Here is a 57671-nt window from a genome sequence, read left to right as displayed (position 1 = left end):
CAACACTGGGCTGATTGAATATATACCAAACACTTTTTTTAATCTGTTACACATTTCTTCTATATCAGCACCTTCATCCAATTCAATGTACATTCTATCTCTATTTGCTTTTACAGTATATCCCTGCAATGGCATTAACGAACGTTTTACGTTTGAACGCAATTTGTTCACAAATATTTTACGGTTTGCACCTTTTAACGTTAATTCTCCATATCTTACTAATATGTGATCATAAATCATAATAATAACTCCCTTACTTCTTCATATACTAATTTAAATTTTTCTTTAAATATTTCAATTTCTTCTTTAGTAGTGTAGCTTCCCATCGAAATTCGAATACTTCCTTCTATTCGTTTTGTTGGCACACTCATAGATAATAGTACTTCGTTTAGACTAGATTTCTTCGAAGAGCAAGCACTCGTCGTTGATAACATAATTCCATTTTTGGAAAAAGCATTTACTAAGACTTCACCCTTAACACCTGCCAAACCAACATTTAAAATATGTGCTGCCGCACCATCAGGTGAATTAATTTCTACACCTTGAAAATCAGCTAAATATTTGCGTAAATCACAATTAAAACCACTCAGTTTTCTTGTTAATTCTTGTGTATACATTACTGCCGATTTCAGCGCTTTAACAATAGCAATATCCATCGGTAAGTTAACAGTACCGCTTCTTACTCCAAACTCCTGTCCGCCACCATGGATAATTGGTTCTAATTGATGTATATTCCGTACGAATAAAACACCTTGCCCTTTTAAGCCATTAAATTTATGCCCACTTAGACTAAGTGTATCGACACCTTCAAATATTAATGGCATCTTTCCAATCGCTTGAACACCATCCACATGAAGATGCGCTTTTGGGTATTGATGCACAATTTCAGCTACGTCTTCAATAGGTTGTATTTGCCCCATAATATTGTTGACATGTATACAAGTCACAAGCCCAACACGATCAGACATTAATGATTGAAGATGATTCAGATCAATTTGTCCTTCTTTCGTCACATCAACATATTTAACAATAAATCCTTCAGACTCTAATGAACGGACTACTTCTAATACAGAAGGATGTTCTAATACAGATGTGATGATTTCATTAGCAAAAAGTTTTTTCTTATAGGCGATGCCTTTTATTGCAATATTGTTTGATTCTGTAGCACCACTTGTATAGATAATATCAAATGTACTTTCCAAATTAAATATGTCTTTAATTTGACGCTTAGATTGTTGTAATAATTGTTCTGCTTGTAGCCCTGCTTGATGCGGGCTATTAGGATTATAATAAAGGGATTGATTTACTTTCACAAAAGTATCAAGTACATCTTGATTAGGCATCGTCGTTGCAGCATTATCAAGGTATATCAATTTATTCACTCCAGTCTCTCTTTTCAAATGTTTTTATTAATTATATTTACAATGATATTGGATGATAAGCTTATTGCATAATTAACTTTCATCATATAACCACTACTTAACAAAGCTATCTAATTAAAAATTGCAGAGAAGATGCAATTCATTTTTAGTTCAGTTATCTTTATTCCATTAATTTTATAGCAAGGATGCATCATATAATTGCTTGGTTTAATATATAAATAAATCGTTTTTATCATCCGATTAAAACTTATACTGTTAGCATTATACTCGCTTTTAACAAAAAGAAAAAGGAGTGGTATACAAAATCATATGATAATAAATGATTTCGCTGCCTCCCCCTTTGCATGATATGCCTTGAAGTTAAAATGGTAAATATAACCATAATAGTATATTGACTATGACATTGCGTTAAATAGTATAATATCTCATTTGAAAACAGTTATTCACCCGTTTGGTTTAACTTTAAATTCATGACTGCCAACTAATACATAAAAAAAGAATCCCGGACATTGATTTATATCCTGGATTCCTTCTAAGTTAAGTGGTAATCATTTTAATGATTAACCAATTACTTGTGCTTCAATTTGTTTTGTAATACCTGGCTCAACACTTTCCAATGCTTGTTCTGAAATTTCAATTGATCGTTTATATCTATTATTCTTAAATAAGCGCTCTGCTTCATTAAGGCTTTTGTCGATATTCGAACTATCTTTACGGTAACGATTACCATATTCAATTAATTTTTCTGCATAGACTGCATTGACAAGTACATCTGTAGCTTCATCTTCAAATTTATTCATTTGAAGTACTACTTTAGACACTTTATCCTTCAATTGTTTTACATGAATAGGACGTACACTGAATTTTTTATTGACTTCTCTTACTTCATAATCAATTTCGTTTTTCATAATTATGAAACGTTCCGGTACACTTGGTAAATTGGATGCAAGTAATTTTCTATAAACTTCTTCTTTTTTACTTTGTACACGTAAGATGTTTTCTTCAGCTTCAGCTTCATCCTCACGTAATTGTATTAAATGATTTTGTAGTTTTTCTTGCTTCTCATTAATCACCGCTACATGTTCTTCAATATATTCTAAATTATCTTGAACTTCACTATAACGTACTGCAGATTTCGCCATTTCACGCAATATTTCATCGTAAACTGAAATCATATTTTGTATTTCATTCTCAAACTGTCTTACATTTTGTACGTCACTTTCATTTATATAGTAATTTTCGCGGACATACTCAATTTCAGTTTGTAAAGTATAATTCATTTCTTTTGCTTTGAATAAATTATCAGTAATAACTTCTTTTGTTTCTTCAACTTCATTCTTAGCTTTAACTTCTAATTCGATGAGTTCGTACATTTCATCTAAGCGATCATTAATACTGTTTAGTTTTTCGTTTGCCTCATCTAATTCTAATCTACTAATCATTGGCTCTACAAAACTTAGCTCAGTTTTTAAAGTTTGTAGTGTGCTGTCGAGTTTGACATGATCCAAGTCATAGCCTTCTACTTTTAAGTCTCTACAACCATATTTAAGATCTTGAAATTGTCCTGGTAATTCTTTTTGTGCTTCTTTTATTAAATCAGGAATTTCAGCCATATCTGTTTTTAAATAATTCATGTCATCATTTAATGTTTTAATATGCTGATGCGCTTGATTGAAATTACCTTCTGCTTTAAGCGTCTCATATGTTTCCATTTCCGGTACAAAAGACTCAATTTCTTGTTCAAGTGGTGCAGCTGCTTCACCAAATTGATGTCTATTTGCTAACACATCCCGTTTCATCTCACGATAGTCAGTTTTACATTCATCATATAAACGATCACTTTGTTTATGTAATCCTATAATCTCTTCTACTTTTGTAGTGAGGTCATTATAGTTTGCTTCATATTGATCCAACATTTCATGTACTTCATCCACTTCGGTCTGTGCTTGTGAAAATTTAAACTTATCTAGGAAACCTTCTGCATTATGAATCTTTTCTTCTACTGGTTCTAGAAATTGATTTTTACTATCTAACGATGATTGTTTTAATCTATCATACGTTGATTTCGTCTCGCCTGTTAAATTGAAAGCTGTTAATTGAGATAAACTTTCATCGTATGGTAATTGCTCAACTTTATGCTTTCGTTCTTCTGCCTTTTCTATCATTTGGCTTTTATTTGAACGCATATAGAACAATACACCAACAATAATGAGTATAATGACAATAATTGCTAAAATGATATACAACACCATATGTTTTCTCCTCCTATTTTATCACTGTTTATTATAACGTAAGTTACCTATGCATTAAAAGAGAAAATGGATTAATTCATATGAATAATTTTTTATTTTATTTAAAATGATCTCTAATAATAATATGTAATAAGTAATTTATAAGCTAACCTACTTCAAATCAATTGATTGATTACTATTAAAACAGTCTTTATACTAAATGAAAAGTAAAAAGTGAGGTTATCTTATGTTGGAACTTAAAGAAACAAACTATAATTTATTACAAAAACAAGTTAGTAGTCTAATAGAGGATGAATCCAATTTAATTGCCATACTAAGTAATGTATCTGCAATCTTAAATGATTCCATCGACCAAATTAACTGGGTTGGTTTTTACCTTTTAGAGAATGACGAATTGATTTTGGGTCCATTTCAAGGTCATCCTGCATGTGTACACATTGCAATCGGTAAAGGTGTATGTGGCACAGCAGTAACTGAAAACCAAACACAATTAGTAGAAGATGTTAATGCATTCCCCGGACATATTGCTTGTGACGCTAATAGTAAATCAGAAATTGTAATTCCGCTTCGCAAACACAATCAAGTGATAGGCGTATTAGATATAGATTCACCAATTAATAGTAGATTTAATGAAACAGATAAAAATGGTTTAGAGCAAATTGTAACAATCATTGAAAATCAACTTTCTTAAATTTGGACAAGGGCTTCAATGATAATAAAAGCCAAAAGAGAATTTACTATTGACAGTAATCGATATCATGATACAATGTACTTTGTGTGAATAAACGAAATTAGCAGTTGTATATTAGTTGGCTCTATGTTGTTCCCAACGCGGACGTGCCGTGTAACCGTAGCTATGAGGCGAGGACACATAAAACAATATATCCAAATAAGCATGCAACACTCTTTTTTGTTTTTTCATATCAAACAAAAGAGAAAAAGGAGGAGTCTTAATATGGCTCGATTTAGAGGTTCGAATTGGAAAAAATCACGTCGTTTAGGTATCTCATTAAGTGGTACTGGTAAGGAATTAGAAAAACGTCCTTATGCACCAGGTCAACATGGTCCTAACCAACGTAAAAAATTATCAGAATATGGTTTACAATTACGTGAAAAGCAAAAATTACGTTACTTATATGGAATGACTGAAAGACAATTCCGTAACACATTTGAAATTGCTGGTAACCAACATGGTGTCCACGGTGAAAACTTCATGCAATTGTTAGCTGCTCGTTTAGATGCAGTTGTATATTCTTTAGGTTTAGCACGTACACGTCGTCAAGCTCGTCAAATCGTTAACCACGGTCACATCGAAGTTGATGGTAAACGTGTAGATATTCCATCATATACTTTAAAACCTGGTCAAGAAATTTCAGTTCGTGAAAAATCTTTAAAATTAGATATCATTGCTGAATCAGTTGAAATTAATAACTTCGTACCAGACTATTTAGAATTTGATGCAGACAACTTAAAAGGTAAATTCATCCGCATTCCAGAGCGTAGTGAATTACCTGCTGAAATCAACGAACAACTTATCGTTGAGTACTACTCAAGATAAGCGTTATCTTTTCAACCAAGAACTCCTGTACGGAGTTCTTGGTTTTTTATTTGCTTTTATATTATAACTTCATCTTAAATACGTCGCCCTATCCACTTATCTGTTCTTAATTTACAAACGATTGACAATTTCGTATGCTATAAGTAAAGAGGAGTGTTAATTTTGATTATTAGAGCATTAGAAGAAACTGATTTAGATTTTGTTCATCATTTAAATAATGAATATTCTATCATGTCTTACTGGTTTGAAGAACCCTATCAATCTTTAAGTGAACTACAGTCTCTGTACAAAAAACATATCTTAGATGAATCAGAACGCCGTTTTATTATCGAACACGAAGATATACGTATTGGTGTCGTTGAATTGGTAGAGATTAATTTTATACATAGTAACTGTGAAATTCAAATCATAGTTGATCCAAAATTCAGTGGTAAAGGTTATGCTAAAAATGCATTCAAAATGGCCATTGATTATGCTTTTCTAGTGTTAAATTTACATAAGATTTATTTATTTGTAGATGTTAACAATGACAAAGCTGTACACATTTATAAAAGTCAAAATTTCGTTATCGAAGGTACATTACAAGAACACTTTTACACAAGGGGCGAATACAGTAATTGTCACGTCATGGGGCTATTAAAAAAGAATTGGATTAAAAACCATGATAATGATTTATCACAAATACGATGATTTAAGTATTTAGCAAAGCAGTATACTAATATGCTTGTCACCTTTCACCTATATGACTAAAGCGTCCAAAACATGCTTTAATGATTTGGACGCTTCTTTATTTAATCTACGTTTTCCTCATCAAGATTTCTGGATTATCTGATATCAATCCATGTACACCTAACATAATCAGTTTGTGCGCAAGCTTTTCTTCATTGACTGTATAAGGCATAACTAATAATCCATTTTGCTTGGCTTTTGTTAAAAATTTTTTAGTTACCAATGAATAATGTGGATTAATGTAATTTGCATAACGAGCAATTTTCTTAAAATTAGGTGATCTATACCAGTATTGCTTTCTACTAATTAAAACACCTAACTTATAGCCAACATTCAAGTTATGTAGTTTCTGAATCAACTGTTGATCAAAGGATTGAATAATCACTTTATCTTCAGCCATGTTATACGTCTTCAATTTTTTGATTAGTTCCTTTTCTATCTCAGGGTATAATTTAGGTTGCTTAAGTTCGATTAATAATTTCTGCGGCGCATCTTTCACCATTGCTAATACATCATCTAACAATAAGATAGATTGTCCTTTGAATTGTAATCCTCTACTTATACCAAAATCAAATTGTTTTAATGATGCTAATGTATAATCTGCAACCTTTCCATTACCATTTGACGTGCGATCTATTGTTTCATCATGAATCACTACTAGTTGTTGGTCTAACGTTCGATGTATATCTATTTCTAGCATATCTGCCCTACTAGATAAAGCAGCTTCAAATGCAATTTTAGTATTTTCTGGATACATTGTAGCTAAACCTCGATGAGCAACAAATGAGATTGGTTCATGCTTCAATTTGTTTTCCTCCAACGTTCTCCCCTATTTTCTTTATCATGCAATTTCATCTAAACTTAAGTTATCATATAATATCAGGAGGTCAATCGTTATGGTTCAACATGAATTTAAGGTTCAAACAAAGTGGTATGGTGGACGTGATACAGTCGGAAATTTACAAGGTGATATATTATCAGAACAAATTTCTATTCCTTCAGGTCTTGGTGGGAATGGTGCTGGTACCAACCCTGATGAGCTACTTGTATCTGCAGCGTCATCTTGCTACATCATTTCACTCGCAGCCGTTTTAGAACGCGCTGGTTTCACAGATATTAGCATAGATCAATCTTCGATTGGAGTGGCAATTTTTGAAAATGCGAAGTTTCGCATGGACAATATTATACATTATCCAGAAATTGACGTTACGCATTCACAAAAATCATCTTTACTTAAAAAACTACCAAAATTATTAAATGTTGCAGACAATAATTGTATGATTTCAAACTCAATACGAGGTAATGTTGTAGTAAAAATAGAACCAAAAATAAAATAATTTAAAAAAATTTTATATGTGGCGGAATATGATTGAAATAACAATGAATGCCCTTACATTCTGTTAATATCAATTCTATTTCGCAATTTTTGCTGACTTTACACTTTTTTATTTTCTGAAAATTTGCTAAACTTGTTAAATCTTAAGCATTGGGGGAATTAGTCATGAAATATTATCATCCTTTGTTACTTACACCAGGACCTACACCAGTACCAGAACAAATCTTATATGCAACACAATTACCTATGGTTGGCCATCGTTCAAATGATTTTGAAGCAATAGCCGAAGAATCCTTTCGCGCCCTCAAACCAATCTTTGGGGCTAAAAACGATGTCATGGTTTTAACTTCAAGTGGTACCAGTTCTTTAGAGGCAAGTATGTTAAATCTTGCTAATCCAGAAGATGATATTGTAATTATTGTTTCAGGCGCATTCGGCAATCGCTTTAAACAAATTGCCGAAACTTACTACGAAAATGTACATATCTTCGAAGTCGAATGGGGCAAAGCAGTAAATGTGCCCGATTTTATAGATTTCTTGAAATCTTTGAATACATCTATTACGGCAGTCTTCAGCCAATACTGCGAAACTTCAACTGCAGTTTTACATCCAGTGAATGAATTAGGTCATGCAATAAAAGCATTTGATACGTCAATCTTTTTTGTCGTTGATGGCGTGAGTTGTATTGGTGCTGTCGATGTGAATTTAGAACGTGATCAAATTGATGTGCTTATTTCAGGTAGCCAAAAAGCCATCATGCTACCCCCTGGATTAGCATTTGTCGCATATAACGATCGCGCCAAAGCTCGATTTGCCGAAGTCACGACACCGCGTTTTTATTTAGATTTAAATAAGTACTTAAAATCACAGGCTGAACATTCTACTCCTTTCACACCTAATGTTTCATTATTCAGAGGGGTAAACGCTTATGCACAATTAGTGAACGAAGAAGGTTTCGAGCATGTTATCCAACGTCATTATGCAATTCGTGATGGTTTAAGACAAGCATTGCAAGCTTTAGATTTAAAACTTCTTGTGGATGATGCATTTGCTTCTCCTACAGTAACTGCCTTCATTCCAAATTCAAAGGATGAATTGAATTATATTAAGACGGAACTTAAAAAACGTTTTGCTATCACAATTGCGGGTGGTCAAGGTCATTTGAAAGGTGAAATCCTACGCATTGGGCACATGGGACAAATTTCTCCTTTCGACATCTTACAAGTCGTATCTGCATTAGAAGTACTCTTATCAGAATATAGAAATACATCTTACATTGGTACAGCTATCACGGAATATATGGAGGTCGTCAAAGCATATGTATAAAATTTTAGTATCAGATCCAATTTCACCTGAAGGTTTAAAAAGTTTAATTGATCATGATGATTTTGAAGTCGTTATTAATACAGAGTTAGATGAAGCAGAACTAATTGAACAAATTGCAGATTATCAAGCACTCATCGTCCGCAGTCAAACCCAAGTCACTGAAGAAATCATCGCTGCTGCTCCCCATTTAAAAGTTATAGCCAGAGCAGGTGTAGGTGTTGATAATATTGATATTGACGCAGCTACAAAACACGGTATGATTGTTATTAATGCGCCAGATGGCAATACGATTTCTGCGACAGAACATTCCATGGCTATGATCTTATCAATGGCACGTAACATCCCGCAAGCGCATCAATCATTGAAAGACGGCAAGTGGGATCGCAAGACATATCGAGGCACCGAACTTTATAATAAAACGCTTGGTGTCATTGGGGCTGGACGCATCGGTTTAGGTGTTGCTAAACGTGCACAAAGTTTTGGTATGCAAATATTGGCTTTCGATCCATATCTTTCAGAAGACAAAGCAAAAGAATTAAATGTTACACGGGCTACAGTTGAAGAAATTGCAGAACAAGCAGATTTTGTTACTGTGCACACGCCACTAACTCCAAAAACAAAAGGTATTGTCGGTAAAGCATTTTTTGAAAAAGCTAAACCAACGCTACAAATTATTAATGTTGCACGTGGTGGGATTATTGATGAAGACGCATTAATTGATGCACTCAATCATGATCAGATACAAAGCGCAGCTATAGATGTGTTTGAAAGTGAACCAGCTACTGAATCCCCTCTTGTAAACCATAAAAAGATTATTGTAACACCACATCTTGGCGCTTCAACTGTAGAAGCACAAGAAAAAGTAGCAGTGTCAGTAGCAAATGAAATTGTCGATATATTTGAAAATGGTAATGTATTTAATGCAATTAATGCACCTAAAATGACTTATAGTGAAATTAATGACGAATTAAAACCTTATATTGAATTAAGTCAACTAACTGGAGAAGTTGGCATTCAATTACTAGAAAAAGCACCACGTGAATTGCATATCAAATATGAAGGTGATATCGCATTAGATGATACAAGTTTACTCACACGTACACTCGTTTCAGGCGTATTAAAACAAGATTTAGCTGAACGTGTAAACTTAATCAATGCACTTGTACTTCTTAATGAACAAGGTGTCGCTTATAATATTGAAAAAAATACAAAACACCGTGGGTTTAGTAATTACATTGAGTTAACACTAATCAATAAAGATACACAAATTAAAATAGGTGCTACTGTATTAAACGGTTATGGCCCTAGAATTGTTCGAATTAATGACTACCCAGTAGACTTCAAACCAGAACGCCATCAACTCGTTATCAATCATAATGATAGACCAGGTATTGTAGGCCGTACGGGTCAAATTTTAGGTGAATATGGTATTAATATTGCATCTATGCATCTCGGCCGTATTAATCAAGGAGGTAACGCATTAATGATCTTATCAATTGATCATCCAGTTACTGATGACGTAATAGAAGGATTATATGCAATTGAAGGTTTTAATTTAATTAGAAGTGTTGAACTTGATATTGAAAATGATGCGAATTATATTATTTAAATAGACAAATAAAAGCAGCTTAATCCTTATATTACTTAAGGATTAAGCTGCTTTTATATCTATAACAATTTATCATACAATTGTTATAATAAAATGTTTCTAATCTCACCTACATGATCAACAATAAAATCAGCACCATAGTCGACCAATTCTTCACGTGCTTGTTGACCTTTTAAGCCAGTTAAAGGACCGATAAATGTTGCGCCTATCTTTTTAGCACTTAATAAATCCGCTAAAGAATCCCCTACTACAAATACCTCATCTTTGACTACACGATTTGCTTGATTGGTAGCGTATGTTTTATAGCGATCTTGATGATTTCCTTCCAAGGTAGCTAGATAGCTAAATGGATTAGGTTTGCCTAATGGTTTTAACTCTGGGTATAAATCTTCTGCGCTTAATACATCGCTCGCTGTTACGATATGTGCGTCATCAAAGAATGACTTAATACCAATAGTTTCAAATGGGACGATTGTTTCAGTTCGCGGTCTACCAGTAGCAATCGCAATATGATAATTTGCCGATTTTAAATCTGCTAGTAATTGTTTAATTTCTGATACTGGTCTTAAAACAACTTCATTGTAAATATAGCCTTTTTTAAAATTCGAACGATTCTGCTTGTGTTCCACTTCATTGAACAGCTGATGGCCTAAGTACCATTCTTGATAAACTTCTTGCGCAAGTATCCAAAAAGGACTTTTTAACTCGAACAAAGCTGTTTGCGTAGTGTTTAATTGTGAACTAGCATATTGAATTAAATCTTGATAAATATTTTCTTTACCAGCTTTTACGTTGTTTAAGAATGATAAAGGTAATTCGAAATTCAAAGATAGTTCTTGTACTGCTTCACCAATCCATTGTAATGTTTCTTGCCCAAAATCTTCGGGGTTAAGCACTTGAGCAACATTTTCAACAGAGAGCGACTTACAAATTTCAATGAAATAAATCGCTAAGACAACAAACAGCATGTCCCAATTTGAATTTAAGCCTAATGATTTTAATTTAGTTAATATCTCATCGTGATAAAAAACGATATCTCTGATTTCAGAGATTTGGTCGTCACTTAAATTTTTAAATTGCATGGTTGGATCTAATCCTATGTATGCATCACTCATCAATATTTCATATACTGTAAGTGCAGATACATCAAAACACCTTTCTTCACTTAAAAAAACACCGTCAACATCGAATAATACTGACTTCATTTTACCAACTCTCCTTTAATCAGAAAATTCTGATACTAGTATATCGTACTATCTAACGCATAAAAGAGCAATGTATTTTAAACATTAATCGTTCCATTAGTTAATTCTTTAGTATACTATAAAAGATGATTATAGATTGGTATTGGTGCTTTGAAATGATTGCACTCTATTCATTTTAATAAAGTAATAAACAAGTGTTTTAGAAAGTAATCGACTTTTGGATTTTATTTCAATTTATAAAATCATGAACAACAAAGCTCCGAGACATTGATTTATGCCTCGGAGCTTTTTAGTTATTGCTATTTATTTTTCCATTTGTTCCTCAATCTCATCAGCAACTTGTTGTACCTGCGTCCCTATGATAACTTGTGTATTATGTTTACCACTTTTTGTAACACCTACAGCACCTGCGCCTTTTATTTTAGCTTCATCGATAATGCTATTATCATGCAGTTCCATACGCAATCGTGTCGCACAGTTTGTTAATGACATGATATTTGCTTTACCTCCAAGTCCTTCTAAAATTTGACTGGCTGGTTGTGTATATTTATTCTTTGAAGTTGTTTGCACTTCATTTTCATCAACATCACCTGTTGTAGCTTCATCTGATGTAGGATCGGGTAGCAAATTATCACCTCGCCCAGGCGTATTCAGTTTAAATATTCTGATTGCAAATCTAAAGACGACGTAATAAATGATAAAGAAAACTACGCCTTGTAGTAGTAACATATACGGATGGTTAGCCACTGGATTAATTAACGATAATACGTAATCAATTAAACCCGCACTAAATGAAAATCCTGCCGTCCAATGGAATAATGCTGCGATAAACATGGATAACCCAGTTAAAAATGCGTGTATCACAAACAATATAGGTGCAACAAACATAAACGAGAATTCAACTGGCTCTGTAACGCCAACGAAGAAAGCAGAGATTGCGCCACCAAACATTAAACCATACACACGCTTTTTCTGTTTTGATTCGGCAGTATGATACATTGCTAATGCTGCAGCTGGTATACCAAACATCATCACAGGGAAGAATCCTGCCATATAACGTCCTGTGACACCGTGAATAGCTCCATCACCGGTTTGGAATTTAGCTATATCGTTAATCCCAGCTAAATCAAACCAAAATACTGAATTTAAAGCGTGATGTAAGCCAGTAGGAATTAATAAACGGTTGAAGAAACCATATAAGAACGCGCCTACTGGGCCTAAATCTAAAATCCATGTTCCAAATATAACGATGGCTGAATAAATATAGGGCCATACAAATAACATGATGACAGCCAAAATAATGCTAAAGAATGCCGTTAAAATAGGTACCAAACGTTTCCCACTAAAGAATGATAATGCCGTGGGTAGCTCTGTTTTGCTAAATTTGTTGTAAGTATATGCAGCAATTAAACCAACAATTAATCCTATTAAAACATTGGAATTATTCATCTGCTCAAATGCGGGATCAACACCCGTTGTCTTAACACCTAATAATGGTGCTAACTTTTCAGGACTCAATACAACAGTCGTTAAGAAAAAACCTACTGCTGCTGCAAGTGCCACAGCCCCGTCATTTTTCTTGGCCATACCTAATGCTACCCCAATAGCAAATAGGATACCGAGTTGTGCAAGTATCGTTGAACCTGCAGATGAAAAAAATGCTGCAACTGTTGGCAATACGCCCATAGCCGTCAAAGCATTACCGATACCAGTTATGATTGCCGCTGCAGGTAATACTGCAACCGGTAGCATAAGCGATCTACCTAGTCTTTGAAAGAAACTAAACATAACAATTCCCCATTTCAAAATAGATGATTACATAAAAAAACACCACATGCACAATTGTGTCCACGTGGTGTATGCAAACGTTCAACTTTTTGTCATTGTACACTTACATAATAACACATAATTAAAAAAATACGTATTAAAATATGATAGTCTAATAATTTCAAAAATATTGAATATTACTTACTATTATTAACACATTCATTTAATTCCGACTGTAATTGTATTGTTTTTCTTTCTAATTCTTTCGTTAAATATTCTAACTTTTCATTACGCTTCATTGTTTTTGGTAAATTTTTAGTTTCTATTGGTTCACCAAATTTGATTATCGCTTTACCAGTCACTAGACCCTTGATTTTATTAGGGCCAACGTATGCAGCTGGTAATATTGGAGCTTGAGCCATCAAAGCAATTGTCACTGCTCCTCTTTTCATTGGTGCACCTTCATCATACTTCATTCTCTGACCCGTTGGGAAAATGCCGACCGTCTTATTTTCTTTTAATAATTTAATGGGTTTTTTAAGTGTACTTGGTCCTGGATTTTCTCTATCTACTGGAAACGCATTTAAAGATGATAAAAACTTACCAAACCATTTGTTATTGAACAATTCCTTTTTGGCCATATAGTGGATTTGATTTGGATAAATTGCAGTACCTAACATAATCACTTCGTTATAACTTTCATGAGTACAAGTTACAACATATCTATGCAGTTGAGGAATATGTTCCTTCCCTTGAATTTCTAATGATTTACTTAATTTCAATATGATCAATTCTAACAGACCACTTATAAATTTATACATACTCGCACCTACTTCGTTTACCTTATATTTACTTATTGATTTTATCATTTAGTTATCTTCTGAACAAGGAGATTTATATTTCAGTCTAAAGTCGTATAGTGATATACTAGAAAAAGTTGTATAAAACTTTCATAATAGTATATATAGAAATAAGTGGAGGTAATCTATGTCAGAATTTAACAATGAGCAAAACACAAATCAGCAGCAAGTACAGCAATCACCCCATACATCACAAATGTCACAACAACCAAAACAGCGGCTTAAGCCTAAATTTCCGTGGTTTAAAACCATTCTCGTCGCATTAGTTGCTGGTATCATCGGCGCTTTAATTGTTTTAGGAGTAGGTAAATTAATGGAAAGTACCATACTTGATAATGGTGGCTCGGATGTTAATGAAGCCTCAAATAGCAGTAGTGGTGGTAATACGTTAGATGGCAAAAGTGAAAAATATGACTCAATTAATCAAATGATCAATGACGTGTCCCCTGCTATTGTCGGAGTCATCAATATGCAAAAAGCACAAAATCTAGATGCCCTTTTAAAAGGCAAATCTAATAAAGCACAAGAAGCAGGAGTAGGGTCTGGTGTAATTTATCAAAAAAATAATGGCTCAGCATACATTGTAACGAATAATCATGTCATTGATGGCGCAAGCGAGATTAAAGTACAGTTACATAATTCTAAACAAGTTGATGCTAAACTCATCGGTAAAGATGCATTAACAGATATGGCCGTACTCAAAATAAACGATACGAAAGGTACCAAAGCAATTGATTTCGCTAATTCCTCAAAAGTAAAAACTGGTGATAGCGTCTTTGCAATGGGTAACCCTTTAGGTCTCGAATTTGCCAATTCTGTAACATCTGGTATCATATCAGCAAGCGAACGTACGATTGATACACAAACTTCAGCTGGATCTAATAAAGTGAACGTACTCCAAACAGATGCAGCAATAAATCCAGGAAATTCTGGTGGTGCACTTGTTGATATCAATGGTAATCTAGTCGGCATTAATTCAATGAAAATTGCTAGTGAACAAGTTGAAGGTATTGGCTTTGCAATTCCAAGTAATGAAGTCAAAGTAACCATTAAAGAACTTGTTGAAAACGGTAAAATCGATCGCCCTTCTATTGGCATTGGCTTGCTTAATTTAAGCGAAATTCCAGAGCAATATAAAGACCAATTGAAAACATCACGTAAAGATGGTGTTTATGTTGCTAAAGTTGACAGTGATAATGGACTGAAAGAAGGAGACATTATTACTGAAATTGATGACAAAAAAGTAAAAGAAGATACTGATGTACGTTCTTATTTATACACAAATAAAAAACCAGGAGACACTGTAGATTTAGGCATCGAGCGTAAAGGTAAAGAACAAACTGTCAAAGTAACCTTAAAAGAACAAAAATCATCTAATGATAAAGAAAGTTCAGAAAGTGACAGTGCCTCTCCTTTTAATTAAATAAACTTAAAATATAAAAAAACCTTAGGCTAAATTGAACTGACCCCAAATAATGGAAATAAAATAAAAACACTTTCGTTGAATTCATTTAAAATGAATCCTACGGAGGTGTTTTTTTCTATGAAAAGAGTGTCGTATTCGTTAGAAACAAAGTATAAAACTATTGAAATGAAAAAAGCTGGTTATACTATTAAGGAAATTATGGAAGCGTTAAATATTAGAAACAGAACACAAGTGAAAACATGGTGGAGATGGTATCGAAATGGGGAGACTTACAGATTTTCTCAACAAGTCAGCAAGCAGTATACTTATGGTAAAGGACTGGAAGAGCTCTCAGAAGTAGAACAATTAAAATTAGAGAATAAAAGAAAAGATATTGAATTAGATATTTTAAAAAAGTACAAAGAATTGGAAAGGAAGTGGTACCAACAGTAATCGTAGAATTAGTTAATCAACTAAAGCATAAGTATTCCGTCAAAATGATACTTGATGTTTTAGACACACCCAAATCAACATACTATAGATGGAAACACAAAAATGATAAAAATGATAACTTAACGCAAAAAGTCATTCAATTGTGTAAAGACAATCAATATACCTACGGTTATCGAAAAATTAAAGCCTTGATTAAGGAAGTGCTTATACATCCTATGCTTACTATCAATTATGCGAAGAAAAAGGCATTATCAGAAGTATGTCCCGAAAGGGAACACCAACTGATAACGCCCGATAGAAAGTTTCCATTCCTCGCTAAAGTGTGAAACTTTCTACATCAACAATGAGCTCAATAGCTCTAATCATATTGTAATAGATATTGTCGAAAATTACATTAAAAACTATAATAATAATCGAATTCAACAAAATCTAGGCTACTTATCCCCTATAAAATTCAGAGAATTAGCAGCCTAGAACATAGTGTTTTTATTAAATTCCCGCCTTACGGGTTCAGTGCCGTTTTTTTATTTAGTTATGTTTATCTTTTTATTTAAATTACCTTATAAACAAAGCACATCATATTGCATCCAATAAAATGATGGTGTTACATAATCATTATTTGTAATTAACCATAAAGTATTTTTTCTTACCGCGTCTAATAATCGTAAATTCATTCTCAATTTTATCTTCATTCGTAAGTTCATAATTTACATCTTGTTGTCTCATACCATTAATGTAGATTGCACCGTTGTTCACATCTTCACGTGCTTGTCGTTTTGAAGATGAGACCCCTGTTTCAACAATAGCATCAATAATATTAGTAGTTTCGTTACTTAATTCAACTTGGGGAACATCTTTAAATCCTTCTTTTAATTCTGTTGCAGAAAGTGATTGTAAATCCCCTGCAAAAAGTGCTTGTGAAATGCGGATTGCATCATTCAATGCGTCGTCACCGTGTATAAAGCGCGTAACATTTTCTGCTAATGCTTTTTGTGCTTCTCGTAAATGTGGTGCCTCATTCAAAGATTTTTCCAACGCCTCAATGTCCTCTTTTTCTAAGAAAGTAAAGTATTTTAAGAACTTAATAACATCATCGTCTGTTGTATTAATCCAAAATTGGTAAAATTCATAAGGGCTTGTTTTGGCTGCATCTAACCATACAGAGCCGCCCTCAGTTTTACCAAACTTTTTACCATCTGACTTTACAACTAAGGGGATAGTAAGACCATAAGCTTCTGTTTGCCCATACATACGACGCATTAACTCAATGCCACTTGTGATATTTCCCCATTGGTCTGAACCACCAACTTGTACCTTACAGTGATATGTCTTATTAAGGTGGCCGAAATCAATTGCTTGTAAAATAGTATATGTGAATTCAGTATAAGAAATACCATGCTCTAAACGTGTTTGTATAGAATCTTTACCTAGCATGTAGTTCACGCCAACATGTTTACCGTAATCTCTTAAAAAGTCGATTAACGAAATTTGTCCTAACCAATCTTTGTTATTTACAAGTTTTGCACCTTTTTCAGTATCAAATTCAAATATCTTGTGCATTTGTTTACTAATACCTTGTACATTAATTTCAACTTGTTCTTCGGTTTGTAATATGCGTTCTTCAGATTTACCTGATGGGTCTCCAATCATACCAGTCCCCCCACCAATTAATACAAGTGGACGATGTCCATGTTCTTGGAAGCGACGCAATGTTAAAAACGGTAATAAATGACCAATATGCAGACTATCTGCCGTTGGATCTGCGCCACAATATAATGTCACTTGCTCTTTGTTCAAAATATTTTCTAATCCAGACTCATCTGTTTGTTGATAGACTAAACCTCTCCATTTTAAATCTTCTATTAATGCATTTGCCATGATATCAGCCTCCTGTTTTTTATTTAATATCGATTTGAATAAAGCCGTAAATAAAGTAAAACGCATAACTGGTGTACATAAAACTTCCTATAAATAGAAAAACGCCCTTACAAATGAATGTAAGGGCGCAAGTGCACGGTACCACCATACTTTAAGTCAAATAACTTTATTAATGATACGTTCATTAACTAAAACGTTTGGATTGACAACTAGTTTAAGGTGTATTCACAAATTGTGCGACATTAGTTTACAGCAACCACTAATTCTCTTTGGTTCACACAACAAGTTACTTCTCCTCTATCCAAATACGATATCGAATTGATATTAATTATAGTTAACTATAAATTAAAAGTCAATAACGTAAATTATGTTATAATATTGCTTAAATAAGGAGGAAGCATATGACGCATCATGCAGTTGAAAATTCTGTACAGAAACTACAACAAACATCTAAATATGAAAAATTCGAAATTATTTACAAAAAACTGAAACATATTTTCATAGGTTTATTTGCGATTCTTACCTGTTCCTTAATTATACTATTAGCAGTAACTGTACTTTATTTTCAAAGTATTACTCAAGAAGCAGAACATATGTCTGATAAAACACTAAGATTAAAGTTACTCAACATTGCGGGTACGCAAGAAATTAACTATGATAATCCAAACGTTCTTACCGAATATAACGAATCTTTAAATCCATTAATTGTTGGACCTAAAAATGTTAATAAAAATGTTATAAAAGCATTAACCGCTTCTGAAGATAGTTTGTTTTTTAAGCACAATGGTATTTTACCGAAGGCATTAATACGAGCTGTAGGCCAAGATGTATTTAATACAGATGCGGCAACTGGTGGTAGTACAATTACACAACAGTTAGTAAAAAATCAAGTGCTGACAAATGAAAGAACTTACAATCGAAAAGCAAACGAGTTAGTGTTATCTATGCGTTCTGAACAGCTCCTTACAAAAGATGAAATTATTTACACTTATTTAAATATAGTTCCGTTTGGTCGTGATTATAATGGCTCAAATATATCTGGTATTTCCTCTGCGTCCTATAGTTTATTTGGAAAGCCGCCCTCAGATGTTAACATCGCTGAATCTGCATATCTTATTGGTTTGTTACAAAGCCCCTATTATTACACACCTTACGAAGAAGATGGCCAATTCAAACCAGATAATCAACTCCAAATCGGATTAAACAGACAACATTATGTATTAAAACGCATGTTAGTAGAAGGAAAAATAACACAATACGACTTTAATCAATCAGAAAAATACGATCTCAAAAACCATTTAATGACGAAATAAAGGCGTAGAACAGAAATCAAATTTTATTAAAAGATGTTGTCAATTTATGCCTGCAGAGATGCTTAGAATCGATAAAGTTTAAATGATTACTTGAGCTTTGGCTCATGCATAAGACCCTCTAACTCAATAAATTGAGAAGTGGTGTTAAGGAATACCTGAGCTATAGCTCATGCACAAGACCCACTAACTCAATAAATTGAGAAGTGGTGTTAAGGAATACCTGAGCTATAGCTCATGCATAAGACCCACTAACTCAATAAATTGAGAAGTGGGTCTATAAAATTTCAGTTTAGTTATCTGCTAATAATATTTAAGGATGTTGGGATGAATCTAGTCTGTCCCAACATCTTTTTTATTTAAAATTACACGATTTTCTAATATATGAATACACACATATAAGAAAAATATGATGTTTCACTATATTGAGTTACATAATTGACAACTGACTTAGAATAAACCTACCGCATGACCATCGTCAGTGACATCCATGTTTAGTGCCGCTGGTTTTTTAGGTAAACCTGGCATTGTCATAATCGCACCTGTTAATGCAACGATAAAACCTGCACCAGTTTTTGCTTCTAATTCACGAATTGTAATTTCAAATCCTTCTGGCGCGCCTAATTGCGTAGCATCGTCAGTAAATGAATATTGTGTTTTAGCCATGCAAATTGGATAGTTGTCCCAACCATTTTCTTTAAATTGTTTTAATTGTTTTTGGGCTTTGCTACTAAACGTAACCTTTGCGCCACCATAAATTTCTTTTACAATCGTTTCAATCTTCTCTTCTAACGGTTGTTCTAATTCATATAAATGCTTGAAATCTTGCGGTTGATCTATGACTTCTAATACTTCATTAGCTAAATCAACACCGCCTTTACCGCCTTTTTCCCAGACTTCTGTCAATGCTAAACGCACGCCGTTGTCTTTTGCCCATTGTTCAACGAATGCTGTTTCTGCATCAGTATCATGTACAAACGCATTTAAGGCCACTACGGGTTCTAAACCGTATTTTTTAACGTTTTTAACGTGACGTTCTAAGTTTATGATACCTTTTTTAAGAGCATCTACATTTTCTTCTTTCAAGTTATCTTTTGCTACACCGCCATGCATTTTAATTGCACGAATTGTTGCAACAACTACAACGGCTGATGGTTCGAAACCTGCTTCACGTGCTTTAATGTCAATGAATTTTTCTGCGCCTAAATCAGAGCCAAAGCCAGCTTCAGTAACAACAATATCTGCTAAGTCTCTCGCTGTTTCTGTTGCTAATATTGAGTTACAACCATGAGCAATATTAGCAAATGGACCACCGTGGACCAATGCAGGTGTACCTTCAATTGTTTGTACTAAGTTAGGTTTAATCGCATCTTTCAAAATCATAGCTAACGCGCCTTCAACTTTTAAATCAGCTACTGTAACTGGTTTGCGATCGCGTGTATAACCAATAGTGATATTACTGATTTTAGCTTTTAAGTCATTGATATCATTAGCCAAACATAAGATAGCCATAATTTCTGAGGCAACTGTAATATTGAATCCATCTTCGCGAGGTACACCTTGAGTTGGACCCCCTAGACCAACAATAACATTACGTAATGCGCGATCGTTCATATCTAATACACGTTTCCACTCAATTCGTCTTTGATCAATTTCTAATTCATTTCCTTGGTGTATATGGTTATCAATAAATGCAGATAGTGCATTATTCGCTGTAGTAATTGCATGAAAGTCTCCATTAAAATGTAAATTAATGTCTTCCATTGGTAGTACTTGTGCATAACCACCACCAGTGGCGCCACCCTTGATTCCAAAAGTTGGACCTAACGCTGGTTCACGTAATGCAACCATAACCTTCTTCTTAAGTTGATTGAAGGCATCTGATAGACCAACAGTAACTGTCGATTTACCTTCACCAGCAGGCGTTGGGCTCATAGCAGTCACTAAGACGACTTTGCCTTTTCCATTATTTTGTTGAACTTGATTAATATCAATCTTCGCTTTATAGTGTCCATAAGGTTCTAATGCATCTGAGGGAATCCCTGCCTTTTCAGCAATTTCTCCTATTGGTTTTATTGTTGATTGATTTGCAATATCTAAATCAGATAAATGTGCCAAATTCATTCGCCCCTTTTTAAAATAAATTTTTAAAATCAAAAATTTTTAAATGTCTCGCCTATATACTACTGACAAAAAATAAATCCTTACATAACTAATTTTAACCAACTTAAGTAGTATTGTCGACAAAATAGATAGCGCTTACAAATTTATATATGTATAAATTTGTAAACTTGGACATAACCATTCACTTATATTGTAATTTAACACCAAAATGCTCTCTTATCTATTTATGATTCCAAGACACATATGAGTGTTTACAGAATAAAATAAATATATAAGAGAGCAATTATTGTTATTTAGTTATTAGCATACATTCGCTTTCGTATTTTATAATCTATGCTAGTCTTCCATCGTACTTAAATCACCTTCTGGTAAATCTAATTCCCATGCTTTTAGTACGCGACGCATAATTTTACCTGAACGTGTTTTTGGTAATTTCTCTTTAAATTCGATTTCTCTTGGTGCTGCATGTGCAGCTAATCCTTCTTTAACATATTTACGAATTTCTTCTTTAAGTTCATCTGATTCATTGTAATCAGGGCGTAATGCCACAAATGCTTTAATAATTTCTCCACGTACTGGATCCGGCTTACCAATTACCCCCGCTTCAGCCACTGCTTCATGTTCAACTAATTTTGATTCGACTTCAAATGGCCCAACACGTTCACCAGCAGTCATAATGACGTCATCTACACGACCTTGGAACCAGTAATAGCCATCTTCATCTTTATATGCGGAATCTCCTGATACGTACCAATCACCAATAAAATATGAATCATATTTCTCTGGATTTTTCCAAATGGATACCATCATGGATGGCCATCCTTTTTTAATCGCTAAGTTACCCATACGATTAGGCGGTAATTCATTCCCTTGGTCATCAATAATTGCTGCCTCAACACCCGGTAATGGTTTACCCATTGAACCTAATTTTACATCCATTGATGGATAATTGACTATCATATGGCCACCTGTTTCAGTCATCCACCATGTATCTAACACACGTTTACCAAAGACGTCTTTTGCCCATTTAATTACCTCTGGGTTTAATGGTTCACCAACAGATAAGATACTCTTAATTGAAGAAAGATCATATTTTTCAACAATGTCATCACCGGCACTCATCAACATTCTAAGTGCTGTAGGTGCTGTGTACCAAATTGTTACTTTGAATTCTTCAATCAAACTATACCAAGCTTCTGGTGAGAATCTTCCACCAGCAATACAATTTGTTACACCACTCAACCAAGGACTAAAGATACCGTATGATGTTCCCGTTACCCAACCTGGATCAGCAGTACACCAATAAACATCATCTTCCTTGAAGTCTAATACATACTTGCCTGAAATATAATGTAACAACATTGCTCTTTGTGCATGTAATACACCTTTAGGTTGTCCAGTAGAACCTGATGTATAATGTAATATTAAACCATCATCTAATGATAACCATTCTGTATCAAACGACTCACTAGCTTGTTTAAATTCTTTATTAAAATCAACGTATGCTTCATCTACCTCTTCATCAACTATCACAATCGTTTCTAAATGTGGTAATTTTTCTTTAGGAATACGAGGAAGTAAAGCATTGGTCGTTATAATTACTTTTGCCTCACTATTTTCTAAACGGTCACCCACTGCTTTTTCCATAAATGCTTCAAATAGAGGTCCTACAATCGCACCTATTTTTAATGTACCAAACAATGCAAAATATAATTCTGGTGTTCTAGGCATAAATACAAATACACGATCGCCTTTTTCTACTTTTGCTTCATTTTTCAATACATTGGCAGCTTTATTTGAATTTAATTTCATTTCTTTGAAAGTATAACTTTCTTGTCGTTTGTCATCTTTATAATGTAAAGCTACTTTATCCGCTTTACCTTCATCTACATGACGATCTATGCATTCATGTGCCATATTAACATTACCAGATTCATGCCATGTAAATGATTTTTCAACATCTTTCCAATCAAAATGATTGTATACTTTTTCATAGTCTTGAAGATTAAAATCTCCATTGTCCCCTTTGTAAACTTCTACTTTCATTTTAAATCCCCCTCTAAATGAAATCGCTTGCTTAAAAAGTATTATAACGAATATTATCCGAATTTTCAAAATAATATGTGTAAGCGAATACATTTATATGTTATTTTATACTTTTTTAACTTATAATATAAGTATACTAACTTGTTTACTATAATTATTTGCGGTAGTTTGGAGTGAAAAAATGGAACATGTTAAAACATATCAATCTCAATCCTATCACTTTGATGACCATACTTTTATAATCGAAGGACCAGTATCACAAACGAAACTAGACACAATGACATTTGATGAAGGGTTATCTGCTTTCCGGCCTCCAAAAGATCAATTTCAGGCAATAAAAGAAATCAGTGGGCTTGAAGAAGGTCGTATTTTTGTCTTGCGAAAAGCACAACATATCGTTGGCTATGTAACTTATCACTACCCTGATCCGCTCGAACGTTGGTCTAGTGGTAATTTAGATTATTTAATTGAGCTAGGGGCTATTGAAATTAGTTTGCCCTATCGTCATTTACATCTAGGTAGTGAACTTATCAAATTAAGTTTAACTGCAGATGAATATGAAGACTATATCGTATTAACTACTGAATATTATTGGCATTGGGACTTAAAGAATTCGGGTCTTGATGTATATGAATACAAAAAACTTATGCAAAAGTTAATGGGTTATGGGGGCCTTGAAATTTTTGCAACGGATGATCCAGAAATCACAAGTCATCCAGCAAACTGTTTAATGGCCAGAATTGGCTCACGCATTTCAATCGAGCAATTACAAGATTTTGATAATATTAGATTTATGAATCGCTTTTTCTTTTAAAGGGGAGAAACTTATGAGTATTATGCAACAGACAACGGGGTATGTGTACGCGAATGAATTACTTCAATATCGTTTTAGCAATGACCACCCTTTTAATCAAATGAGATTAAAGTTAACTACAGAATTATTGATGGATTTAGGCAGCTTAAAAAAAGAGCATATCATACCGCCAAGAATTGCGACTGATGAAGAATTATTACTTATTCATTCTTATGACTATATTCAAGCCATTAGACGTGCATCTCACGGTATTTTAAATGATCAAGAATCTAAAAAATATGGTTTGGATAGTGATGATACGTTACAATTTAGAATGATGCATCAGCACAGTGCCAGAATTGTTGGCGGTGCATTAAACTTATCTGATCAAATCATGGATGGCACTGTGAATAATGGTTGCCACTTGGGCGGAGGATTACATCATAGCTTACCTGGGCGTGCAAATGGATTTTGTATATATAATGATGTGGCTGTTACCATTGCTTACTTGATGAAAAAATATAAACAACGCGTGCTCTGTATAGACACTGATGCACATCATGGTGATGGAACTCAATGGAGTTTTTATACAGATGATCAAGCTTTAATTTATTCTATACATGAAACTGGCAAATTTTTATTTCCTGGATCTGGTCATTATACTGAACGTGGCAACGAGCAAGGGTTCGGTTATACGGTTAATATACCATTAGAACCTTATACCGAAGATGCATCATATTTAGATGTATTCCAACGAACTATCGAACCAGTCATTGCATCATTTAAACCAGATATCATTGTCAGTGTACATGGCGTAGATATTCATTATTCAGATCCCCTCACACACATGAGTTGTACTTTAACTACACTTTATCAAATTCCATATATTATTAAATCATTAGCCGATACATATACCAACGGAAAGGTAATAATGTTTGGTGGTGGCGGCTACAATATCTGGAAGGTAGTACCTAGAGCTTGGACACATGTATTTCTTGCACTAATTGATGAGCGACCACCTCAAGGAGTATTACCATCACAATGGCTTGAAAAATGGCAGCCTTATGCTACTTGTCCATTACCTATGAATTGGGAAGATGATAAAGAAAATTACTTCGACATACCTAGACAACAGGACATAACTGACTCTAACTTAAAACATGCACGCCAAGTTCTAAGTTGGTTTGAATAAAATGATGTATCCTATTATAAATCATAGCTTAACTCTTACGCGTTGCTTAATATAAATTTAAAAGGGAAATGCAACTAATTCAGCATTTCCCTTTTTGATTTAATTATATCAAAATCTAAGTATCTACAATTTATTTCGTAGTACCTCTATATTCAATTCTATGTGGCAAAATGACATTAGGTTCTTCAATTTCTTCTTCATTCATGTATTTAGTCAATAATCTCATGCCAACAGCCCCAATGTCATACAATGGTTGAATAACACTTGAAAGCTGTGGTCTAACCATTTCAACTAACCTTGTGTTATTAAAGCTAATAATTTGTATATCATCTGGTACTTTAACGCCGCTATCTTGAGCTGCATGTACAAGGCCAATTGCTTGTTCATCACTAATTGACAAAATAACATCTGGTTTCGCAGATTTTAAAGATTCAAAAGCACGGAGTCCATCTTTATAAGTTTCATTACCATTAAAAATGAGCTCGTTGTTTAATTCAAGTTCATTTGACGCTAATACTTCTTTTAATCCGATCAAAACATCTTCTTGTGCTTTCTTAGAATAATCTCCACCAACAAACGCAAAAGTTTTTGCACCTTTTTCTATTAACTCAGTAGTAATTTCTTTGGCTGCCGTTTCAAAATCAATGTTCACTGATGAAATTCCTTCATCTTTACCGTTAGTCCCTGATACAACCACTGGGACAGATGATTTATTAATAAGTTCTTTAATTTCTTCTGAAATTGTACCACCTAAGAAAATGATGCCATCTACTTGTTTACTTAGCAGATTATTAAAAATTTCTTTCTCTTTACTTGGATCGTTATCAGAATTTGAAATTATTGAATGGTATTTATACATAGTTGCAATATCTTCTAATCCCCTAGCCAATTGGGAATAATAAACATTTGAAATATCAGGAATAATTACGCCAACTGTTGTTGTACGCTTACTTGCTAACCCTCTTGCCACTGCATTCGGACGATAGTTTAATTTTTTGATAACGTCGTTAACTTTATCACGAGTTTCAGGTTTAACATTTTGATTACCATTGACAACACGAGAAACAGTTGCCATGGAAACTCTAGCTTCTCGAGCTACATCATAAATTGTAACAGTCATAATTTCCTCCTTGAAAGCGATTTCTTTATCATTATACTCTGTTTTCATAACATTTTCAAAGTTTACCATATTTTTAGTTATTGTAAAATCATTTTGCTTTAAATTCATAAATAATTCAATTTAATTTATATGAACATGTATATGTTAAATAACAAATGACACATTAATTCATATTAATTTTAAAAAAACTATATTATATCCTTAATTTAGACGAGAAAAAATCCTTATCCCCCCACTAAATATAAAGTGAGGATTATAAGGATTTAATCTTACCAATTTAATATATTATTTAAGCTGTTTACTATTATACATGTCAGCTAATGGTTTAATTTCTTTATAGAAGTCATCAAATTCATTGAAATCCATTTGTTGACCACTATCACTTAACGCTACAGATGGATCAGGATGTACCTCAGCCATAATTCCATCAGCTCCTACCGCTAGACCGGCTTTTGCAGTTGGAATCATAATATCTTTACGTCCAGTACTGTGTGTTACATCGACCATTACCGGTAAATGTGTACCTTGTTTTAAAATTGGCACTGCAGAAATATCTAGTGTATTTCTTGTTGCTTTTTCATAAGTACGGATACCGCGTTCGCATAAAATAATATTTTCATTACCTTGTGACGCGATGTACTCAGCTGCAAAAATAAACTCTTCAATTGTTGCTGATAAACCACGTTTTAATAAAACCGGTTTATTTGAACGTCCAGCTTCTTTTAGTAGTTCAAAATTTTGCATATTACGAGCACCAATTTGGAACACATCTAAATATTGGTCTGCTACTTCAAAATCTGCTGGGTTCACAATTTCACTTACCACATTTAAGCCATATTTATCTTTAGTATTTTTTAGAATTTTTAGTCCTTCAACACCTAAACCTTGGAAGTCATATGGTGAGGTACGTGGTTTAAAAGCACCACCTCTAATGAACTTCTCACCTCTAGCCTGTAAATTCGCTGCTACTGCATCAACTTGTTCTTGTGACTCAACTGAACATGGACCAAATACAAATGATTTGTTGCCATCACCAATGATGCCTCCATTATCAAATTGAACAATTGTATCTTCTGGTTTTAATTTTCTTGATACATATAAATGCTTTTCATTTTCAGATTTTTGCAAATCAGTAGAGGCTTTAAAAATTTCTTTGAATAGTTGCTTAATCACATTATCATTAAATGGTCCTTCATTTTGGTCTAATAATTGATTAATCATTTCTTTTTCGCGTTGCGGGTCATAAACAAGTGTACCTTGTTTACGTTTTTCTTCACCAATTTTTTGTGCTATCTTGCCTCTTTTGGATAAAAGACCTAAGATTTGTTCATTAATTTCAACTATCTCATCTCTGTATTCTTGTAATTTGTCTGTCATTTTATTCACCTCTATGAAAAATTTTAAAACCAATATTTTATTCTGCTTTAAAGCGATAAAATATATGTTAATCGTTATTCTAACAATAACTACTTATAAGTTCAAGTAAGGATTGCAAAAAATTCACTTTAAAGTGAATAACATTAATAATAACTGAATTTTCAGTCATATACTAGTTATATTTTACACTATTAAATTGTTTTTAGCGCTTTTGTATCATATTTCATTTTTTTCTATTTATGATATTCAGATTGATTTGTAATTATTACTTATTAGTATTTCAATTGCCATACTTATCTGCCCATTAGTCTATATCAAAAAAGAGTGAGACAGAAATCTAATTTACAGAAAAGATTTCATATCCCACTCCATCAAGGATAACTAGGTCATTGTTATTCAAACTTTATGCACTACTCAAATTCATGAATAAATGTGGTAATGCTTTTATAGTCATATTATTTTAAGTCACAATCAACCCTGAGTACTTTATTCTAAAGCATGATAAGAACAAAGATAATGATTGGTACCTCCCCATAGTTATTTAACTAAGGGAATTTAATCATTAAATGTTCTTTTATCTATCTTACTCTTAGCTTTTTCTGTTTTTTTGGTTTGTGATCTATTTTTTGAATAAGTTGTTTCTGTTTCAGTAGCACCTTCTGTTACATTTTTATCTTGTTGTTTTGTACTAGTGCTGTTATCAGAACGCTCTGAAGCTTCGTGTTTAATCGTACGATCATTTTTAGTGTTAGATGATTTAGTTTCTCTTGTTGTATCAGGTTTATTTTCGCCACTCGCATTTTCATGTACAATAATACCATCATTAAAGACAACCTGGTTATGTGATTGTTTCACTCTTTGTTCTGCTGCTTCTGGTTTTTCTTTTTTATCATTCTTATTATTTTCAACTTGTTCTACTTTATCTGTTGTAGATTCAACAGCATTACCAACATTTGTAGTCACTAAACTAGGTACTATTTTGTTATTCCCTTGTTCAGGTGTCTCTGGTTGAAGTAAATTAGCCGTTTGCTCTGCAACTGTAGGATTATCATTCAAAGATTTATTTTTGTTTTTTGCTGCTAAGGCCAAGCCTGTTGCAGTTAAAGTTCCTGCTGTTGCAGTATCACTTACGTCTTTTTTGTTACTTTTAGTAATTAAATTAGGTATCTCATTATTACTATTGCCACTCGTTTGTTCTTCTGATAATAGACTAGATGTATTATCAGAGACTTGTTTATCTTCATTTAGTGCTTGTTTTTTATCATTGGCTGCTTTAGCTAAATTTCCTGCAACTATTGTACCAGCTGCTGCTGTACCTACAGTTGCCACATTACTTTTTGAATGTTTAGTATTCGCTATACTGTCAGGAGAATCGTTTAATACTGATTCTTCCTTAATCGCATTTTGTTGTGCATTTATTTCACTTTGCTTTGGTTCTGCGTTTGGGTCTATATGCGTTAAGTCATCAGCTGTTTGATTGAATTCCTCAGTAGCTTCTGTTTCCTGTTGTTCTTGAGCCTCAGGAGACATGTTAGCTAAATTGTTATCAGATGTTTCTTGTTGAATTGCTACACGTTGCGCTGATAATTCAGCATCCGTTGCTTCTGTATTTTTATCTAGCATATCAAACACAGTTGATTTAATATCATTCACTTTATTTTCAGCTTCTTGGCGTTCTAATTCAGACTGTTCAATAATACTAGATTTGAATTGATTGTCTTTTTCTGGAATAGATTTATCAGTTGTTCTAGATTTACTAATTGATACTAAACCAACAGCAGAACCTATCACAGCACCTACTATGAACCCGTATACAAATTCATTTCTGGCACCCTTTGTAAAATATTCTGGCACTTCGTAACTTTCTAAGTTTCTTTCATAATTATCACGATTATAGTACTTCATGGTTTAATGCCTCCTATAACAAATGCACTTAAACAAGTTTCAAACCTCATTTAAGTGCATTTGTTTTTAATATATGAATTATTTGTTATCAACACGTGTAGTATAGCTATGGTTTGTGTCATTTGCTACACTGCTCGCTTTATAATTTGCACTTTCTCTACGATTTCTTCTGTTTTGCCATTTATCAGCAACTTCCATTGCTACATTTGACCATTGAACTACTTGAGAAATTTTGTCTTCATTTTGAGAGATATTGTGCGTAATTGAGTTTGTAACTCTATCTACAGAACCATTTAATGTTTGTACAGAATCACCGATACCTTTAACAGCATCTACTACTGAATTTAAACGATCTGATTTGTCTTGAATATCTTCAGTTAAGCGGTTAGCTTTGTGAAGTAAATCTGTAGATTCACGTGTAATTCCTTGAACTTGTCCTTCAACACCATCAAGTGTTTTTGCTACGTGATCTAAATTCTTCTTAACTGAAAGTAATACGACAACGATACCAATTACTAATATTAAAAATGCAATCGCTGCAATAATTCCAGCTATAGGTAAAATCCATTCCATTTAAAACGCCTCCTATTAATCATATGTTGTTATTTAATATAAATACCCCCATCATTTTAACATAAACATATTAAAATGATGAAGTGACACCTAATTTTTCCATATAAGCACGTTGAACTTTTTGAATATCCCCCGCGCCCATAAATAAAATAACTGCATCACTATATTGCTCTAATACATTTACACTTTCCTCATCAATTAATGTTGCACCATCGATTCTTTGAATTAAGTCTTGAATTGTTAGGTTACCGCTATTTTCTCTTATCGAACCAAAAATCTCACATAAGAAAGTTTTATCCGCTAAACTTAAACATTGTGCAAACTCATCCAAGAATGCTTGTGTTCTACTAAAAGTGTGAGGTTGAAACACTGCGATAACATCTTTATTAGGATATTTTTTTCTCGCTGTCTCAATTGTAGCACTAATTTCTCTCGGATGGTGTGCATAATCATCAACTAAAACTTGTTTTCCTGCTTTTGTTTCATTAAATCTACGTTTTACTCCACCAAATGTTTCTAATGCTTCTTTGATGTTTTCAATATTTAAACTTTCTAGATAGCTTATCGTAATAACAGACAATGCATTTAAAATATTATGATCACCAAATTGTGGTGACAAGAATGTATCGTAGTATTCATTTTTAATGTATACATCAAATGTCGTACCATTTTCACTTATTTCTAAATTATCTGCATATACATCATCTTTTTTAGAAAATCCATAATAATACACAGGTACATCTGCTTTAATTTTACGTAAATGCTCATCATCGCCCCACGCAATAATAGCTTTTTTAACATTCTGTGCCATTTCTTGGAAAGCATTAAATACATCGTCAACGTCTTTGAAATAATCTGGGTGGTCAAAGTCAATGTTTGTCATAATGGCATAATCTGGATGATAACTTAAAAAATGTCTGCGATATTCACAGGCTTCAAATGCAAAATAATCGCTCGCTGGTATACCCAGTCCTGTACCATCACCGATTAGGAATGACGTTTTCTTATCTCCATTCATCACATGTGACAATAACCCTGTCGTTGATGTTTTGCCATGTGCACCTGTCACAGCGACTGATGTATATTGATTAATGATATGACCTAAGAAATCATGATAGCGAATTACTTCAAGGTTTAATTCATGTGCTTTGACAACTTCTTCATGAGTATCGGGAAACGCGTTCCCTTGTACCACAACCATATCTGTTTTGATATTGTCAGCATTAAACGGCAATATTTTAATACCATTATTTTTTAATGCAACTTCTGTAAAAACATAATTTTTAATATCTGAACCTTGTACTTCGTTTCCAAGATCATGCATGATTTGTGCTAATGAACTCATACCGGCACCCTTTATACCGACAAAATGATAGTGTGTCATTGTAACACTCCTTTATCTCTATATTAATTCTCATTTAAATCCGATTCTGTAATGTATACATCTCTTGGTTTTGATCCATTTGCGCCTGAAACATAGCCCAATTGTTCTAATTGATCAATGATTCTAGCAGCTCGATTATATCCAATTTGGAAATGTCTTTGTACTAATGAAGTAGAAATATGACCTTCTTTTAACATAAAGCGACATACATCATCGAATAAATCGTCTTGTGGTTGGCTTTCTGTTTTTTTCAATAATTCTTTCTCTTCAAATAAATATTCAGGTTCTCGTTGTTGTTTAATGTAATCTACAACATCATCAATTTCTTCATCTGAGACAAATGTCCCCTGAACACGGATAGGTTTATTCATACCGCTTCCTAGATAAAGCATATCGCCATATCCTAACAAACGCTCTGCGCCTCCACTATCTAGGATAGTACGAGAGTCCACGCTAGATGATACCATAAAGGCAATCCTAGTAGGTATATTGGCTTTGATTAATCCAGTGATAACATTGACTGAAGGTCTTTGTGTTGCAACAAGCATATGAATGCCACAAGCACGCGCTTTCTGTGCTATTCGCGCAATAGATTGTTCAACTTCTTGAGGTGCCATCATCATTAAATCAGCTAACTCATCTATTACTATAACAATTTTCGGCATTCTATCCTCATATGTTGCTTTCTTATTAAACGCCGTAATATTTCTTACATGATATTTAGCAAACACTTTATAACGTCTTTCCATTTCTTCAACAGCCCATTTTAAACTTTGCGTTGCTGCTTTGACATCTGTAATCACGGGCGCTACTAAATGTGGCAAATCATTATAAGGTGCTAGCTCGACCATTTTCGGATCAATGAGTAAGAGTCGCAATTCCTCTGGATGATTTTTATACAATAGAGACATTAATATACTATTAATACATACTGACTTACCTGACCCGGTTGCACCAGCAATTAAAGCATGAGGTGTTTTAGAGATATCCATTAATAAAGGCTCATTATTAATTCTAAGTCCCATAGCAACAGTTAATTTAGATTCAGCGTTTTTAAAAGCTGGTTCTTCAATAATCGAACGCAAATTAACAGTGGTGGCATTTTGATTAGGTACCTCAATTCCAACTAGACTAGTGCCTGGAATAGGTGCTTCGATACGAATATCCTTAGCTGCAAGCGCCATTTTAATATCATCTTGTAACGCTGTAATTCTTGATACTTTCACACCTTTTTCGACAGACAATTCGAAACGAGTCACACTTGGTCCTTCTGTAACGTTTTGTACTTCTGCAGGTACATTGAAATAATAAAAAGCTTCATTCAATTCTTGTTTTTTATCTTCAATCCAACTATTATCGATTTCATGTTGCTGAGGGGCTTCTAATAATTCTACACTAGGTAATTTGATATTTGGCCCTCTTCTAATCGTTGCTTTATTATCATAACTTGTAGATGATTGAGTTCCTCCCAATTGACTACCAGAACGCTCCGGTTTCAATACAGGTTCTTGTATATGATGCTGTTGTGCATGATTTTGATTATTCGCCTTATTTAATTCATTTGCTGTTGTATGCTCAGATGTTTGGAATTGTTCAGTATCATGACTTGTTGCATCAATAGAAGCATCGTGAATATATGGTGCTTCTGAATTCTGTTGCAAATCGTCTTGCTCATTTGTTATATGATTAGATTGATTGATAGAATTCAAGTCGGTTTGTGTTTCACTAGCATTATTTAGGACCTCTGTCGTAGTTTCATTCTGTTGGTGTGTATTATTCGCTTGTGATTGATTAGGGTTAGTAACGTTTTGTGTATTATCAATTTCAGATTTATCTTTGTTGTTAGCTGAATTTAAATGTGTTTTTATGCTATTTTTTTCTTTTTGAGCATCTAACATACGTTTTTTATCTGATGGTGTCATGACCACATTAAAAGGTTTACTGCCCTTTTTAGTAGTTGAAGATTTACTGTTTTTGATAGATGTCCCTTTTTGTTCAGCATTATTATCAGTGGTTTCTAAATCGTTACCTTTCACAGATTTATGTGTTTCAGAATAACTGTTCATATTTTCGTTTTGTATAGAAGCTGATTCACTTTCAGCTGGTTCATCAATAGCTTCTTCTTGTGATGCTGTATCTAATTCATCAGTTTGACTTGCATGACCTATTGATGAATCAGCCTCAGACTCTATAAATTGTCGTTCTGAATGGTTTGATTTTGGTATTGCTTGAGTAATTTCATCATTCGCTTCAGATTGTTCTAAATTTGCTACTTCGTCTGATGCCATAGCCGTTTCTGTTAATTCTCTATATTGAGCATCATCTACATCTGATTTATCTGAAAACGTTTCTGCTTCATCAGACATGATGTCCTCTTTATCTTTCACATCATCAAGGTTACTTGATATAGTTGACGATTCATTCATATCGTCGCTGTTGTCAATATCTTTAAGTTCACTTACATAATTATGTCTGTTATCTTCAACTTGATTTGCAGTATCATTATGGTCATAACTCGTATTTTCATCAACCTGTTCTTCATCAATGTTATGTACATCTTGTACATTATTCAAATCAACTTCTTCATAATTAAATGGTGTAGATGAGTTTTCTTGTATAGATTCGCTTGTTACCGCGTGTGCTTGTTGGCTAGTTTTTTCACTTTGATTTGATGCTTCTGATTTCGAATCAGTCGCATTTTCCGTGAAACCATCATCATCTAATGAGCTTTCACCTATGTAATGGTGTGCTTGTTTTGCGTACATTTCATCTATTGCTTTTTGCATACTATCTTGTTGTTTATCTTGATTCTCATTGCGTTTTTGTTGAAGGGCTTTTTTAAACTGCCTTTTTTGTAATACTTTACGTTCACGCTCTCGTCTAATTTCCTCTACTATTTGTGAAGCATAGATGTTCTCAATTTTAATCGTATTATCTTTTTTGGGTTGATTTGTTGCTTGTTGATTTGGTTCATCTTTGTTAATTATCGCCTTTTTTGTATCATGTGTTAAATTGCTTTCTTGATTTTTATTGTCCAATAAAGTCTGGTCAGCATGTTTTGTAGTATCATTAGACATATGCATTCCGTTCAGATTATTAGTTACACCAACATCTGCTTCATTAGATTTTTGAGATTTCTGCTGATATTTTTTTTCATTATTTTTATTTTGTTGCGTTGAAGATACTTCTTTAGCTTCATCATTAGGATGATCATGACGTTTAATCACACCGTTTTCTAAAGGACGCGGTTTTTTTGTACCAAATATGGCTGAAGGTACCTCGCTCGCTTTAAAATCACTTTGATGTAAATTTGATGTATTGGTTTTGTTTTTAGATGACATATTTGCACGTAAGACATCAGTTTGAATTCTCATTCTTTTACCTTTATGTGCTTTGGACTCCTGTTTAGTTTGGAAACTATCCTGTTGTTGCGATAGATTGTCAGCAGAAGTATTATTCGATCCCATATTTTGAGATGAACTATCATTATACATATGTCTACGTCTTCTATGTTGTTGATTAATACTAGCAGTATTCACATCATAGCGTGTATCCTGACTGCGCTCTTTATTTTCTGAGTTAAATCCTGACTCTGTGTTTTTATTGTTATTTGCCTCTTCTAAAATACGCATTGGAAATCTGAATTTTCCTTTAGGTCTTTCATAAACATCATTGTTCTGAGGAAGTAATGAATCTTGCTCTTCTTGTTGTGTAGCTTTTTGACGTCGTTGGCTTCTTTTATTAAGATAATCATCTGCTGAATCATTATCTTCTCCAAATAACTTGTCGAACCAGCTCATACTACATTACCTCCTTTTATTCTTCAAAAAATGATTGTCCAACAGTATAGTCATCACTTAAGACCATAATGCCTTTTTCTTGTGGTGCATTGGGCAAATCTAATTCTTTCATTGAACAAATCATACCACTTGATGCAACACCTCTTAGTTCAGCATCTTTAATTACCATACCACTTGGCATAACTGCACCAACTTTTGCCACAACTACTTTTTGTCCAGCATCGATATTAGAAGCACCACAGACAATTTGTAATTTTTCAGTTGCAACGTCCACACTTAAAACACTTAATTTATCTGCATCAGGGTGCTTATCTTTTGTTTCTACGTAGCCCACTACAAATTTAGGTGAAAAATCTACATCGAGTCTATAATTGAAACCAGCAGCTTCAATCGCTTTTTGGAATTCACTGACTAATGTTTCAGTTAATTTGATATGGCCATTACCTGAAATAGATGTTTGATTTGATGCATTAAAGATATTATAACCAACAACTTCACCGTCAAGTTGTATTTCAACTATGTCGCCTTGCATTACATAATTGTAATTACCTTCTGCAGGATTGATTTGTAAGAAAGCCACATCTCCGACTGCTTCTTTATTGTAAAATAAATTCATATTTAATTACTCCTTATTTCTTATCTTTGTTCTCGTATTGTTTCCTTGTAGCTTCTAATCTTTGAATAACGTTAGGGTCTCTTTTTTGTTTATTATTTTTACCTAAAATGAAAATTGGTTCAAAGTGGCCTTTATCATAACCTAGAGAGAGTGATGTAATTGGAACTAAACCTTTTGTAAAAAATTCCATTGTTAGATGCGCCATGACATCGTAACCCGTTTTATTGCGTATATCAGCAATAATGAGTACATCTTGATGTGGTACAGCTACTAACATTTCTCCTTCACATTGGTCTTGTATATCATTTAAAAATGATGTGTTTAAAATTCTGCTCGCATCATAACCATCATTCGAATTAACAAAATAAAAAATATTACCTTTAACTTCATCGGTTGTATACTTATTTTCTAATTTTCTCACATTAAACAGTGCCATTTCTTTTAATTGTTGCTTTGTTAGATTTAATTGTTTCAGCATAGTTTCATCAATTAGGCGATATGACTTACCTAAATCAACCGCATAATAAATATTTGTTTCTGCCGTATGCTTGTCTATTACGAATAAATTGCCATTTTTATCCTTCTTATCAAAACTAGGAGATCTTAACACTGGCATAATATGGATATCATCCTTATTTTCTAGTGTCTCCCCATTCATTTGTTCGACAGCTTCTTCTACATAATAGACAATTTCATCTACAATTTTTTCTTTTTGAGATTTATATTTAGCTACTATTGGATTAATTTTAACAGTAACACCTTTTCCATTATCAATTCTAGAAATACGTAGCGTTTCTTCTTCACGATTGAAACTAAATTTCACATCTAGATGATTTAATCTTTCTTTTAATTTATCTCTCATTTGAAAGACATTCATGATTAACACTCCTATTTACGTGCCTTACTATAGTTTACAATAAATATACCCTTAGGAACAGAAAAAATGTGCGTTCTAAGGGTATATATTTTTATAATTTAAATTTAATTTATTACCGAATACATTTCATTTATAAAGATGCTAAAAATTGATCAATTTGTTCGATAGATTTGCGTTCTTTTCCTATATAACTTCCAATTTGTTCACCATTACGAAACACGAGAAAACTTGGAATACCCATGATGCCATAATCTACACAGATATCAATAAATTTATCTCTATCAATTGAAATAAAATTATAATTTGTATACTTAGCTTCTAATTGAGGCAACTCAGGTTCGATCACTTTGCAATCTGGGCACCAATCTGCCGTAAATAAAAACACTGTTTGCTCATTCTTTAAAGTATCAAATTGTTGCTCACTTGCCAATTGTTGCATGATATCGCTCCTTTTTTATTTATATTGCAGCGCTTCAATTTTGTCTTCACTTAAATGTCTAACCGATTGTTCTAACAAACTTTTAGCCGCTTCATAATCTCTAATATCAAATACGGCATTTGTACTATGAATATAGCGAGCACACACGCCTATCACTGCTGTAGGTATCCCTAATTTCGCTTTGTGGATTTCTCCACCATCAGTGCCACCAGGTGAAATATAATATTGATGTTTGATATCAAATTGTGTTGCTAAGTCAAGTAAATAGTCTCTAAATGTAGGTCTAAGTAGCATCGTACCATCTTTAATTCTAATTAAAGTCCCTCCAGCTAATTCACCAGATAAATTTTGTTTACCTTTCATATCATTTGCTGGTGAACAGTCGACTACAAACGCCACATCAGGATCTATCAATTCTACAGCAGCACTTGCACCTCTTAAACCTACTTCTTCTTGTACATTTGCACCTACAAATAAGTCGAAGTCTAATTCAACGTCTTTTAGTAATTCTAGTAGCTCAATACCAATCAAACAGCCATAACGATTATCCCAAGCTTTACTTGCAAACCGATGTTCTGAAAGTTGTGTGAATGGTGTGTCAGGAGCTATAGTATCGCCAATTGCGATGCCACGTGCTGACACTTCTTCAGCATTTTCTGCACCAATATCTAATAATAAGTCTTCAATCTTTGGAGCGCCTTCATTTCCAGTTCTAAAGTGTTTTGGAATATTAGCAACAATACCTGTAATTTCCTCATTATTTCTAGATCTTACTTTTAGGCGTTGACCTTGCCAGATATCAGTTGCTACACCACCTATATTGGTAAATTGGATCATACCGTTTGATGCAATATTTGTAATCATAAAACCAATTTCATCCATATGCGCTGCAACCATGATTCGTTTAGGATGATTTGACTTTGATCTTTTAACACCATAGAATCCACCCATTCGATTATAAACAAAGTCATCTACAAATGGTTCCATTTCTGATTTCAAATACGCTTTTACATTTTCTTCAAAACCTGCAACTCCATGTAATTCTGTTAATGTTTTCATTCTGTTTAATGTTTTGTTTTTATCTATATTCAACGTCACTCACTCCTTAATATTTATTATATCATCTTCGTTGTGGTAAACTATTAATATGACTTTATTGGGGGTTGACTGTGTTATGTTGAATAAAAAAAGTTGGTTCATTATCTCTTTTATTTCACTAACAACTGTTGTCGGATTAATTTGTATTTATAAACGTCGAGAGCATCTACAATATCAGGATCCTGAAAAAATTACATCTGAAGTAAAAACGTACTTTATGAATGTCATTGGATCATATATATTAAAAGCACCCATAACGTATACAAAATCCGATTCAAATCACATTGCGTTCCAAGGTGGTATTACCACACGAAGCAATGACACACTTGCATATTATGACTTTTATGTTGATGCAAAAACGGGTGATATACTAGATATTATTGAATGTTAACAATAGAAGGTTAAAGCTATAAATACACGATATTAAAGACATGCTAACTTTGCATACAATTTAATACCATGTAAATCTTGTGCTTTAACCTTTTTAATTTCTAGATATAAATGTTTCGATTTCAGACAGCGTTTGCTTATCATATTTCACTGCAAAATAATTAACGTCATGATAATATAAGAACCAATAATTTTGATGAATATATTGTGAAATTAATCGTTCTTTTTCTCTAATTGATTGCATAGGATAATCGTCATAAGCAGTTACCCACAATGGATTTCTATGTGCAGTCGTTGGAAAAATATCCCCCATATGGACTGCTTTTTCATTATTACTTTCAATTGTTATAATCGAATGTCCAAAACTATGTCCACCGGTATGAATCATCGTAATACCTGGTAACACTTCTATTTTATGTTCAAACAATAACAATTTTTTTTGAAAGTCACCGTTATTTTTTGGCCAATAAGTGGATTTACTACGTATATTAGGACTTTGAAATTCATGCCATTCATCTTGTTGAATAACATGCACAGCATTGGTGAAAGTGGCATTACCATCATTATCTGTTAACCCAGAAGCATGATCAAAATGTAAATGTGTCATTAAGATATAATCAATATCTTCAGGTGTTAAATCCAATGCACTTAAATCTTGCTTAATATAACTTTCATAATTAACTCCAAAATTCCTACGTTCTTTATCTGTTAATTTCCCCAGACCTATGCCTGTATCTATCATGACATTTAAGTCACCTGCTTGAATCAATATTGGGTGCGTTGGCAATGGAATTTGATTTTTATCATTTACTTCGTATTTTTTAGTCCATAAAGCCTTGGGCACTACACCAAACATAGCGCCGCCATCAATATTGGTAATACCACCATTTAAATAATGTATACGAAAATCCCCTAATTTCATCATTGTATTCCTCCTCATAAACATTCAAACGCGATTTCTACTTATCAATTATAGTAATACAAATAAAGCGCTAGGTAAAACAATGGACCTAATATGCACTGAATTGCTTTATCATTTAACCTGTATACAAAATTAAACATAAAAAAATTGATAGAACTTATGTCCTATCAATTTAAATGAATGATAATAGTTAATGAAATTGGGCTTCCATACGGTAAATCCTTGAACCTTTATCAGAAAATTTTCTTTCATATTCAGTCTCAATATTATCTTCATTATCTTCTTCATGCAAATTCAAGTTAATTTTTGTAAAGTACATGCCAAATTGTGACATACTTTCTAAGCTATACGCAAATAGACCACGATTATCTGTTTTAAAGTGGATTTCTCCATCGTCTTTTAAAATTTGCTTATACAACGCAAGATATGTTTTATAAGTTAAGCGACGTTTGGTGTGTCTCTTTTTGGGCCATGGATCAGAAAAATTCAAGTAAAGTCTATCTACTTCACCGTCATTGAAATATTCATTCAGCTCAATAGCATCGTTACAAATTAATTTAATATTAGTCAAACCTTGTTCGATGACTTTGTCTAATACTTTTATCATAACGCTTTTTTCTCGTTCCATTGAGATAAAATTTATTTCTGGATGCTTTGCTGCAAGTGAAGTTATGAATTGACCCATGCCTGATCCAACCTCTATATAAATCGGTTGGTCATTATCAAACCACTCACTGATTTGCCCTGCATGACTACCATCAATATCAACTATATTCGGTTCTTTTTTCAAGTAGTCTTCTGCCCAAGGCTTATAGCGCATTCTCATTTTGATAACTCCTTATATAAAAGCATTATTCTTCATTACTTCGTTTAAAAAGTTCAACCACATATTCATATCTTTATAACGCTTTTGTTCTTCATACCATTGAACCATACCAATAGATTGCACAGCCGTGTACCACTTCATACGTTTTTGTAAATCCATTGAATCTTTTGTACCATACACGTTGAGCCATTCTGGCCATTTCTTTTCTGGAACGTAATTGTATAGCAGCATGCCTAAATCAATTGCGGGGTCAGCAATCATTGCACCTTCCCAATCAACGAGGTATAACTCGTCATGATCCGATAGTAACCAATTATTATGATTAACATCACCATGGACAACTGTAAAGAAACGAGGATCTAAGTTGGGCATATGATCTTCTAAATAAGTTAATGCTTTTCTCACGACATGATGTGTTAATACATCTCTTGATAACGATGCATTAATTTTATTCAGTAAAATATCTGGCGTAATAGGTTCCATTTCCATACGTTTTAACATATTTAACAATGTTTTCGAACTATGAATTTTTTTCAATAAATTCGCTACACGTTGCTCATGCATTTCATTGAAAGTAAGTTCTCTACCATTTTTCCAATGTTGTGCTGTTACGACTTCACCAGTTTCTATGCGTTTTGTCCATACAAGTTTAGGCACAATACCTTCGGCAGATAAAGCTGCAATAAATGGATTTGAATTTCTTTTTAAGAATAATTTTTGCCCATCTTGCTCGGCCATATATGCTTCACCCGATGCACCGCCTGCTGAGTCAAGCGTCCATCCCAATTGATAAAACTGCTCCAACACGTTCACCTCACTTTCAATTAGAAAATGGCTCCAGAAAAGCATTTTTCGAGAGCCATATATAATCATTTTCATAGTAAATTTTATAAACTTTAATCGAAATTTATACTGTCTCAATTAGCATGACCAGCATAATGTCCCATGCGATTCAAGTTGATTTTTAAATTTATAAATAACTGTTTTTCAAATTATAGTAACTTTTATAGCATACCATAAAACGAACCCAAACTGAGAATATTTTTTAATATTTCTCTATCTTTTTTCAAGAAATTTTGCTGATTTCATTTCAAGACTCATAAAAGATTTTATAATGTTTGGGTACTAATTTCAACCAATAATGAGAAACAAAAAGTCACTTTTTACTTTCTAATTTCTATTAGTTTCTTTTAAACGGCTCAGTTAGCATTATAACATAATTCAGTATGAATTTTTGCTATATTTTACATCCATTTTATAGAAATTATTAGCTATGTTTATCAATGTAATTATTGAATCCTTCTTGCAGGGATTTAGTGATAGCACCTACTTTACCTTCGCCTACGCTTTCACCATTTAATTTAACAACTGGCATAACTTCTATAGACGTACTCGATACGATAATTTCATCTGAATTTTTCAAGAAATCTAAAGTAAATGTTTCTTCGTTAAATGGTATCCCCTTATCGTCAGCAACCGATTTAATTACCATCCGCGTGATACCATTGAGAATATAATTGTTAACTGGATGCGTATAAATTTCACCGTCTTTAATTGCATACACATTACTTGACGATCCTTCGGTGACAATATCTCCACGGTGTTGTATGGCTTCTTGAGCGTTATATTTTACTGCGTATTCTTTAGCCAATACATTCCCTAATAGGTTTAAACTTTTAATATCACATCTCATCCAACGAATGTCTTCTGTTGTAATAGCATTTATACCTTCTTCTAATGATTTATACGGACGGTCATAAGATTTTGTGAATGCCATTATATTTGTTTCGATTGAAGGTGTCGGAAATGCATGATCACGTGGTGCAGCACCACGTGTTACTTGAATATAAACTCCCCCGTTAATCACGCCATTTGCCGATAATAATTCCTGTATTAATTCAGAAAGTTCTTCTACGTTATATTTTAATTCAAGACCAATTTCTTTTGCACTGCGCAATAATCTTTCAAAATGCGCTTTTGCTGTAAAAACACTATTATCATACACTCTAATATATTCATAAATACCATCGCCAAATACATAGCCCCTATCATTATATGGTACTTTTGCATCTTGTTCGTCAACGAGTTGTTCATTTATTAATACTTTTGTCATATTTATTCCTCCACGCACAATTTATATAATGATTCTAAATAAATACTTGTTGCATTAAATAATTGCTTTTTAGTTATATATTCATTTTTTTGATGCATTAAATCTTCAGAATCACTGAACATTGCGCCAAATGCTACACCTTTATCAAGGTTACGTGCGTAAGTGCCGCCACCAATCGTATATGGTTCTGTGTCATCACCAGTTTGGTTGCGATATGCTTGGACTAAGCTTTGCACAAATGGGTCATCTTTTTCCACATAATGTGGTGTTTGGTTTTTACCTAATTCAATTGAAAACCCTAGCGATTTTATTTCTTCTTTAAATCTTGCTAATGCTTCATCAAATTCAAAACCTTCAGGATATCTTAAGTTAATTCCAAACTTACCACCATTTTGATTATCATAAGAAATAACACCAATATTTGTTGTCACGTCACCCATTACATCAGTATGGAATTTCATACCCATTTTTTCACCAAAATGAGATTCAAATAAATATTGTTCACTAAAGGCTACGAAATTTGCAGCAGTTTTATCTAAATCTAATGTTGTAAGGAAATTAAGGAGATATAACCCAGCATTTACACCTATCGATGGATCCATGCCGTGCACAGCTTTGCCTTGAACTTTAAGCACTAAGATACCACTATCGACAACGCTCTCACCTTCAACATCATGTTCATTAAGATATTGTTCAAAGTTTTGAATGACATCAGTCATATTTTCCTTAACAGCAACATTGGCAATCGCTTCATCAGGAACCATGTTATATCTTTGACCAGATGCAAATGAACGTAATTCATATTCTGGTTCATCTTGATCATCTGCTTTTTTATTTTGAATGACATCAAACGTACTTATCCCTTTTTCGCCATGAATAGCAGGAAATTCAGCATCAGGTGCGAAGCCTAATTTAGGCATTTCCTCAGTTTGGAAATAGCGTTCTGTACATTTCCAATCAGATTCTTCATCTGTTCCTATGATAATATGTATACGTTTCTTCCAGTTTACATTCATTTCATTTAAAATTTTGACTGCGTAATATGCTGCAATTGTAGGCCCTTTGTCATCTAAAGTACCACGAGCAACAATTTTATCATCAGTTACTACTGGATTAAATGGATCTGAATCCCATCCTTCACCTGCAGGTACAACATCGACGTGACACAGAATACCAAACACGTCATCACCACTCCCGGCTTCAATACGTCCAGCGATATGATCAACATCATGTGTTCCAAAGCCATCCCGTTCAGCAATTTTATACATGTAATCCAAAGCTTGTCTTGGTCCAGGTCCCACTGGATTCTCTGCTGAAGCTTTATTGTCATCTCTTACACTTTCAATAGAAAGTAAACCATTCAAATCTTCTAATATTAGCTCTTCATATTCTTTTACTTTGTCTCTCCACATATACAATCAACTTCCTTCTTATAACTTATATATTTAATATTTTACATGAAGTAATGTAGAAACTACAGTAAGATGTAGTTAATATGACAAAAAATTAACTGTTATGATTGTTCACAAAACAGTTAAAGCGCTTTCTATTAATAAATCAGTTAACTGTATTAATAGAAAAAACCTAGTTCAAATTTGAACTAGGTTAAAAACTCACGTATAACAACGTCTTATTTATTGTCATTTTTATTACTGTTTTTTTTCAATTCTTCTTCCGTTACAACACGTAGGTTGTTTGAAGGATCAGCTGCACCTTCATCAGTAAATCTTGCTTCATCAATATGTTCTTCTTCTTGTTCCGTAACATTTGAGAAACGATCTTTTTGTTCGTTTATAAAGCCTTTTGGATCCTGTTTCACTTTAGAAGCATAACCTTTTGGATCTTGTTTTACTTCATTATAAGTTTCGCCTGCTTTTGAACTGATTTGACTAGCAATATCTTTCGCATTTTGTTTATAAGATTCGGGATTAGATTTGTACTTACTATACTCATCTTTTAACTTATCTCTATTTTCTTTTTTAGAAAGTACGACTGCGGCAGCCGCTCCCCCTATACCTATGATTGCTTTAAATAATTTTGACATAATATATACACCTCTTCTTTATTTTAATCCTAATAGTTCAAAATCTTGCTGAGTTAAATGACGATATTCTCCTGGTTCCAAAGTAGAATCAAGCTGTAAATCGCCAATGCTCGTACGTTTCAGAGCAGTTACTTCATTGTTTATAGCATGAAACATACGTTTAACTTGATGATAGCGTCCTTCATATATTGTGACAAATGATTTGTTCACTTCATCACCTTGGACTAATTTTGCAGGTTTCGTCAATCCCTCATTTAATTCAATACCCACTTTAAATGCGTTTATATCATTTTTTGTAATATTTTTTTCAGATATTACTTCATACGTTTTAGCTACATGTTTGACTGGACTCATTAATTGGTGATTAAATTGACCATCATTTGTGATTAATAAAAGACCTTCGGTATCTTTATCTAACCGACCAACCGGGAATATATCTAAATATTGATAGTCGTCTATCAAATCAAGAACTGTTTTTTGTTTATTGTCTTCTGTTGCTGAAATATACCCCTTGGGTTTATTTAACATGAGATACACGTAGTCGATATAGTGAATTGGTTGCTCATTCACTTTTACTGTTTCACTTTTGGGATCGACTTGTTTCTTAGGTGATGTTTCAATCTTGTCATCAATTTTAACATGTTTCTTTTTTAAAAGTTGTTTAACTTCCGTTCGAGTTCCTATGCCCATGTTTGATAAGAATTTATCTAATCTCATTTAATAATACCTAATTTACGTCTGATTTTATTTGGAATATCACCTAAAAATTGATCTGCCAGTCTCGTTTTCATAGTTATGCCACCATATATCAGCATGCCGACAATCACACTTATAATTACAATGATTAAAGAGCCAAACTTCGCTTCAGTAGAAATAAATAGTTGTAACACAAAAAATGTTAGTTCTACTGCAATCATCATGACAAAACCATATATGAATATTTTTCCAAAGTGTAGCCAAGTTTCCGCAAAATTAAATTTTGCATACTTTTTAAGAATATAAAAATTACACAATACTGCAAATAATAATGCAATGGCTGTACTTAAAATTGCGCCAGCAGAATGGAACGCTACAATGAGTGGCGTATTCAGTATAATTTTAATAACTACAGCTGCTAAAATTACAAAAACTGTTAATTTTTGTTTATCAATACCTTGTAACATAGATGCTGTGACACTTAATAACGCGATTAATATTGCGACTGGTGCATAATAAAATAACATATGACTGCCATCAATATTATAACTATAGAAAACAGTATACAACGGTAGTGCTAATGCCATTATACCTAAACTTGCTGGAACGGTTATGTACATTAAAACACCAAGTGATGTACGTATTTGTCTATGCATTTCATTCAATTCCCCTGATTCATATGTTTTTGTAATAAATGGAATTAAACTTACTGCAAAACCTGCTGATAAAGATGTCGGTATCATAACAATTTTATTTGTTGTCATATTCAAAATTGAGAAGAAGTAATCATGCAAATTACTTGGTACACCTGCTATATTCAATGCACTGTTATGTGTAAACTGATCCACTAAATTAAATAAAGGAAAGTTTAAGCTTACAATAACGAATGGAATACTGTATGAAATAATTTCTTTATACATTTTTCCATAAGATACATCCATGCCAGTGTGATCAGTGGCAACCATGCGTTCTATGTTAGCTTTTCTCTTTCTCCAGTAATACCATAAGACCAAGATTGCTGCTATTGCACCGATTGCTGCAGCAAATGTTGCAACACCATTCGCTGCAAGTACACTGCCATTAAACACATTTAAAACTAAATAACTACCCACTAATATAAATAAAATACGTGCGATTTGTTCAATAACTTCAGAAACTGCTGTTGGTCCCATTGATTTATAGCCTTGAAATACACCACGCCATGTAGCTAATAATGGTATAAAAATAACAACTATACTTATAATCCTAATTATCCAAGTAATATCGTCAACGGTCCAACTACCTTTAACATCACCTTTATTAGCTAACGTAACAGATGCAATACTTGGCGCTAATAAATAAAGAACAATGAAACCTATAAATCCAGTAAGCGTCATGACTATAAAACTTGATTTATATAATTTTTCACTAATTTTATATGCACCTAATGCATTATATTTTGAAACATATTTCGAGGCTGCTAATGGTACACCTGCAGTTGCAATTGCAATTGCAATATTATAAGGGGTATACGCATAGTTGAAAGGCGCCAAATTTTTCTCTCCACCAATGATGGCGTAAAATGGAATAATATAAATTACACCTAATATCTTAGTAATTAATATACTAAGCGTAATCAAGAAGGTGCCTCTCACTAACTCTTTACTTTCACTCATTCAGATCTTCCTATCTCAAATTAAATTTTACACTCGTAATCTTAATAATAACGTGATAACTACTTTTTTTCAAAACTATATTACTATAAAATAACACTATAAGCTTACGGGAGGCAATAAAATGTATCAAACAATTATAATAGGTGGCGGTCCTAGTGGCCTGATGGCTGCCGCTGCAGCAAGTATCACAAATCATAAAATTTTATTAATAGAAAAGAAAAAAGGTCTTGGTCGCAAATTAAAAATTTCTGGAGGCGGGCGTTGTAATGTTACCAATCGGTTACCTTATGATGAAATTATAAAAAACATTCCAGGTAACGGAAAATTTTTGTATAGCCCCTTTTCAGTTTTCGACAATGAATCAATTATTCAATTTTTCGAAACTAGAGGCGTACATTTAAAGGAAGAAGACCATGGACGTATGTTTCCAGTTTCAAGTAAAGCGCAAGACGTCGTTGATGCGCTTATCAATACCTTACAGCAACATCACGTAGAAGTAAGAGAAGAGTCCACTGTATCATCTATTGAATATACAGAGCAACACACGTTCAAAGTCATGTTAAACGATCAACAACAAGTTGAAAGTCGTAGTTTGATTATAGCTACAGGTGGTACGAGCGTTCCTCAAACAGGTTCGACAGGTGACGGTTATAAATTTGCTAAACAATTAGGACATTCGATTACTGAATTATTCCCTACCGAAGTACCCATTACGTCGGCTGAACCGTTTATTAAGAACAAAAGACTCAAAGGTTTAAGTTTAAAAAATGTTGCCCTCTCAGTATTAAAGAAGAACGGCAAACCGCGTATTACACATCAAATGGATATGCTATTTACTCACTTTGGAGTTAGTGGTCCTGCTGCATTAAGATGCAGTCAATTTGTATACAAAGAACAAAAGCAACGAAAGAAACAAGATATCCAAATGCAGCTTGACGCATTTCCTGAACTTACCAAAGATAAGCTTGAACAAGAGATTAGACGCTTATTAGAAGCGACACCTGATAAATTTGTTAAAAATAGTCTACATGGATTAATTGAAGAACGCTACTTATTATTTTTAATCGAGCAAGCTCAAATCTCTGATGATACAACTGCTCACCATATTTCAAATGCGCAAATTAAACAACTTGTTAATCTATTAAAAGGATTCACTTTCACTGTAAATGGTACGTTATCTATTGAAAAAGCATTTGTTACAGGCGGTGGCGTTTCATTAAAAGAAATTCAACCTAAGACAATGATGTCTAAATTTGTACCAGGTTTATTTCTATGTGGAGAAGTATTAGATATTCATGGCTATACAGGAGGATACAATATTACAAGTGCACTCGTAACCGGTCATGTTGCTGGTTCTAATGCAAGTCATTTTGAAATTGATACAGAATAACTGTAAATAAAATATAAATTACGTTTGCTATTTCACTATACTAAAGAAACAAATATAACATTTTCTTTATCACTAATTTGCAATTAGATAAACATCGTTAAATAATAATATATTAAATTCGGATAAGAACCAAGTTGAGAAGCACGAATCTCAGCTTGGTTCTTATCATATATAATAATACTAAAATAATCACTTCCATGTATTCTAATAGTTATTGTTTAAACACTCTATTTCACAAAATTACACCACAAAAAAAGAACTAATCCATAAGGACTAGTTCTTAAACAATACATTAAAGTGAAATGTCTTTGCTTATTTTATATTCGAATTAAATGCTTTTAATATCTAAACCTTCGTCGCCAAATTCATCCATGCCGCCTTCAACATTCACAGCATTTATACCTTGCTGTTCAAGATATTGAACAACTTGTGCACTTCTACCGCCAACTTTACAGATAATATAATACGTTTCATTATCGTTAAAATAGTTTAAATTTTCCGGAATACTGTCCATAGGAATTGTTTCAGCTCCTGGAATAATTCCCATTGCAGTTTCTTGATCCGTTCTAACATCCACAATATTAACCGGATTAGCGTTTAAAATTTTATTTTTTAATTCATTTACTGTAATAGACTTCATATTTAATTCCCCCTAGTTTTATTTGGCTACAATATTAACAAGTTTTTTTGGAACCGCAATGACTTTTTTAATATCTTTGCCAACTATTTCGGATTTAACGTTTTCATTATCAAGTGCTATTTGTTCCATGTCTTCCTTTGTAATGTCTTTCAATACATTAATTTTAGCACGTACCTTACCATTAACTTGTACAACGATTTCAATCTCGTCATCAACTAATAATGATTCATCATAAGATGGCCAAGGTTGATACGTTATTGTTTCCTCATGTCCTAAACGTGACCACAATTCTTCTGAAATATGCGGAGCAATTGGAGCCAACATTTTAATAAACCCTTCAATGTATGGTTTATAAATTTCTTCTGCTTTATAGCAATCATTAATAAACACCATAAGTTGACTTATTGCAGTGTTAAAGTTTAAAGAATTAAAATCTTCTGTAACTTTTTTCACAGTTTGATGATAACTTTTATCTAAAGTCTTACTATGTTGGTTTACCACTTTGTTTGAAATTGAACCATCTTCTGTAATTAATAAGCGCCAAATTCTATCTAAGAAACGTCTTGAGCCATCTAAGCCATTTTCACTCCATGCAATTGCTGCATCAAGTGGTCCCATAAACATTTCATATAATCGCAACGTGTCAGCACCATGAGATTTCACAATATCATCAGGATTTATTACATTGCCTTTAGATTTACTCATTTTTTCATTACCTTCACCTAATATCATACCTTGGTTAAATAATTTTTGGAAAGGCTCTTTCGTTGGTACGACACCTAAATCGAATAATACTTTATGCCAGAATCTTGCATACAACAAGTGTAATACTGCATGTTCTACACCGCCAATATATAAATCTACTGGTAACCAATGTTTTAATTTTTCAGGATCAGCAAGCATTTGCTCATTATCTGGGTCAATATATCTTAAATAGTACCAACAACTACCTGCCCATTGAGGCATTGTATTAGTTTCACGACGTCCCTTCATACCAGTTGCTTCATCAACCACATTGACAAATTCATCAATATTAGCAAGTGGTGATTCTCCTGTACCTGATGGTTTAATTTCATCAGTTTCTGGTAACAGTAATGGCAATTCATCTTCAGGAACCGTCGTCATTGAACCATCTTCCCAATGAATTACAGGAATAGGTTCACCCCAATATCTTTGTCTACTAAACAACCAATCTCTCAATTTGTAGTTTACTTTTCTAGTACCAGCATGTTTACTTTCTAATAATTCAATCGCTTTTTCAATCGCTGCTTCATTATATAAACCATTCAATTCACCAGAATTGATATGTGGACCATCGCCAGTGTATGCTTCAACGGTTATATCGCCACCTTTAATGACCTCTATGATTGGTAAATCAAAAGTTTTAGCAAATTCATAATCCCGTTGATCACCACTAGGTACAGCCATTACTGCACCAGTACCATAAGTAGATAACACATAATCTGCAATCCAAATTGGCACTTGTTGTCCTGATAATGGATTTGTAGCGTATGCACCAGTAAATACACCTGATTTTTCTTTGGCTAAACCAGTACGTTCTAAGTCAGATTTTTTAGCCGCTTCTTTTTGATAGTCTTCTACTGCTTCTTTATTATCTTTAGTCGTAATCATATTTACCAGTTCATGTTCAGGACTAAGTACTAAGAATGAAGCACCATATATCGTATCTGCACGCGTTGTAAACACATCAATTTGCGCATCGTAATCTTTTACATCAAATGATACTGATGCACCTTCAGAACGACCTATCCAGTTTCGTTGCATATCTTTCAATGATTCTGGCCAGTCTAACTCATCTAAATCTTCTAACAATCTATCTGCATATTCAGTGATTTTTAATACCCACTGTTTCATCGGACGTCTATAAACGGGATGTCCTCCACGTTCTGACACGCCATCAATGACTTCTTCATTTGATAATACAGTTCCTAAAGCTGGACACCAGTTCACTGCTACTTCATCAACATAGGCTAAACCTTTATTATATAATTGTATGAATATCCATTGCGTCCATTTATAGTATTCAGGATCCGTCGTATTCACTTCTCTATCCCAATCATAACTAAAACCAAGTTCTTTAATTTGACGTTTGAAAGTCTGAATGTTTTCTTTAGTAAATGCTCTAGGATCGTTACCTGTATCTAATGCATATTGTTCGGCTGGTAAGCCAAATGCATCCCAACCCATTGGATGCAATACATTATATCCCTGCATACGTTTATAACGTGAAATGATATCTGTAGCAGTATATCCTTCCGGGTGTCCTACATGTAATCCTGCACCTGAAGGATATGGAAACATATCTAAAGCATAAAATTTCTTTTGTCCTAAATTATCACTTGTTTTAAATGTTTTATATGTTTCCCAATAATCCTGCCATTTCTTTTCAATTTCATTATGATTGTAGTTCACTACTTTTCCTCCTATTCAATAAAAAAACACCTCAAACTATTATTGAAAACCAAAGGGACGACTTTCGCCGCGGTACCACCCTATTTCACATTAAATGTGCACTCATTTTAATTTAATAGTAAGAGATGTCATTAATTATCTTTAAGTCCTGGTAAGTTCACTTTAGACTCAGCACTAGGTTCCACCACCCCTAGCTCTCTGCAGATGAGTTATAAAGCTACTACTCCTATACATTACTAATAATATTTGAAATATCAATTTATTTCAAGAGTAAAACCTGATTTAACAGGAATGTACGTTATGGCTAATATATAATTGATTTTACCTATAAATTTACTTTTACATAAATTACAAAGCGAACTGGAGTTCATTTCCAGTTCGCTTTTCATGGCTATTATGTGTCTTTAGATAATTTTTTATCATAAATTTGCAGAAACACTAGTGCTATAATGAGTAATATAATCATACTTAAAAACATCGCTTGCATATTGAACGAATCTACAACGATACCACCAATTAAAGGTCCGAATGCTTTACCTACAGTGGCAGCAGAGTTAACGTATCCTTGGAAAGAGCCTTCTTTCCCTTTAGGTGCTAATTGATTTGCTATTGTTGGCACCGCCGGCCATACAAACATTTCTCCTAAAGTAAGTATAATCATACCTACCATAAAAATTGAAAATTGTTCGGCAAAACTTGTTACGAAAAAAGAAATTATAAATATAACAATCCCAACAAGCATCTGATATTTTAAATTTCCTTTGAGCAATCTAATGACAGGTAATATTAATGGTTGTGCAACTAAAATCATAATGCCATTCACAGTCCACAAAAGACTGTACTGACTCATAGAAATATTAATTTCTTGGGTAAATGAAGCAATCGTACTTTCCCATTGAATATAAGCGACCCAACAAATACTGAACATAATACACAGTAGTGTGAGTGCAATGAATTGCGTCCTATATTCTTTCGATAAAAGACTCATCGCATCCGTATGTTTCACTTTTAAGTCTAATTTAATATTAAACTGTGTAACAGCTACAATGGCAAATGCGACATACATTAATAAATTTGCTATAAAAATATAATTAAAACTTAATTCAGCTACAAAACCACCTGATGCTGCCCCTATTGCTACACCTAAATTTTGTGCTAAATAAATTGCGTTGAACGTTTGGCGCCCGCCTTGTGGCCAAACAGCTCCTGCCAATGCATAAATAGCAGGAACTATCATTCCCCCACCAAAGCCTAATGCTACGAGCCATATTGCATACCAAGGCCATCCATGAAAGAAATTGAGCAGTGTCGTACTCATCATACAAATCACTGTCCCAATCATAATGGTTTTATAGCCACCTAATTTATCAAATAAATTTCCTCCTAATAAATTACCGATGACCATACCAAATGAATTAATCATTAATACTAACCCTGCAATTGTTAGACTTTTATCCAATTGTTCATTCATATATATTGTATTTAATGGCCATAAGAAACTTGAGCCTGTGATATTTAATGCCATACCAATAACTAGCCACCACACTGATTTAGGCATATTCATAACATTAAGCTCCTTTCTAAATTAAAATTTCTTATTTTACTCTAAACACTATATCATTAAAATATGTTAAAATCTTTAACTAGAATGAATTTAGAAAGGAAAATGTTATATGGGACAATTTTTCCCTTACGCATTCGAAAATAAAAGGTATCACACATGGAATTATCATTTAAAAAATAAATTTGGACAAAAGATATTTAAAGTAGCTATTGATGGTGGCTTCGATTGTCCAAACAGAGATGGCACTGTTGCACATGGTGGTTGTACATTCTGTTCAGCAGCAGGTAGTGGTGACTTTGCGGGTGACCGCGTTGATCCAATCGATGTACAATTTAAAGAAATAAAAGATAGAATGCATGAAAAATGGCATGATGGTCAATACATTGCCTATTTCCAAGCATTCACCAACACACATGCACCTGTAGAAGTATTACGTGAAAAATATGAAACGGCACTAAAAGAGCCAGGTGTTGTTGGGTTATCTATAGGCACACGTCCAGACTGTTTGCCAGATGACGTCGTCGAATATTTAGCTGAATTAAATGAACGTACTTATTTATGGGTTGAATTAGGACTACAAACTATACATCAAGAAACATCTGATTTAATCAATCGTGCACACGACATGAAAACATATTATGAAGGAATTGCTAAACTACGTAAGCATAATATTAATATTTGTACGCATATCATCAATGGGTTACCTGGTGAAGATTATAATATGATGATGGAAACTGCACGAGAAGTCGCTCAAATGGATGTGCAAGGTATAAAAATACACTTATTACATCTATTAAAAGGTACGCCAATGGTTAAACAATATGATAAAGGCTTACTTGAATTTATGTCACAGGATGAATATACTAAATTAGTATGTGATCAGTTAGAAATCATTCCACAAGAAATGATTGTCCATAGAATTACTGGAGATGGACCTATAGATTTAATGGTTGGACCAATGTGGAGCGTCAATAAGTGGGAAGTACTCAATGAAATAGATGATGAGCTAGCACGTAGAGAATCTTACCAAGGCAAATATTTTGAAAGTAAAGTTAAATCATGAAATTAGAACGTATACTTCCTTTTGCCAGATCGTTAATTCAACAACACACAACAAATGAAAGTATCGTTATCGATGCTACTTGCGGCAACGGAAATGACACATATTTCCTTGCTCAACAAATTCCAAATGGAAAAATATATGCCTTTGATATTCAAGAAGCAGCCATCGAACAGACCCAATTAAAAACCAAAGACTTCAATCATATTTCAATCATTCAAGATAGTCATGAACGTATAAAATCCTATATACCTACTGACCAACACGGAAATATTGATGCCGCCATTTTCAATTTAGGATATTTGCCTAAAGGTGATAAAACAATTGTTACTCAAGCTGACAGTACAATTCATGCCATTGATGCAATTTTTGATATATTATCACCAGAAGGTATTATCATTCTTGTTATTTATCATGGACATGATGAAGGTAAAATTGAGCGGGACTCAATACTAGAACATTTACAAAATTTTGACCAAAATAAAGCACATATTTTAAAGTATCAATTTATTAATCAGCAAAATAATCCACCTTTTATCTGTGCTATAGAAAAGAGATAATTTATAAATTTTTCAAATAAGCCCATGACATTGAGTCACTGGGCTTATTTAAACTTGTCGACAAACTTTCAGATTTTATGTGTCGTTTTTTTAAGCGTACTTTCCACGAGCATTAGCTAGTAGGATTTCTGGTGGCGTCTAGCAACAATAACTAACATTATTCATAAACATGTAGCTACTGTAAATGCTTCGATATTACACAAAAAATTCTATAATTATAAAGTTAAAATCCAGGTGTATGTTAGCAACCGTAATTGCAATTGATTCGGGATATAAAATGACATTTATATTTGCCGACATTTGAAATATAAAAAAGCTGCCAACAAAGTATTGAAACCTCATTAGCAGCTTGAACCGTCGTGTAACAAACACTGTTGGTTCCATAATTCACTAAATATTTAAGATAGATTTAAGACTGTTTTGAATTGTAGAAGCTTTGACATCAATTTCTTCTTTAAAAAAGTTTAAAAGACTTTCCCTTTGGTCCTTTAAATCTTCATTAAAATGGATAATAACTGTACGTTCATCATTCTGTGGTCTTTCTTTAATAATCCATGCTTTTTCAACTAAATCATTATATGTTCTAGTACGTTTATAAGATTTAATGTGTACAAAGTCATCCATTTCTTTTAATGTCATTGACCCTTCTTTCCAAAGCGTTAGAAGAATTAAAATTTCCTCTTTGGACATTTTGTATTGCTTTTGAACTTTGCCAAAGATATCTTCAATATCTTTTAACACTGACTCTAATTGCAAAACACCATCCACTTTTTCAGTAAATGCCTTCCCCATAGCGTAATCCCCCAATCATAGTATAAAGTTTAAACATGTAAAATTAATTAAAAAAATTCATCACTCAATGTTAAATAAATTCTACACTGAATAAATATTAGAATTTTTAATAAAATTAATCTTATATACAGTTTAAAATTAAACTATGAATTATGCAATTAAATGAGATATTTTATTTTGCATTTCTTGCAAAATATTTACAGAATTGTTAAATAATTTTTTCTCTTCTTCGCTTAATGGGATTTCAAATACTTGTACGGCACCTTGTCTGTTGATTTTTGTTGGAACGCCGATATATACACCTTTTTGTCCATATTCGCCTTCTAAATAACTTGACACCGTTAGCACTACATTTTGGTTATTTAATATTGCTTTTGTAATATGAACTAATCCCATAGCGATACCATAATATGTGGCACCTTTTGCTTGAATGATGTCATATGCTGCATCCCGAGTATTTATAAATATTTCTTCAATTCTATGTTGCTTTTCAGGATTATCTTTTAATAATTGATATAACGGTTGACCTGCAATATTCGCTTGAGACCAAACTGCTAATTCTGAATCTCCGTGTTCCCCAATGATTTGACCGTGAACACTTCTATCGGAAACACCAAATTCTTCAGCCAATTCATATTTAAAGCGAGCTGTGTCTAAAATTGTTCCTGAACCAATTACTTTTTCTTTAGGTAATCCAGATACTTGTTGAGTTACATAAGTTAGTACATCCACAGGATTTGTAGCAACTAAAAATATGCCATTAAATCCTGATTCCATAACTTCTGAAACGATTGATTTAAATATTTTCGTATTTTTTTCAATTAAGTCTAATCTTGTCTCGCCTGGTTTTTGAGCTGCTCCAGCTGTTATCACTACTAAATCAGCATTATGGCAATCTTTATATGAACCAGCTTTAACTTTAACAGGTGAACCACCATAAGGTGCTGCATGGTTTAAATCCATAACATCACCTTTTACTTTAGCTTCATCTAAATCTATAATTATCAGTTCATCTGCCACGCCTTGAGCAACTAGCGCAAATGCATAACTTGAACCAACAGCGCCATCACCGATTAAAACAACTTTATTACCTTTTATATATTCCATCATTGAACGCTCCTCACATTAATAATTTATCTTGTTAATATTGTGATTTATTTCACAAGTACAATATATCAATCTTTTTTGATATTTGCAATAGTTATTTGTAACGCACTATATAAAATTTTGTTCTATAGTAATCCTTTTATTAAATAACTATAAAAAGCGGTGAAATCTTATTCAATGATGTAACTGAATAAGATTTCACCGCTTATACCTATCAATCGTTCCTAGAAATATTGTTAAGTTAAATTTATGTAACACTATAAAGCTACTAAAACCACAGTATACTGCACGTTAAATACTATGAAACTTCATTTTCATCATGCACAATAAACCCATTATTGCTTGCGCTATTGTTTAAAAAGGCTAAAATATAGCGCATTACTTCATCACGTTCAGGTTCATTATGAATTTCATGATATAAACCTTTCCACGCCTTGAAATAAAGTTCTTCCGTAATTATTTTTTCTTTGATTAAATTCATTGCACTAATATCTGCGACTTTATCCTCTGTACCGTACATTAATAATAATGGCAATGATTTCACATCTTTCAAGTGATTAACAGTTTCTTTCATAATCTCAATGATTTGTTTATACCAGTGGTATGTTACTTTACTTAACATTAATTGATCTTTATTAGTTTCTTCTATGACTTCGTCATTTCTTGTTAAGTCTTCAACGGTTATACCCACTTTAAATCTAGTATCTTTGGCCATTTTTCCTATATTCGATATAATTTTATCTTTTCTGGACTTATTAGTTTTCTTAAATTCTAATAGTGGCGATAGTAACATCAAACCTTCAATCGGCACATCTACTTTTTCCAATAAATTTAAGGTAATCAAACCTCCAAGGCCTACGCCTAAGACATAGGTTGGTATTTTATATTCATTTGCAATTCTGATCCACTCAAGTATATGTTCATGATAAACATCGAAATTTTCAATTTGCCCTTTATTTGAACGTGATGTTTGACCTTGGCCTGGCAAATCCCCCATGATAACATGATATCCATTTCGGCGAAGCATCGTAATCACATATGCATATCTTCCTGTGTGTTCAAGCA

At 33.2% G+C, this 57671-nt stretch carries 48 protein-coding genes, 1 pseudogene and 1 other annotated feature (2 of these 50 only partly in view); of the genes and pseudogenes, 15 read left to right on the top strand and 34 right to left on the bottom strand.

What is annotated here, in order from left to right; genetic code table 11:
* The 3 genes from thiI to ezrA all read right to left on the bottom strand — a co-directional run.
* On the bottom strand, nt 1-240 hold the 5' portion of the coding sequence (gene thiI, locus BTJ66_RS01050; RefSeq protein ID WP_099089146.1) for a tRNA uracil 4-sulfurtransferase ThiI. 984 nt of this gene lie to the left of the window's left edge; 240 of the gene's 1224 nt are visible here — the first part of the coding sequence; its start codon is at nt 238-240; its stop codon lies beyond the left edge, outside the window.
* Entirely contained in the window at nt 237-1373 is a 1137-nt protein-coding gene (locus BTJ66_RS01045) for a cysteine desulfurase family protein (protein WP_099089145.1), read from the bottom strand. The genes thiI and BTJ66_RS01045 overlap by 4 nt, the downstream gene beginning before the upstream one ends.
* 569 nt (nt 1374-1942) lie before the next feature.
* Entirely contained in the window at nt 1943-3634 is a 1692-nt protein-coding gene (ezrA, locus tag BTJ66_RS01040) for a septation ring formation regulator EzrA (protein ID WP_099089144.1), read from the bottom strand.
* A 226-nt stretch (nt 3635-3860) separates the two neighbouring features.
* Here ezrA and BTJ66_RS01035 point away from each other — a divergent pair, with 226 nt between their 5' ends.
* From BTJ66_RS01035 to BTJ66_RS01020, 3 genes are all read left to right on the top strand, one after another.
* The gene (locus BTJ66_RS01035; RefSeq protein ID WP_099089143.1) at nt 3861-4325 is read left to right on the top strand and encodes a GAF domain-containing protein; all 465 of its coding nucleotides are present in this window, start codon (nt 3861-3863) and stop codon (nt 4323-4325) included.
* A gap of 264 nt (nt 4326-4589) precedes the next feature.
* A complete protein-coding gene (rpsD, locus tag BTJ66_RS01025; RefSeq protein ID WP_099089141.1) occupies nt 4590-5192 on the top strand; it encodes a 30S ribosomal protein S4 in 603 nt (200 codons plus the stop codon).
* Nucleotides 5193-5354: 162 nt separating this feature from the next.
* A complete protein-coding gene (locus tag BTJ66_RS01020; protein WP_099089140.1) occupies nt 5355-5882 on the top strand; it encodes a GNAT family N-acetyltransferase in 528 nt (175 codons plus the stop codon).
* Nucleotides 5883-5988: 106 nt separating this feature from the next.
* On the opposite strand, the gene BTJ66_RS01015 is transcribed toward BTJ66_RS01020, so the two are convergent.
* Entirely contained in the window at nt 5989-6726 is a 738-nt protein-coding gene (locus tag BTJ66_RS01015) for a glycerophosphodiester phosphodiesterase (RefSeq protein WP_274521109.1), read from the bottom strand.
* A 91-nt stretch (nt 6727-6817) separates the two neighbouring features.
* On the opposite strand from BTJ66_RS01015, the gene BTJ66_RS01010 reads away from it, so the two are divergent.
* From BTJ66_RS01010 to serA, 3 genes are all read left to right on the top strand, one after another.
* Nucleotides 6818-7258 carry an OsmC family protein gene (locus BTJ66_RS01010; RefSeq protein ID WP_099089139.1) on the top strand — a complete coding sequence of 147 codons (441 nt, stop codon included), beginning with the start codon at nt 6818-6820 and terminating at the stop codon, nt 7256-7258.
* Nucleotides 7259-7422: 164 nt separating this feature from the next.
* A complete protein-coding gene (locus tag BTJ66_RS01005) occupies nt 7423-8583 on the top strand; it encodes a pyridoxal-phosphate-dependent aminotransferase family protein (RefSeq protein ID WP_099089138.1) in 1161 nt (386 codons plus the stop codon).
* Nucleotides 8576-10192, top strand: coding sequence for a phosphoglycerate dehydrogenase (gene serA / locus BTJ66_RS01000; protein WP_099089137.1), 1617 nt, complete (start codon nt 8576-8578; stop codon nt 10190-10192). The genes BTJ66_RS01005 and serA overlap by 8 nt, the downstream gene beginning before the upstream one ends.
* 83 nt (nt 10193-10275) lie before the next feature.
* Here serA and BTJ66_RS00995 read toward each other — a convergent pair whose 3' ends face one another.
* The 3 genes from BTJ66_RS00995 to BTJ66_RS00985 all read right to left on the bottom strand — a co-directional run bounded on the left by BTJ66_RS00995 (nt 10276) and on the right by BTJ66_RS00985 (nt 13985).
* Nucleotides 10276-11397 (bottom strand): HAD family hydrolase, encoded by a 1122-nt coding sequence (locus BTJ66_RS00995; protein ID WP_099089136.1) that lies wholly within the window; start codon nt 11395-11397, stop codon nt 10276-10278.
* Nucleotides 11398-11700: 303 nt separating this feature from the next.
* Nucleotides 11701-13185: an N-acetylglucosamine-specific PTS transporter subunit IIBC gene (gene nagE / locus BTJ66_RS00990; RefSeq protein ID WP_099089135.1), complete on the bottom strand. Its 1485-nt coding sequence runs from the start codon at nt 13183-13185 to the stop codon at nt 11701-11703.
* A 176-nt stretch (nt 13186-13361) separates the two neighbouring features.
* Nucleotides 13362-13985, bottom strand: coding sequence for a lysophospholipid acyltransferase family protein (locus BTJ66_RS00985; RefSeq protein ID WP_099089237.1), 624 nt, complete (start codon nt 13983-13985; stop codon nt 13362-13364).
* Nucleotides 13986-14151: 166 nt separating this feature from the next.
* On the opposite strand from BTJ66_RS00985, the gene BTJ66_RS00980 reads away from it, so the two are divergent.
* Together BTJ66_RS00980 and BTJ66_RS00975 are read left to right on the top strand one after the other, a co-directional pair.
* The gene (locus BTJ66_RS00980) at nt 14152-15447 is read left to right on the top strand and encodes a S1C family serine protease (RefSeq protein WP_099089134.1); all 1296 of its coding nucleotides are present in this window, start codon (nt 14152-14154) and stop codon (nt 15445-15447) included.
* A 120-nt stretch (nt 15448-15567) separates the two neighbouring features.
* Nucleotides 15568-16356: pseudogene (locus BTJ66_RS00975) on the top strand (helix-turn-helix domain-containing protein).
* Nucleotides 16357-16497: 141 nt separating this feature from the next.
* On the opposite strand, the gene tyrS reads toward BTJ66_RS00975, so the two are convergent.
* On the bottom strand, nt 16498-17760 hold the full coding sequence (tyrS, locus tag BTJ66_RS00970) for a tyrosine--tRNA ligase (RefSeq protein ID WP_099089133.1): 1263 nt from the start codon (nt 17758-17760) through the stop codon (nt 16498-16500).
* A 401-nt stretch (nt 17761-18161) separates the two neighbouring features.
* Here tyrS and BTJ66_RS00965 point away from each other — a divergent pair, with 401 nt between their 5' ends.
* The gene (locus tag BTJ66_RS00965; RefSeq protein ID WP_099089132.1) at nt 18162-19073 is read left to right on the top strand and encodes a biosynthetic peptidoglycan transglycosylase; all 912 of its coding nucleotides are present in this window, start codon (nt 18162-18164) and stop codon (nt 19071-19073) included.
* A gap of 447 nt (nt 19074-19520) precedes the next feature.
* Here the strand turns inward: BTJ66_RS00965 and BTJ66_RS00960 are convergent, their stop codons facing one another.
* A complete protein-coding gene (locus BTJ66_RS00960) occupies nt 19521-21188 on the bottom strand; it encodes a formate--tetrahydrofolate ligase (RefSeq protein ID WP_099089131.1) in 1668 nt (555 codons plus the stop codon).
* A gap of 342 nt (nt 21189-21530) precedes the next feature.
* Nucleotides 21531-23240 carry an acetate--CoA ligase gene (acsA, locus tag BTJ66_RS00955; protein WP_099089130.1) on the bottom strand — a complete coding sequence of 570 codons (1710 nt, stop codon included), beginning with the start codon at nt 23238-23240 and terminating at the stop codon, nt 21531-21533.
* A gap of 181 nt (nt 23241-23421) precedes the next feature.
* Here acsA and BTJ66_RS00950 point away from each other — a divergent pair, with 181 nt between their 5' ends.
* Both BTJ66_RS00950 and BTJ66_RS00945 read left to right on the top strand, forming a co-directional pair.
* A complete protein-coding gene (locus BTJ66_RS00950; RefSeq protein ID WP_099089129.1) occupies nt 23422-24054 on the top strand; it encodes an N-acetyltransferase in 633 nt (210 codons plus the stop codon).
* A gap of 13 nt (nt 24055-24067) precedes the next feature.
* Nucleotides 24068-25225 (top strand): acetoin utilization protein AcuC, encoded by a 1158-nt coding sequence (locus BTJ66_RS00945; protein ID WP_099089128.1) that lies wholly within the window; start codon nt 24068-24070, stop codon nt 25223-25225.
* A 130-nt stretch (nt 25226-25355) separates the two neighbouring features.
* On the opposite strand, the gene ccpA is transcribed toward BTJ66_RS00945, so the two are convergent.
* The 10 genes from ccpA to BTJ66_RS00895 form a co-directional block, all read right to left on the bottom strand.
* Nucleotides 25356-26345 (bottom strand): catabolite control protein A, encoded by a 990-nt coding sequence (gene ccpA, locus BTJ66_RS00940; protein WP_099089127.1) that lies wholly within the window; start codon nt 26343-26345, stop codon nt 25356-25358.
* Between the two features lie 285 nt (nt 26346-26630).
* The gene (locus tag BTJ66_RS00935; protein ID WP_099089126.1) at nt 26631-27722 is read right to left on the bottom strand and encodes a bifunctional 3-deoxy-7-phosphoheptulonate synthase/chorismate mutase; all 1092 of its coding nucleotides are present in this window, start codon (nt 27720-27722) and stop codon (nt 26631-26633) included.
* 555 nt (nt 27723-28277) lie between these two features.
* Complete coding sequence (locus BTJ66_RS00930) at nt 28278-29627, bottom strand: YtxH domain-containing protein (RefSeq protein WP_099089125.1); 1350 nt, start codon at nt 29625-29627, stop codon at nt 28278-28280.
* A 78-nt stretch (nt 29628-29705) separates the two neighbouring features.
* Complete coding sequence (locus BTJ66_RS00925; RefSeq protein ID WP_099089124.1) at nt 29706-30200, bottom strand: DUF948 domain-containing protein; 495 nt, start codon at nt 30198-30200, stop codon at nt 29706-29708.
* Nucleotides 30201-30270: 70 nt separating this feature from the next.
* On the bottom strand, nt 30271-31584 hold the full coding sequence (gene murC, locus BTJ66_RS00920) for a UDP-N-acetylmuramate--L-alanine ligase (RefSeq protein ID WP_099089123.1): 1314 nt from the start codon (nt 31582-31584) through the stop codon (nt 30271-30273).
* Between the two features lie 23 nt (nt 31585-31607).
* Nucleotides 31608-35384: a DNA translocase FtsK gene (locus tag BTJ66_RS00915; RefSeq protein WP_099089122.1), complete on the bottom strand. Its 3777-nt coding sequence runs from the start codon at nt 35382-35384 to the stop codon at nt 31608-31610.
* A 16-nt stretch (nt 35385-35400) separates the two neighbouring features.
* On the bottom strand, nt 35401-36000 hold the full coding sequence (ytpR, locus tag BTJ66_RS00910; protein ID WP_099089121.1) for a YtpR family tRNA-binding protein: 600 nt from the start codon (nt 35998-36000) through the stop codon (nt 35401-35403).
* 13 nt (nt 36001-36013) lie between these two features.
* The gene (locus BTJ66_RS00905) at nt 36014-36877 is read right to left on the bottom strand and encodes a DUF1444 domain-containing protein (protein ID WP_099089120.1); all 864 of its coding nucleotides are present in this window, start codon (nt 36875-36877) and stop codon (nt 36014-36016) included.
* Nucleotides 36878-37007: 130 nt separating this feature from the next.
* Nucleotides 37008-37316, bottom strand: a complete 309-nt coding sequence (locus tag BTJ66_RS00900) for a thioredoxin family protein (RefSeq protein WP_099089119.1) — start codon at nt 37314-37316, stop codon at nt 37008-37010.
* Between the two features lie 15 nt (nt 37317-37331).
* The gene (locus BTJ66_RS00895; protein ID WP_099089118.1) at nt 37332-38408 is read right to left on the bottom strand and encodes a M42 family metallopeptidase; all 1077 of its coding nucleotides are present in this window, start codon (nt 38406-38408) and stop codon (nt 37332-37334) included.
* An 82-nt stretch (nt 38409-38490) separates the two neighbouring features.
* Between BTJ66_RS00895 and BTJ66_RS00890 the strand changes: the two genes are divergently transcribed.
* The gene (locus BTJ66_RS00890; RefSeq protein ID WP_099089117.1) at nt 38491-38805 is read left to right on the top strand and encodes a PepSY domain-containing protein; all 315 of its coding nucleotides are present in this window, start codon (nt 38491-38493) and stop codon (nt 38803-38805) included.
* 93 nt (nt 38806-38898) lie between these two features.
* Here the strand turns inward: BTJ66_RS00890 and BTJ66_RS00885 are convergent, their stop codons facing one another.
* The 8 genes from BTJ66_RS00885 to BTJ66_RS00850 form a co-directional block, all read right to left on the bottom strand.
* Nucleotides 38899-39726, bottom strand: coding sequence for a YtnP family quorum-quenching lactonase (locus BTJ66_RS00885; RefSeq protein WP_099089236.1), 828 nt, complete (start codon nt 39724-39726; stop codon nt 38899-38901).
* A gap of 190 nt (nt 39727-39916) precedes the next feature.
* The gene (gene trmB, locus BTJ66_RS00880) at nt 39917-40552 is read right to left on the bottom strand and encodes a tRNA (guanosine(46)-N7)-methyltransferase TrmB (protein ID WP_099089116.1); all 636 of its coding nucleotides are present in this window, start codon (nt 40550-40552) and stop codon (nt 39917-39919) included.
* A 12-nt stretch (nt 40553-40564) separates the two neighbouring features.
* The gene (locus BTJ66_RS00875) at nt 40565-41356 is read right to left on the bottom strand and encodes a phosphotransferase family protein (protein ID WP_161940533.1); all 792 of its coding nucleotides are present in this window, start codon (nt 41354-41356) and stop codon (nt 40565-40567) included.
* Nucleotides 41357-41819: 463 nt separating this feature from the next.
* Nucleotides 41820-42665, bottom strand: a complete 846-nt coding sequence (dat, locus tag BTJ66_RS00870) for a D-amino-acid transaminase (protein WP_099089114.1) — start codon at nt 42663-42665, stop codon at nt 41820-41822.
* A gap of 2 nt (nt 42666-42667) precedes the next feature.
* The gene (gene pepV / locus BTJ66_RS00865; RefSeq protein ID WP_099089113.1) at nt 42668-44077 is read right to left on the bottom strand and encodes a dipeptidase PepV; all 1410 of its coding nucleotides are present in this window, start codon (nt 44075-44077) and stop codon (nt 42668-42670) included.
* Between the two features lie 218 nt (nt 44078-44295).
* Nucleotides 44296-44709, bottom strand: a complete 414-nt coding sequence (locus BTJ66_RS00860; RefSeq protein WP_099089112.1) for a YtxH domain-containing protein — start codon at nt 44707-44709, stop codon at nt 44296-44298.
* Nucleotides 44710-44727: 18 nt separating this feature from the next.
* Nucleotides 44728-45426 carry a pseudouridine synthase gene (locus BTJ66_RS00855; protein ID WP_099089111.1) on the bottom strand — a complete coding sequence of 233 codons (699 nt, stop codon included), beginning with the start codon at nt 45424-45426 and terminating at the stop codon, nt 44728-44730.
* On the bottom strand, nt 45423-47060 hold the full coding sequence (locus BTJ66_RS00850) for a putative polysaccharide biosynthesis protein (protein ID WP_099089110.1): 1638 nt from the start codon (nt 47058-47060) through the stop codon (nt 45423-45425). The genes BTJ66_RS00855 and BTJ66_RS00850 overlap by 4 nt, the downstream gene beginning before the upstream one ends.
* Nucleotides 47061-47181: 121 nt before the next feature.
* On the opposite strand from BTJ66_RS00850, the gene BTJ66_RS00845 reads away from it, so the two are divergent.
* The gene (locus BTJ66_RS00845; protein ID WP_099089109.1) at nt 47182-48450 is read left to right on the top strand and encodes a BaiN/RdsA family NAD(P)/FAD-dependent oxidoreductase; all 1269 of its coding nucleotides are present in this window, start codon (nt 47182-47184) and stop codon (nt 48448-48450) included.
* A gap of 328 nt (nt 48451-48778) precedes the next feature.
* Here BTJ66_RS00845 and BTJ66_RS00840 read toward each other — a convergent pair whose 3' ends face one another.
* The 3 genes from BTJ66_RS00840 to BTJ66_RS00830 all read right to left on the bottom strand — a co-directional run bounded on the left by BTJ66_RS00840 (nt 48779) and on the right by BTJ66_RS00830 (nt 53087).
* Nucleotides 48779-49090 (bottom strand): rhodanese-like domain-containing protein, encoded by a 312-nt coding sequence (locus tag BTJ66_RS00840; protein WP_099089108.1) that lies wholly within the window; start codon nt 49088-49090, stop codon nt 48779-48781.
* Nucleotides 49091-49108: 18 nt separating this feature from the next.
* The gene (leuS, locus tag BTJ66_RS00835; protein WP_099089107.1) at nt 49109-51523 is read right to left on the bottom strand and encodes a leucine--tRNA ligase; all 2415 of its coding nucleotides are present in this window, start codon (nt 51521-51523) and stop codon (nt 49109-49111) included.
* A gap of 50 nt (nt 51524-51573) precedes the next feature.
* Nucleotides 51574-51766, bottom strand: a binding site (T-box leader).
* A gap of 151 nt (nt 51767-51917) precedes the next feature.
* Entirely contained in the window at nt 51918-53087 is a 1170-nt protein-coding gene (locus BTJ66_RS00830; RefSeq protein ID WP_099089106.1) for an MDR family MFS transporter, read from the bottom strand.
* A gap of 109 nt (nt 53088-53196) precedes the next feature.
* Between BTJ66_RS00830 and mnmL the strand changes: the two genes are divergently transcribed.
* Together mnmL and mnmM are read left to right on the top strand one after the other, a co-directional pair.
* On the top strand, nt 53197-54150 hold the full coding sequence (gene mnmL / locus BTJ66_RS00825) for a tRNA modification radical SAM protein MnmL/YtqA (protein WP_099089105.1): 954 nt from the start codon (nt 53197-53199) through the stop codon (nt 54148-54150).
* Entirely contained in the window at nt 54147-54707 is a 561-nt protein-coding gene (gene mnmM / locus BTJ66_RS00820; protein WP_099089104.1) for a tRNA 5-(aminomethyl)-2-thiouridylate-methyltransferase MnmM, read from the top strand. Before mnmL ends, mnmM begins: the two co-directional genes overlap by 4 nt.
* A gap of 390 nt (nt 54708-55097) precedes the next feature.
* Here the strand turns inward: mnmM and BTJ66_RS00815 are convergent, their stop codons facing one another.
* The 3 genes from BTJ66_RS00815 to BTJ66_RS00805 form a co-directional block, all read right to left on the bottom strand.
* Entirely contained in the window at nt 55098-55499 is a 402-nt protein-coding gene (locus BTJ66_RS00815; protein ID WP_099089103.1) for a transcriptional regulator, SarA/Rot family, read from the bottom strand.
* 150 nt (nt 55500-55649) lie between these two features.
* The gene (locus tag BTJ66_RS00810) at nt 55650-56606 is read right to left on the bottom strand and encodes an L-lactate dehydrogenase (protein WP_099089102.1); all 957 of its coding nucleotides are present in this window, start codon (nt 56604-56606) and stop codon (nt 55650-55652) included.
* Between the two features lie 298 nt (nt 56607-56904).
* Nucleotides 56905-57671, bottom strand: partial view of an alpha/beta hydrolase gene (locus BTJ66_RS00805; RefSeq protein WP_099089101.1) — the 3' portion only. The gene runs 58 nt beyond the window's last position; the window shows 767 of its 825 coding nt (coding positions 59-825); its start codon lies beyond the right edge, outside the window; the stop codon is at nt 56905-56907.

This window comes from Staphylococcus edaphicus (assembly GCF_002614725.1).
Taxonomy (GTDB): Bacteria; Bacillota; Bacilli; order Staphylococcales; family Staphylococcaceae; genus Staphylococcus; species Staphylococcus edaphicus.
The sequence above is the reverse complement of the archived record's forward strand: the minus strand, read 5'-3'. Positions and strand labels throughout refer to the sequence as shown.

What these genes read in the sequence shown, in the direction of transcription:
- BTJ66_RS00945 (WP_099089128.1), top strand. Translation starts at nt 24,068, where the DNA reads ATGAGTATTATGCAACAGACAACGGGGTATGTGTACGCGAATGAATTA.
- BTJ66_RS00845 (WP_099089109.1), top strand. Translation starts at nt 47,182, where the DNA reads ATGTATCAAACAATTATAATAGGTGGCGGTCCTAGTGGCCTGATGGCT.
- BTJ66_RS00830 (WP_099089106.1), bottom strand. Translation starts at nt 53,087, where the DNA reads ATGAATATGCCTAAATCAGTGTGGTGGCTAGTTATTGGTATGGCATTA.
- BTJ66_RS00850 (WP_099089110.1), bottom strand. Translation starts at nt 47,060, where the DNA reads ATGAGTGAAAGTAAAGAGTTAGTGAGAGGCACCTTCTTGATTACGCTT.
- pepV (WP_099089113.1), bottom strand. Translation starts at nt 44,077, where the DNA reads ATGTGGAGAGACAAAGTAAAAGAATATGAAGAGCTAATATTAGAAGAT.
- BTJ66_RS00985 (WP_099089237.1), bottom strand. Translation starts at nt 13,985, where the DNA reads ATGTATAAATTTATAAGTGGTCTGTTAGAATTGATCATATTGAAATTA.
- BTJ66_RS00810 (WP_099089102.1), bottom strand. Translation starts at nt 56,606, where the DNA reads ATGGAATATATAAAAGGTAATAAAGTTGTTTTAATCGGTGATGGCGCT.
- acsA (WP_099089130.1), bottom strand. Translation starts at nt 23,240, where the DNA reads ATGAAAGTAGAAGTTTACAAAGGGGACAATGGAGATTTTAATCTTCAA.
- BTJ66_RS00950 (WP_099089129.1), top strand. Translation starts at nt 23,422, where the DNA reads ATGGAACATGTTAAAACATATCAATCTCAATCCTATCACTTTGATGAC.
- BTJ66_RS00905 (WP_099089120.1), bottom strand. Translation starts at nt 36,877, where the DNA reads ATGAATGTCTTTCAAATGAGAGATAAATTAAAAGAAAGATTAAATCAT.
- rpsD (WP_099089141.1), top strand. Translation starts at nt 4,590, where the DNA reads ATGGCTCGATTTAGAGGTTCGAATTGGAAAAAATCACGTCGTTTAGGT.
- ytpR (WP_099089121.1), bottom strand. Translation starts at nt 36,000, where the DNA reads ATGAATTTATTTTACAATAAAGAAGCAGTCGGAGATGTGGCTTTCTTA.
- BTJ66_RS00915 (WP_099089122.1), bottom strand. Translation starts at nt 35,384, where the DNA reads ATGAGCTGGTTCGACAAGTTATTTGGAGAAGATAATGATTCAGCAGAT.
- BTJ66_RS00885 (WP_099089236.1), bottom strand. Translation starts at nt 39,726, where the DNA reads ATGAAATTAGGGGATTTTCGTATACATTATTTAAATGGTGGTATTACC.
- serA (WP_099089137.1), top strand. Translation starts at nt 8,576, where the DNA reads ATGTATAAAATTTTAGTATCAGATCCAATTTCACCTGAAGGTTTAAAA.
- BTJ66_RS00840 (WP_099089108.1), bottom strand. Translation starts at nt 49,090, where the DNA reads ATGAAGTCTATTACAGTAAATGAATTAAAAAATAAAATTTTAAACGCT.
- murC (WP_099089123.1), bottom strand. Translation starts at nt 31,584, where the DNA reads ATGACACACTATCATTTTGTCGGTATAAAGGGTGCCGGTATGAGTTCA.
- BTJ66_RS00900 (WP_099089119.1), bottom strand. Translation starts at nt 37,316, where the DNA reads ATGCAACAATTGGCAAGTGAGCAACAATTTGATACTTTAAAGAATGAG.
- tyrS (WP_099089133.1), bottom strand. Translation starts at nt 17,760, where the DNA reads ATGGCAAATGCATTAATAGAAGATTTAAAATGGAGAGGTTTAGTCTAT.
- BTJ66_RS00935 (WP_099089126.1), bottom strand. Translation starts at nt 27,722, where the DNA reads ATGACAGACAAATTACAAGAATACAGAGATGAGATAGTTGAAATTAAT.
- trmB (WP_099089116.1), bottom strand. Translation starts at nt 40,552, where the DNA reads ATGAGAATGCGCTATAAGCCTTGGGCAGAAGACTACTTGAAAAAAGAA.
- BTJ66_RS00930 (WP_099089125.1), bottom strand. Translation starts at nt 29,627, where the DNA reads ATGAAGTACTATAATCGTGATAATTATGAAAGAAACTTAGAAAGTTAC.
- nagE (WP_099089135.1), bottom strand. Translation starts at nt 13,185, where the DNA reads ATGTTTAGTTTCTTTCAAAGACTAGGTAGATCGCTTATGCTACCGGTT.
- BTJ66_RS00925 (WP_099089124.1), bottom strand. Translation starts at nt 30,200, where the DNA reads ATGGAATGGATTTTACCTATAGCTGGAATTATTGCAGCGATTGCATTT.
- BTJ66_RS01005 (WP_099089138.1), top strand. Translation starts at nt 7,423, where the DNA reads ATGAAATATTATCATCCTTTGTTACTTACACCAGGACCTACACCAGTA.
- mnmL (WP_099089105.1), top strand. Translation starts at nt 53,197, where the DNA reads ATGGGACAATTTTTCCCTTACGCATTCGAAAATAAAAGGTATCACACA.
- BTJ66_RS00980 (WP_099089134.1), top strand. Translation starts at nt 14,152, where the DNA reads ATGTCAGAATTTAACAATGAGCAAAACACAAATCAGCAGCAAGTACAG.
- BTJ66_RS00995 (WP_099089136.1), bottom strand. Translation starts at nt 11,397, where the DNA reads ATGAAGTCAGTATTATTCGATGTTGACGGTGTTTTTTTAAGTGAAGAA.
- BTJ66_RS01010 (WP_099089139.1), top strand. Translation starts at nt 6,818, where the DNA reads ATGGTTCAACATGAATTTAAGGTTCAAACAAAGTGGTATGGTGGACGT.
- BTJ66_RS00855 (WP_099089111.1), bottom strand. Translation starts at nt 45,426, where the DNA reads ATGAGATTAGATAAATTCTTATCAAACATGGGCATAGGAACTCGAACG.
- BTJ66_RS01035 (WP_099089143.1), top strand. Translation starts at nt 3,861, where the DNA reads ATGTTGGAACTTAAAGAAACAAACTATAATTTATTACAAAAACAAGTT.
- ezrA (WP_099089144.1), bottom strand. Translation starts at nt 3,634, where the DNA reads ATGGTGTTGTATATCATTTTAGCAATTATTGTCATTATACTCATTATT.
- BTJ66_RS00860 (WP_099089112.1), bottom strand. Translation starts at nt 44,709, where the DNA reads ATGTCAAAATTATTTAAAGCAATCATAGGTATAGGGGGAGCGGCTGCC.
- BTJ66_RS00815 (WP_099089103.1), bottom strand. Translation starts at nt 55,499, where the DNA reads ATGGGGAAGGCATTTACTGAAAAAGTGGATGGTGTTTTGCAATTAGAG.
- dat (WP_099089114.1), bottom strand. Translation starts at nt 42,665, where the DNA reads ATGACAAAAGTATTAATAAATGAACAACTCGTTGACGAACAAGATGCA.
- BTJ66_RS00890 (WP_099089117.1), top strand. Translation starts at nt 38,491, where the DNA reads ATGTTGAATAAAAAAAGTTGGTTCATTATCTCTTTTATTTCACTAACA.
- BTJ66_RS00965 (WP_099089132.1), top strand. Translation starts at nt 18,162, where the DNA reads ATGACGCATCATGCAGTTGAAAATTCTGTACAGAAACTACAACAAACA.
- mnmM (WP_099089104.1), top strand. Translation starts at nt 54,147, where the DNA reads ATGAAATTAGAACGTATACTTCCTTTTGCCAGATCGTTAATTCAACAA.
- ccpA (WP_099089127.1), bottom strand. Translation starts at nt 26,345, where the DNA reads ATGACTGTTACAATTTATGATGTAGCTCGAGAAGCTAGAGTTTCCATG.